Source organism: Streptomyces sp. NPDC047042, assembly GCF_040644035.1.
Taxonomy (GTDB): Bacteria; Actinomycetota; Actinomycetes; order Streptomycetales; family Streptomycetaceae; genus Streptomyces.
The window spans coordinates 1-57283 of record NZ_JBEYVP010000013.1 but is presented as its reverse complement, the minus strand read 5'-3'; the positions used below and the strand labels follow the sequence as shown (position 1 = coordinate 57283).

The window sequence follows — 57283 nt, the reverse complement described above, 5'->3', positions numbered from 1 at the left end:
GCCGCCCGCTGTTCGCCGGGCCTGCGCTCGAGGAACCGGGCGATGACGTCCGCGTGTTGCTCGGCCGCGTCCTCGCCGAAGTGGGCGCGGACCATGGCGGCGAGCCGCTCCTCGTCCGGGGGTTCCAGGTGGAGGTGGACGCAGCGCCGGAGCAGTGGCACCGGGAAGTCGCGTTCACCGTTGCTGGTGAGGACGATGAAGGGGAAGGCGCGGCAGCGGACGCGTCCTTCGTGGACCTCCACGGATCGCCCGTCGTGGTCACGGACCCGTACGGCCGGGCGGTGTTCGGCGATCCGTTCCAGTTCGGGGATGCCGAACTCGCCCTCCTCCAGGACTCCGAGGAGGTCGTTGGGCAGGTCGATGTCGCTCTTGTCGAGCTCGTCCACGAGCAGTACCCGGGGGCGTGCGGTGGGGAGCAACGCCGTTCCCAGCGGGCCCAGTTGGAGGTAGCGGCCGATGCCCTGGGCGAGCAAGTCGGTGTCGTCCGGCGGCTGTTGGCCGGAGGGGGGCGGTTCGGCCGGGTTCGGTCCGGCCTGACTGCTGTCGTGTTGGGGACGGCTGCCCGGGCGGGTGATCTGGAGGTCCTGGAGCCGGCCCAGCGCGTCGTATTTGTAGAGCCCGTCGGCCAGTTGGGTACGACTGACGATCGGCCAGCGCAGTACGCGGCCCAGTCCCAGTTCATGCGCCACGGCGTGCGCGAGTGTGCTCTTGCCGCTGCCCGGTTCGCCGGTGACCAGGAGCGGACGGCGCAGGTACAGCGCCGCGTTGACCAGTTCCAGTTCGGCCGGGGTGGGGCGGTAGTGCTCGGCGAAGGCGCGGCTTCGGCCGAGCCTGCGGGTGGAGACGGCGTCCACGGGAGCCGGCGGCCGGATCAGCGGGCCACCGTCGAAGCGGCGCCAGGCAGGCGGCTCCGGGAGCCGGTCGACTCCGTCGTGCGGTTGTCCGGTGCCTCGGTAGATCAGCCACTCGTTCACGTCACGCTCCTCGGTGCAGGACGGGCGGGGCTGCCTGATCGCCGGAGGGAGGGGCCGGGCGGGTCGCGTACGAGGTTGGCAAACATCGGGGCACGAAAGGGAACCGGAGGTCCCATTTCCCCTTCCGTTCCCCCTCCGCACAGGCAATCCTTCTGACACTACCCAGCTCCGACCAAGGAGGATCACACGCGCCGGGCACACCCCGAACCGGCACGTGAACCACGGTTCCAACTGGTTGCTCACTTGACTACCAGGCGTCACATCCGATTGGCTCCGCCCCAGCGAAAGTCGGACAGTAGGTGCACGTCGCCCGACGGTCGCGCAGTTTTCGGCGTACCCACACCCCTCACTCGTCCCCCTCCCTTCTCCTCCTCGGCCGCGCAGCGAGGTGCCGCACTCCCATGAACACACCCCCCGCCTCTTCCGGTTCCGCACGATCCGCCCGTGCCACGGCCGTTGCCGCCGGCGTGGCCGCCGTCTGCCTTCTCGCGGCCGGCTGTTCGGGCTCGGGCTCCGACGCAGCGGACTCCGGCAAGGGCTCCGCCGCTGTCGGCACCGCCCGGCTCAAGGTCGCCCTGATCACCCATGGGGCCAAGGGCGACGCCTTCTGGGAGCGCGTGCAGAAGGGCGCGCAGGCCGCCGCGGCCAAGGACAACGTCGAACTGACGTACGCGAGCGACCCCGATGCCGCCTCCCAGGCCGGCCTGGTGCGTGACGCGGTCAAGGACAAGGTCGACGGAATCGCCGTGACCCTCGCCAAGCCGGACGCGATGAAGAGCGCGGTCTCGCAGGCGACGAAGGCGGGGATACCCGTGGTCGGTCTCAACTCGGGCATCGACGCCTGGCGTTCCGCGGGCCTGCTGGAGTTCTTCGGCCAGGACGAGAGCACCGCCGGCCGGGCGCTCGGCGACAAGCTGGACGCGCTCAAGGTCAAGCACGCCCTCTGTGTCATCCACGAGCAGGGCAACGTCGCGCTGGAGGCGCGCTGCGCCGGGGTGAAGAAGACGTTCGCCGGCGAGACCGAGAACCTGTATGTGAACGGCACCGACCTGGACACCGTGACCGCGGTCGTCGCGGCCCGGCTGAGCCAGGACTCGAGCATCGACGAAGTCGTCACCCTGGGCGCGCAGTTCGCGCTCTCGGCGGTGAAGGCGGTGGACCAGTCGGGCAGCAAGGCGAAGATCGCCACCTTCGACCTCAACAACGACATCGTGGGCGCCATCAAGAACGGTGACGTGCAGTTCGCCGTCGACCAGCAGCCGTATCTCCAGGGCTATCTCGCCGTCGACTCGCTCTGGCTGTACAAGACCAACGGCAACTTCAGCGGCGGCGGAGCGGCCCCCGTACTCACCGGGCCCGCCTTCGTCACCAAGCAGAACATCGCCGACGTCGCCGCCTTCGCGGCCGCCGGCACCCGCTGAGCCCGTCAGGTCCGCCGCTTCCGACCCCGCCGGCCCCCTTCCGCAACCGTTCCGCATCCCCTTCCGCCCCGCCCCCGAATCCCCTTGCGCGGCAACCGTCGTACAACGGCTGCACCAAGCTTTGGGGGCTCACGGTGCGTACGTTCACTTGTACGGATAGCATCCTGCGGACCCTGACGTGTTCCGCCATCAGTTCCGCTTCCGCTGTCACCCACCATCCGCCACCTGCCATTTGTCACTCCCACCCACCGCTGATCGCCCTAGGACGACGATGCCTCCACGCAAAGGTGCCCGGCGCCGTCTCGGCTCCATACGACTCTCGCTGATCCTGCTCGCGCTGGTTCCCACCGTCACCCTCGCCGCGATGTGGGGTGTGACGACGATTCAGATGTTCTCGGAGGGCCTGCGGCTGCGGGACCAGACGGGGCTCAGCAGGGCGACCGGTGCCATGGGTACCGATGCCACGCTCGCGTTGCAGAGGGAACGCACCCTGTCGGCCGCGTGGCTGGCCTCACCCAGGGGCGACCGCTCCGCCCTGGACGCGCAGCGCAAGGAGACGGACGCGGCCGTCGCGAAACTGGTCGGCCAGACCAGGGCGATCCAGGAGGCCCCCGCCCGTATCGGGGAACGGATGTACTCGGTCATCGCGGCGACAGCCAGCCTGGAGTACTACCGGGGTCAGGTCGACCGGCTCACCGACATCTCCCCCCAGCAGGTGCTGGACCAGTACTCGTCGATCATCGGCAACCAGATCCACGCCTTCCAGGAGCTCTCCCAGGTCGACGACGGCGACCTCACCTCCCAGGCCGGCCCGCTCGTCTCGCTGGAGAACGCGGCCGAACTGGTCGCCCAGGAGGACTCGCAGCTCACCCTGGCCTGGCCCTCGGGACACTTCGACCAGCAGGAGTGGGAGACGTACGTCCGGCTGGTCAGCGCCCGGCGCTGGGTCGTCGAGGACCAGCTGATCCAGTCGTTGACCGGCACGGCGAAGACCCGCACCGAGGCGGTCCTGCAGGGAAGTGCCTGGAAGACCCTCACTTCCATCGAGGACCAGGTCCTCGCGTCGGGTACGCCCGGCGGCGGCGCCGACCGGAAGATCACCCTGCCCGACAGGCAGAAGCAGTGGAGCGCGGCGATGGACGAACTGAGCGTCCAGTACGGCTCCCTCATCCACGACGAGACCAGGGGGCTGCTCAACCGCAGCGCCGACGAAGCGCGGTCGCTCCTGATCAAGGCCGCCTCGCTGAGCGCCGGCGGATTCGCCGGGCTGCTGCTGTGCATCATCCTGTCCTGGCGCATCACCCGGTCCCTGTCCCGCCGGCTGCGCGGCCTGCGCATGGCCACCCTGAGCCTGGCCGAGGACCGGCTGCCGGACGTGGTGGCACGGCTCAACCGGGGCGAGAAGATCGACGTCGAGTCGGCCACCCCGCCGCTGGACTACGGCCACGACGAACTCGGCCAGGTGGCCCAGGCGTTCAACACCGCGCAGCGCACCGCCGTACACACCGCCGTCGAACTCGCCGACACCCGGCGGGGCTTCCAGAAGATCATCCTCGGCATCGCCCGGCAGAGCCAGAACCTGGTCAACCTCCAGCTCACCAAGCTGGACGCGCTGGAACGCGCCCACCAGGACCCGGAGATCCTCAAGGGGCTGTACGAACTCGACTCCACGGCCAGCCAGTTGCGCCGCTACGAGGAGAACCTCGTCATCATCAGCGGTGAACGGCCCGGCCGCAGCTGGACCGAGCCGGTCGCGCTCCTCGACATCCTGCGCAGCGCGGTCGGCGAGGTCGCCGAGTACCAGCGGGTCGACGTGCAGACCGAGGAGGACGTGTACCTCGCGCCGCCCGCGGTGGCCGACGTCATCCATCTGCTGGCCGAGCTGATCGACAACGCGACCGCCTACTCGCCCGCGCCCAGCCCGGTGGGCGTACGGACCGCGCTGGTCGCCAAGGGGCTGGCCATCGAGATCGAGGACCGCGGTCTCGGCATGTCCGAGGAGGACTACGCGTCCTTCAACGAAAACCTGTCCAAGGCCCCGCAGTTCGACGTGGTGGCGCTCGCCGACGACCTGCGCCTGGGCATGTTCGTGATCGCGCGCCTCGCCGTCCGGCACGGCATCCAGGTCACCCTGCGCTCCTCGCCGTACGGCGGTACGACGGCGATCGTACTGATCCCGCACGAGGTGGTCGTACGCGAACTCACCGCGCCCGACACCGACTCCACGGTCCCGGAGGAAACGTCCGCGCAGGAGGCGGGGACCGTCGCCGCGGAGGGCCCGACGCACGAGCGCACCCGGGAGACGCCGCCCACCGCGGCCCGGGTCCGGACCGCCGACGCCGCTGCCGCGCCCCGGCCGGCCGCCCTCGTCGGGGCGGGCCGGGGCGGTACGGAGGAGAAGGCCGAGCAGGGCGGCGACGCGCGCAAGGGCGGGCTCAGCCCGCTGCCCCGCCGTGTGCCGCAGACCAGTCTGGCCGCTGAACTGCTGGAGGAGGCCGGACCCGACGACACGTCCGACGACGCGCTCGACGAGTTCTCGGCGGAACGAGCGGCCTCCTCTCTCTCCGGGTTCCAGCGCGGAACCCTGCAGGCCCGTGACGACGACGCAGAAGAGCAGTACGACCATGGGGAGGACAACGCGCCCGAGGAACCCGACGCACCACTCCCCGCCGCTGGCACTCCGGTCACCTCGACTCCGCCCGCAGACCGCTGATGAAGGACAGAGAAATGACACGCCCCACCCCCGCCACGCACACCGAGCTCGACCAGTTGCTCACCGGACTCGTGGACCGGGTAGCCGAGGTCAACCACGCCGTAGTGCTTTCCGAGGACGGACTGGTCGTCAGCAGGTCCACGGCGTTCCTGCGCGACGACGCCGAGCGGCTCGCGGCGACCGCGTCCGGGCTGATGAGTCTCAGCAAGGGTGTCAGCATGGACTTCCGGGGCGGCCCGGTGCGCCAGGCGCTGATCGAGATGCGCAACGGCTACCTGATCCTCACGGCGGCCGGACCGGGCGCCCATCTGGCGGTCCTGACCAGCCAGGGCGCGGACGTCGGTGTGGTGGCGTACCAGATGAACATGCTGGTGAAGAAGATCGGTGAGCACCTCAGCGCGGCGCCGCGTGCCGGGGTCGCCGGCGCGGCCGGCGAGTGAAGTGAGCGGAAGCGACGCGGCCGGCCGTCTCGTACGGCCGTTCACGCTCACCGGCGGCCGGACCCGGCCCAGCCGCGCCGACTTCACACTGATCACCTCGGTGACGGCGGTGGACCCGCAGCCCGCCGGGGCCGCGCGCCCGCAGCCCGAGCACGCCCGGATCCTGCGGTTGTGCGCACGGCCCGTGGTGGTCGCGGAGCTCGCCGCGCATCTGGATCTCCCGGTCAGCGTGGTCGTCATCATGCTGTGCGACCTGCTGGAGGCCGGCCGGATCACCGCCCGGTCCCCGCGCCAGATCTCGCGCACCACGGACATGGACCTGCTCCAGAAAGTGAGGGACGGCCTTGGCCGGCTTTAGCCCGACCCTGAACGGGACCTCGGCGCCCGACACGGTCAAGATCCTCATCGCCGGCGGTTTCGGCGTGGGCAAGACGACGATGGTCGGCTCGGTCAGCGAGATCGTGCCCCTGCGCACCGAGGAACCGCTCACCGCGGCCGGCCTCGGCATCGACGACCTCGACGGCATCGAGGAGAAGAAGTCCACCACGGTGGCCCTCGACTTCGGCCGCATCACCCTCAGCCGGGAACTGATCCTGTACCTCTTCGGTACGCCCGGTCAGCAGCGGTTCTGGTTCATGTGGAACGACCTGGCGATCGGCGCGCTGGGGGCCGTGGTCCTCATCGACGTACGCCGGCCGGAGACGAGTTTCGCGGCGATCGACTTCTTCGAGCGGCGGAACATCCCGTTCGTCGTCGGGGTGAACGGCTTCCACGGGGAGCATCCGTACGAGCCGGAGGAGATCCGCGAGGCGCTGGCCCTGCCGCAGCACACGCCGGTCCTGCTGTGCGACGCGCGCAACCGGGAGTCGTGCCGGGACGTGCTGATAGCCCTCCTGGACCAGCTGATAGCGACGGCGGCTTCGGGCGGGGGGAGCGCGCACAGCGCCTGAGGTCACGCGGGTGCAAGGTTTCCGCAAGGCGGTGGCAAGCCTTCCGACCAGGCTCCGGGGCACCCCTCGTACCGAGCGTTCCTATTCGTCAGGAACACAACAACGGGGGTACCGATGGACGGTGCACGGCAATGGCTGACGCTGCCGGGCTGCAAGCGGGTCCTGGCCGTCGTACACACGCAGGTGTACGGGCAGCGGCTGCGCGACGCGTTGTCGCTGCTGGAGTCCGATCTGCGGATCCAGGTCGACTTCACGATCGCGCCGCACGCCTTCAACGCGGGTGCGGCCCGGTCCGTACCCGCGGAGCACGACAGTCTGCTGCCCTGGGAGGCCGCGCTCGACAACGACTTCGACCTGGTGCTGGCCGCCGGCTCGCAGGGGGTCGACCGGCTCCGCGGCCCGCTGCTGCGGTTGCCGCACGGCGCCGGGCACATGAAGCTCTCGCGGGCCGCCGACGACCGTGATCCGGGGGCGCCACGCACCGTCGGCGGGCTGGGCAGACGGTATCTCGTACGGGACGGGCGGGTGGTGCCGAAGGCGCTGGCGGTCGCCCACCGGGACGATCTGGCCACGCTTCGACGGGAGTGCCCGGAGGCGCTGCCCGTCACCGAGGTGGTCGGTGACGCCACGCGTGACCGGATCGCGGCGAGCATGCCGCTGCGCGCACGCTACCGGGCCGCGCTCGGGCTGCGCGGCGACCAGAAGCTGCTCGTCGTCTCCTCCACCTGGGGAACCGGGTCCTCCTTCAACCGGATGGACGCGCTGCTGCCCAGGCTCGTCGCGGAACTGCCGTCCGACGAGTACCGGGTGGCCGTGCTGGTGCATCCCAACGTCTGGTCGGGGCACGGCCCCTGGCAGGTGCGGTCCTGGCTGTCGGCGGCCCGACGGCCCGGGATCGTCGTGGTCCCGCCGGAGCTGGACTGGCGTGCACTGATCGTCGCGGCGGACTGGGTGATCGGCGACCACGGCTCCGTGACGCTCTACACCACCCTCACCCGGGCCCCCGTCATCCTGGCCCGCTTCCCGGAGGCGGACGTCGATCCAGCGTCCCCGGGAACCGAACTCGCCCGTGTGGCACCGGCGTTGTCACCCGCGCACGCCCTCCCCGAGCAGCTCGCCTACGCCCGTTCCGCCTATCCGGCAATGGCGTACGCCCGGATCGCACGGCGCATCTCCTCGGAGCCGGGGCGGTTCGGGCGCAACACCCGCAGGCTGATGTACCGCCTGCTGGGACTGGGCGAACCAGCCTTCGAACCCTCGCTGCCACCACTTCCGCTCCCCCGGCGACTGTGGGGCGGGCGCCGGGGCCGGCGGTCCGCGTGAGCGAACTCGTGGTCGTCTGCCTGGACAGCGCCGAGGAGAACTGGCGCGAGTGCGCCGACGTACTCTTCAGCACCCGCCCAAGACCCCCCGCAGAAGCATGGCTCCTGGCCGGACTGGTCCTGTGGCGCTACCCGGGCTGCCTACTGGTGCTGCTGCCCGGGGCGGGCGGGGACGTGATCCTCCGGATGCGGGCGGGGGTCATGGCGGGCATCGCGGCCGACCCGCCACCCGGCGGACGCGAACTCGGCTGAGCGGTCGGGAGGGGGGCGGGGCTACGCAGTTCCTCCGGTGCCCGGTCCGAGGAGGCCGGGGGCTACGCGCTTCTCCCCGCCCCGCGTCCCCTCCTCACCCACCCGAGGGAGCACTCACGCCGGACGCCCCATGCCTCACCGCACCCTCCGCAGCCGCTCCCCCACCCGCCGCACATCCGCCTCGCTGACCGGCTCGTAGCGGGTCAGTGACTGCTCGTACCAGTGTCTCGCCCGGTCGAGGTCGCCGCGGTCCTCGGCCGCTTCGCCCAGCATCTCCAGGACGCGCGCCTGCCAGTGGACCGAGCCCGTTGCCTCGAACTCGGTTATCGCCTGCCGGAGTTGGCGCTCGGCGAGGTCGTGCCGGGTGTCGTCGAGGCGGGCGTGGGCGCGGCCGAGGAACGCCAGGGCGCGGGCCGCGTCGTACGGGTCGTCCTCCGCGAGGAGTTCCGCGCGGGCGCGGGCGAGGTGGCCAAGTGCCTCGGCCGGCCGGTCGTCCGCGAGTGCCGTGTCGCCGAGGCACAGGCGGGTCACGGCGGCGCCGCGCCGGTAGCCGATCTGCTCCCGCAGGGCCAGGTCGCGGGTGAAGTACTCGCGGGCCAGGTCCAGTTGACCGGCCAGCCGATGGGTCTGGCCCAGTCCGTGCAGCGCCTGGGCCTCGTTGCGCCGGGCGGCCGTCAACTCCGTTGACCGGTCCGCCACTTGCGCTTCGAGCGCGGTCACGTCCTCGCGGGCCACGTCCAGCGCCTGACCGAACCAGGTCAGGGCCTCCTCGTAACGGCCCACGTTGCGCAGGCCGGCCCCGCCCGAGGTGAGCATGCGGCTGATCCCGGCGCGATCCTGGATGCGGCGGGCCGCGGCGAGGCCCATCTCGTGTGCCTCGATCCACAGGTCGTAGGGACGCAGGCGCAGGAACAACGGCCAGAGCGCGTCGGCGAGTTGCCAGGCGGTGGCGTCCCAGCCCCGCGCGACCGCCGTCCGCAGGACGGCCATCAGCCGGGCGCGTTCCGCGTCGAGCCAGCGCAGCGCGCCGGGGGCGTCGGTGAAGGGCGGTGCGGCGGTCTGCCCGGCGTAGTCCCGGCGCAGGGTGCGATGACTGGGGCTGAGGAGCGCCTCGGCGGCGGTCGCGGCGGCGAGATGGAAGTCGACGACGCGTCGTACGGCCCGGTCGGTGTCCTCGGTCGTCTCCTCGTCGGCGGCGCGTTCCCGCGCATGCGCGCGGATCAGGTCGTGGAAGCGGTAGCGGTCGAGGCCGGTGCGCGGGTCCGGGCCGAGGTCCTCGAGGAGGTGCACCTCGACCAGTTCGTCGAGCAGCCGGTCCACGGCATCCCCGTCGACATCGCACAGGGCGGCGGCCACCGCCGGAGTGAGCACGGGAACCGGGGCGAGGCTCAAGTACCGGTAAGAGCGGGCGAGTTGGGTTCCGAGGAGACGATACGACTCCTGCAGCGCGGCCCGCACCGCGGACTCTCCGCCCATGCGCAACGCCTCCAGCGGGCCCTCGCCCTCGTTGCCGCTCAGCGCCCGTGCCAGTACCTCCAGTGACTGCCGGGGCCGGGACGCGGCGCGCGCTCCGGCCACGCACACCGCCAGAGGCAGCCCCGCGCAGGCCTCGGCCATGACCAGTGCCGCTTCCGGTTCCCGCCGTACGCGGTCGGCGCCCACCCTGCGGCTGAGCAGTTCCATGGCGTCGCCGGTCGGCAGTACGTCCAGCGAGACGAAGGACGCGCCCTCCAGACCGAGGCCGGTCAGCCGGTTCCGGCTGGTCACGAGGGTGAAGGCGACCGTAGACCCGGGGAGCAGGGGGCGCACCTGGGCGGCGCTGAGCGCGTTGTCGAGCAGTAGGGCGATCCGCGCGTCGGCGGTGACCGACCGCCACAGCGCCGCCTGCTCGTTCAGCTCGGCAGGGACGCGTTCGTGGCCGAAGGAGCGCAGCAGTTCCGTGAGCAGTTCGCCGGGGCGTGCGGGGCCGTCGGCGGAGTGGCCGCGCAGGTCGGCGTACAACTGCCCGTCGGGGAAGGAGTCGGTGCGGCCCAGCAGCCAGTGGCGGGCCAGCGCGGTCTTGCCGATACCGGCGGGTCCGCTGACGACGGCGATGGTGGAGCCGCCGGGCGAGGATCCCACCAGCCGGTCGAGTGCGGCCTGTTCGGCCCGCCGGTTGACGAAGTGGCCCGGCAGGGGCGGCACTTGACGGGGTACGGCAGGCGCCCTGGCCGCCGTGGGATCGAGTACGGGGTGGATGTGGACGCCGCCGGTGATGTCGCGGGCCTGGACCACGGGCCCGACGACGCGGGCGGAGGTTCCGATGCTGTTGGCGACCTGCGGGCGGGCCGCGGTCCGGCCCGGGGAGTCTGCCGGCTGCTCTGCGGCCGGCGCCTCCTCGGCCGGCTCCTCCGCGGCCAGGACTTCGGCGTGCCAGCGCCGTAACTCCCCGGCGAACTCGGGCCTGTTCACCGCCTCCCCGGCCAGCAGTTCGGCGAGGGCCCATGTGCTGTCCGCCGCGTCGGCACCACCGCTCTGCTCGCTCCAGGCGGTCATGGACTCGGTGATCCGGGGTACGGGGACGGCACGCACGAGGTGGGCGAGCGCCTGCCGGGCCGGTGGCCGCCTGGCCGCCAGCGTGAGGGCGGTTCGTAATTCCTCGGCCGTCACATGCCGCATGAGCCGCTTCCCCCATGTCCCCCGATGCCAGACGTCTCAGGTCCTACCCGGCCGTCGACCACATCAGACCGATCGCGTTTCTGGCGAGTTCGCATTGGTCAGAATCGAGCCAATAAATATTTCAAGTAGTGACAATATTTGAACACTTATTGACCGCATGCGATTCTTGACGACGCCAGAGCGCAGCCGAACCGTCGGACGGGGGCACTGGTGGGCTTGGAAATTCGCTTACTGGGACCGGTCGAGCTGCGCGCGAACCAGTACGCCGATCCGCTCGGCTCAGCCAAGGAGCGGCTGCTCGTCGCGGCGCTGGCATTCGAAGCGGGACGCCCGGTTTCTCTCGACGCCCTGATCCACCGGCTGTGGGACGAGAACCCGCCCGCACAGCCCCGGGCAAGCCTGCACTCGTACGCCGCCCGGATCCGCCGCCGCCTACGGGCCCTGGACAGCGCGGCGCGGCTCGTCCAGCAGGCGCACACCTACTCGCTGAAGGTGCCCCCGGGCCAGGTGGACTACCACCGCTTCCAGCAGTTGACGGTCCAGGCACGCACCCTGAGCGACAGCGGCGACGACCGTCAGGCGCTGCGTCTGCTGCGGGACGCGGGCGCGCTCTGGCGGGGCGAGCCGCTCGCCGGGCTGCCCGGGCTGTGGGCCGAGCACCTCAGGGGCGTCCTCGGGCAACGGCACCTCTCCGCCCAGCTGTTCCGTGTCGACCTCGAACTGCGCGAGGGCCGCTACGCCGAACTGGTCCCCGACCTCACCGCCCTCCTGGAGGAGCATCCCACCGACGAACTGCTCGCCGGCCGGCTGATGACGGCCACCTACGGCAGCGGACGGCAGGCCGACGCGCTGCGCGTCTTCGAGGGTGTCCGACGGCGGCTGCGTGACGACCTCGGCGCGGACCCGGGCGCGGCTCTCTCCCGGCTGCACGGGCTCGTCCTCAACGGCGCGCCGGTGCACACCTTTCTGCCCCGGCCGGAGGCCGCGGTGACCGCCGGTGCGGCGGCGACAGCGCCCAGGGCGTTGCCCGGGCACGCCGAACTGGTCGGCAGGGAGGCGGAGTTGGCGGCGATCGTGCAGAGCGCCTCACCCCCGCGTACGGTTTCGGCCGGTTCGGCGGGATCAGTGGGACCGCCGGGTTCTGCCGTTCCGGCGGCCGGGCGCAATGTCATCGCCCTGCAGACCGTGTCCGGCATGGCCGGGGTCGGCAAGACTTTGATCGCTCTGCACGCGGCCAGACAGCTCGCACCGCTCTACCCGGACGGCGCCGTCCACCTCGATCTGCGCGCCCACGCGCCCGGCCAGGAGGCGCTCACCACCGAGGCCGCGCTCAGCTCCCTGATCCGGGCCTTCGGTGTCCCCGCGAAGGATCTCCCGCAGGACCCGCACGAGTTGGCGCACCTGTGGAACAGCCTGCTCGGCGACCGGCGCGCCATCGTGATCCTCGACGACGCGGCGGGCCCGGAACAACTGCGCCCCCTGCTGCCGGGCTCCTCCCCGTCCCTCGTCATCGTCACCAGCCGCCGCCGGCTCACCGGGCTGCCCGGCATCCGCGCCATCCAGCTCGACGTACTCCCGGCGAAGGACGCCGTCGCCCTGTTCCGTTCCGTGGCGGGCGAGGAGCGTACCCGGCAGACGAACGAGGTCGCGGACATCGTCCGGCTCACCGGCTATCTGCCGCTCGCGATCGAACTGGCCGCGGGCCGACTGGCCTCCCGCCCCTCCTGGACGACCGCCCATCTCCTGCGTCGGCTCACCCATGGACAAGGGCGCCTCAATGAAATCCGGGACGGCAGCAGGGGCGGGATAGCCACGGCGTTCGAAGTTTCGTACAGAACACTGACGAGCGAGGAACAAACAATTTTCCGATTTATCGGCCTTCGTTTCGGACCGGACATCGACGCATACACCCTCGCCGCGCTTACGGGTCTGCCCCATGACGCCACGGAAAATGTCCTGGAGGTGCTCCTCGACGCCCACTTGATACGTGAGCCCGCACCCGAGCGCTACACACTCCATGATTTGCTCGGCGAATACGCGCGCTCACTCGTCATGTCCGAGGAATCGGAGTCGGCGCGCGAGCGGGCCGCGTCCAGAACGATCAGTTTCTATGTGCAGGCATCCGACGCGGCCGACCGGATGATCCAACCGCGCGCCCTTCGCCCGCATCGCCCGCTCCCACCCCCGGAGTACCCCGTCCCACCCTGGGACGATCCGAAGTCGGCCCGCCGCTGGCTCCTCGCGGAACGCACGGCACTCCTCGCCGCCGAGCGTCACTGCCGGGCCACCGGACGGCTCCGGGAAGCGGCCCTCCTCGCCGGCGCGTTGGCCGGATTCCTCGACGAGGAGGGCTACTCCGCGGACGCCCGGCGCATGCACGCGTCGGCCGTAGAGCACTGGCATGCGGTCGGCGAACGGCGGTTCGAGGTCCACGCGTTGATCGACCTGGGCAACGCGCTCTCCCACTGCGGCAGGTACGACGAGGCACGCACCGCCCACCGGCGCGCACTGCGCGGCGCTGAGGAGACCGGCGACACCGAGGCCAGGGCCGAGGCCCTCCATCAACTCGGCGTTCTGCACTGGAATCTCGGCCGGCTGACAGAAGCACTCCGATTCCAGCTCGACACATTGCGCCTGCGTCTGGCTTCAGGAGATCACTGGCAGATCGCCCGGTCGAGGAACAATATCGGAATAACGCATCTCTATCTGGGGAACTTCGAGGAGTCCCGGAAGAACTTCCACGCGGCCCTCACCGACTTCCGAAGATCGGCGGACGGACGCGAATACGCACACGTTCTCAACAATCTCTCCGATCTCCATATGAAGATGGGCGAGCCCGACACCGCGCGGCGAATTCTCGAGGAAGCACTCGAATTACTCAGCGAGACCGGCAGCCCGGCGGAGAGTGCCATTATCCAGGTGAATCTCGCCAACACCATGAATTCCCCGGACGAACTGTCCGCAATGCTCGATCTATATCAGGACAGCCTCGCCACATTCCGCCGGCTCACCGACCGGCGCAATGCCTCCGACACCCTGCACGCCATGGGCCTCGCCCTGCACGCCGCAGGCAGGTACGAGGAGGCGGCGACCCGTCAACGGCACGCCCTGGACCTGGCACGGAGTGTCGGCGCCGCACATGAGCAGGCGCAGGCACTGCACGCGCTGGGCCGCGCCGAAAGCGAACTCGGCCTGGAAGGCCCGGCCGCCGCGCACATCGCGGAAGCCATCGAAATCGCGGACCGGACAGGCGCGGCCAGGGAAGCCTCACAGGCGCGGGCCAGCCTCGCCGGACTTCGCACGGAATCGGCGCTGCGACAAACTTCTACCAGACCGGGAACCCGTTGAATAGGGCTCCGCAGATACGGTTCTTCCAATTTGCGTTCGAAGGTCCAATGGGGCCAAGATCGGTACGGGACGCAGCCGCGCCCCGTACCAACAAGTTGTTGTAGGTGAAACAAACAGTTATGTACAGCACCAACAACGTGAAGCCCGGGAAACTCCGCCGGGTGCTGCCCCGAGTCCTGATGGTGGCGGCCTTCGCCCTCGGAATTGCGATCTGCATCCCCAGCGCTTGGGGTACGACTACCATCGTCTAATTCCGTCCGCGCGAGGGAGCACACCCATGGACCCCATCTCGGTGACATTGCTGGCGGCTCTGGCCGGCGGCCTCGGTGGAGAAGCCGGGCGACAGGCCTGGCAGGGGCTGACGGCGTTGGTCCGGCGCCCTTTCCAGCGGGGTGACACCGAGGGGGACCCTGGGGCGATCGTCCCGGCCGTGAGTTCGGGCGAACCCGAACTCACGGCACTCGCACAGGCACCGAACGACACGGCCCGGGCCCACGCGCTGAGTACGGCGCTGGCCGTCCGGGCCGTGCTGGACGCCGAGTTCGCGCGCCGCCTCGAGGAATGGTCGGTGCACGCGCGACAGGCCGGCGAACAGGACAGCGTGGTGCACAACGAGATCAGCGGCGGGACCTACCGCAACAGCCCGGTCATCCAGGGCCGCGACATCTCCGGGGTCACCTTCAACACCCCTCCGCAGCAGCCCTGATCACCGCTTCAACGCCGTGAGGCCGGGGCAGTGCCGCCCCGGCCTCACTTCACTTCGCACAACTTCACTGCAGGCGAATTCACTTACAGGCAGTACCGAACCGTCCACTCGTCCACGTTGTACGTGTCCTTCGCGGGATCCGGCAGCGAGGCCGGCTGCGCCGCCACCATGTCCTCCATCCGGATCCGGTCCGGCAGCTGCCCGAACCGTGCCTGGCGGACCGCCTCGGCGGTCTCGGAAGCCCCTGCCCCGACCCGCGCCTCGACACCCGCCTCGACCTTCACCGTGGCCTTCGCCGTGGTCCTCGCCCCGTACGTCATCCCAGTCCCCGTTCGCTCGAGCCGACTGTCGTTCCAGCGTACGTGGACGTCCGTCTATTCCGCGTAGGTCATCAGCAGCCCGGCGAGGAGCGCGGTGCGGACGGGCACATGGGCCAGCAGCACATGTTCGCCGCGGGCGTGCGCACCCCCGCCCACAGGACCGAGTCCGTCGAGAACCGGGCGTCGCAGCGCGGAGACGAAGTTGCCGTCGCTCGCTCCGCCCACCCCCGTCTCACGGATCGTCAGACCCAGCTCGGCCGCCACCGACTGCGCCTGTTTGAAAAGGAGTTGGGAGGCGGGCGTCGGCACCATCGCCGGCCGGTTCCAGCCCCCGGAGACGGACACCCGTACCCGTGGGTCGGAGGCCGTCAGGGCGGCCAGTCCGCTGTCGATGCGGGCCGCCTCGGCGGGGTCGGCGACGCGGACGTCGACCCCGCAGCGGGCGTGCCCGGCGATGACATTGCGTCCCGTACCGCCGCTGATCACACCGACGTTGACCGTCGTTCCGTGTTCGCGTGAGCCCAACTCCACTATCTGCGTGACCAGTTCGGCCAGGGCGTGCACGGCGCTCGCGCCGCCGTACGGATCGAGGCCCGCGTGCGCCTCCACCCCCTCCACGGTCACCTCGAAGAGGCCGACGCCCTTGCGGGCGGTCTTGAGGTCACCGTCCGGCCCCGCCGCCGGCTCGCACAGCAGGGTGGCCGCCGCGTGCTCGCTGAGCCGCTCGATGTGCGGCCGGGAGAACGGGCTGCCGATCTCCTCGTCGCCGTTGAGGAGCAGGCGTACGGTCGGGCGCGGCAGCTTCCGTTCGCGCATCAGCCGTAACGCCCAAACGGCCTGTACCAGGCCGCACTTCATGTCGAAGGCGCCCGGCGCGCTCACCCGGCCGTCGTCCGTCACGCTGAACGGCCACTCGGCGAGGGTGCCGGCCGGCCACACGGTGTCGTAGTGGGCGAGCAGCAGGACCGTCGCCTCGGAGGTGCCCCGGTAGAGGAGTTCCAGGACGTCGCCGTGCTCGCCGCCGTCGTGGCGCACGGCCTCGTCCGGTGGGCCGAGCCGTCGCAGCGCCCAGTCCTCGATGGCGGCGAGGCCGGCGGACAGCAGCTCCTTGTCGTCGCTGGGGGTCTCGTACCCGACCAGGGTGCGCAGGTCGTCGGTCATGTCGGGCAGGGCGGTACGGGCCAGGGACTCGATGTCGGGCAACGACACGGGCAGCTCCTCGGGACGACGGGGCAAAACGGTTAGCTACCCGGAAACCCGGGGAATCACCGCCACCCACCGCCGGTGATCACCGCCTCGCCGGCCTCGAAAGTTACACGGAGATTGCGCGAACCCTTGACGCGCCCACTCTGACTGCGCTGTCATGACTGCGCAGTCATGACAGCGCAGTCAGATGTTCGTCGTCGTCGACGGGCGCTGTTCCACCTCAGCCACGGCAGCCGCGGTCACCCTCCGGCTACCGTGGGGCACCGGCCACCGGGAGTCACCGTGACACGACAGACAGGACGGGGAGCGACCTCGTCGACGCCCCGCAGTGTCGACGTGGCACGTCTCGCGGGGGTCTCGCAGAAGACCGTGTCCCGGGTCTTCAACAGCGAGCCGTATGTCTCCGCAGACGTACGGCGCCGGGTTCTGCAGGCCGCCGAGGACCTCGGCTACCGGATGAACAACGCGGCCCGGGCTCTCGCCTCCGGGCGGACCAGGTCGATCGGCGTGGTGACGCTGGGCACCGCCCTGTACGGGCCCGCGTCACTGCTGATGGGGATCGAGCGCGCCGTCCGGGACACCGGGTACGCGCTGCGGGTCGTCAACACGATGGAGGGCGACCCCTCGGGCATCGCCGGCGCCGTCGGCTCACTCCTCGAACAGGGAGTGGACGGCATCGTCGTCTCCGAGCCGATCGACGAGGGTACGAGCATGACGGAGCTGTCCGTCGACGTGCCGGTCCTGGTCATCGGCGCGCCGAGCCCGTTCGCCACCTCCCGCCCGGTCACCTCGGGCGGCGGTGCGGATCTGCTGACCCGGGCCGCCACCCAACACCTGCTGGATCTCGGCCATATGACGGTCCATCACCTCTCCGGACCGCCACGCTGGTACGCGGCCAGGGACCGGCTCACCGCCTGGCGGGCCGCCCTCGCCGCCCACGGCGCACCCGAACCGCCCGTGGTCGTGGGCGACTGGTCGGCCGCCTCCGGATACGCGGCGGGCCGTCAGCTCGCCGCCGACCCCTCGGTGACGGCCGTGTTCGCCGCCAACGACGACATGGCCATCGGACTGATCCGGGCCCTGACGGAGGCCGGCCGACGGGTGCCGGACGACGTCAGCGTGGTCGGGTTCGACGACATCCCGGTCGCCGCGTACGTCACACCGCCGCTCACCACGGTGCGGCAGCCGTTCGACGCGGTGGCGCAGGAAGGCCTCAAACGGCTCCTGCACGCCATCGAGAACCCGGACGAGGATCCCCTGCCGCCGAGCGACCCACCGGTCGACCTCGTCGTACGGTCCTCCACCGCACCCCCGCCCCACCGGTAGCCGTACCTGCCAAGAGGCCGGTCAGCCCCACCTACGGCCCTCCCCGCACTCCCCTCCCGCATTCTCCTCACCCGCGTTCTCCTCACCCGCGTTCTTCCTCTCCCATCTCTCCACTCCCTTCGCCCCGGCCGGAGTTCACCATGCGCAAAAACATCGCCTCTCCCTCTGCCATCAGCCGTCGCCTCCTGCTCACCGCGGCCGGCGCCGCCTCGCTCGGTGCGGCCCTCACCGCCTGTGGCGGGGGCGGGTCCGGCAGCGGATCGACCTCGTCGAAGCCGGTCAGCCAGGCCGACATCGACAAGGCGATGAAGACCCCGACCGAGCTGACGTTCTGGACCTGGGTCCCGAACATCGAGCAGGAGATCGCCCTTTTCGAGAAGAAGTACCCGGCGATCAAGGTCAAGGCGGTCAACGCCGGTCAGGGCGTCCCGGAGTACACCAAGCTGCGTACGGCCCTCAAGGCGGGCAGCGGCGCCCCGGACATGGTGCAGATCGAGTACCAGGCCATCCCGACCTTCACCATCACCGACAGCCTCCTCGACCTGCGGCCGTACGGCGCCGCCGCCCTCAAGTCGCAGTTCGTCGACTGGACCTGGGGGCAGGTCAGCGGCAGCGGTGGCGAGATCTGGGCGGTCCCGCAGGACACCGGCCCGATGGGCATGCTGTACCGGCAGGACATCTTCGACAAGCACGGCATCGAAGTGCCGAAGACCTGGGACGAGTTCGCCGAGGCGGCGCGCAAGCTGCACAAGGCCGACCCGAACGTCTATCTGACCAACCTCGCCGCGAACCAGGTCGCCGCCTGGCACGGCCTGCTGTGGCAGGCGGGCGCCAAGCCCTACGTCACCTCCGGCAAGAGCGACATCACCATCAGCGTCGACGACGCCGTCTCCAAGAAGCTCGGCGCGTTCTGGGGCGGGCTCGCGCAGGAGGGCGTCATCGGTGTCGAGCCGGACTTCACCGACTCCTGGTACGCCGCGCTCAACAAGGGCAAGTACGCCACCTGGATGACCGGGGCCTGGGGCCCGGCGTTCCTCTCCGGTTCCGCCAAGGACACCTCAGGCAAGTGGCGGGCGGCCCCGATGCCGCAGTGGGACGCCGCCAAGCCGAGCGCCGGCAACTGGGGCGGCTCGACGACCGCCGTGATCCGTTCCACCAAGAACCCGATCGCCGCGGCCGAGTTCGCCAAGTTCCTCAACAGCGACCCCGAGAGCGCGAAAATGTTCGCGACGAAGCAGTTCTTCTTCCCGGCCACCAAGGCGCTGCTCGCGGACGCGAGTTACATCGGCGACACCCCCGCCTTCTACGGCGGCCAGAAGGTCAACGAGGTCTTCGCCGGCATCAGCGAGGAGGTCAACCCGGCCTTCCAGTGGCCGCCGTTCCTCGACCAGGTGGCCACCGACTGGACGGAGACCGTCGGGCGCTCGCTGGCCAGAAAGACCGACACGGTCGCCGCGCTCGGGGGCTGGCAGACGCGGATCACCACGTTCGCCAAGAGCCAGGGCTTCACCGTGAAGGCGGCACCCTGACATGGCCAAGCAGCTCACGCGGGCCCGGTCGGCGGGCCCGCTGTTCATCGCCCCCTTCATGGTCCTGTTCCTCCTCCTCTTCCTCGCCCCGCTCGGCTACGCGGCCTATCTGAGCCTGTTCCAGGAGAAGTTGGTCGGCGGCACGTCGTTCGTCGGCCTGGAGAACTACATCACCGCCGTCAAGGACCCCCAGCTGCGTGACGGTGTGATCCGGGTGGCGACCTTCTTCGTCATCCAGGTCCCGCTGATGCTGCTGCTCGCCCTGCTCTTCGCGCTCGCGCTGGACAGCGGCCTGCTGCGGCTCGCCCGGGTGATCCGGCTGGGCATCTTCGTGCCGTACGCCGTGCCGAGCGTGGTCGCCACCCTGATGTGGGGCTACCTCTACGGCCCGGACTTCGGCCCGTTCGCCCAGCTCAGCGAGAAACTGAGCCTGCCCGCCCCGCACTTCCTGACCGACAGCTGGATGCTCGGCAGCCTGGCGAACATCGTCACCTGGGAGTTCGTCGGCTACAACATGATCATCCTGTACGCGGCCCTGCGGACCATTCCGACAGACCTGTACGAGGCCGCCGCCCTGGACGGAGCGGGCGCCTGGCGGATCGCCTGGTCCATCAAACTCCCGGCGCTGCGACCCGCGTTGACGCTCACCCTGCTGTTCTCGGTGATCGGCAGCTTCCAGCTCTTCAACGAGCCCAACCTGCTGATGAAGATCGTCCCGGACGTCATCGACAGCTCGTACACCGCCAACCTCTACGCCTACACGCTCGCCTTCACCAGCCAGCAGATCAACTACGCGGCGGCCGTCTCCTTCCTCCTGGGCCTGCTCATCGTGATCATCTCGTACGCCTTCCTGCTCACCGCGAACCGCAGGAGGCCCGCGTGACCACCACAACTCCCCCCGCGACCAGCGTTGTTGGGCCGACGGCCCGGACGCCCGAGGCGCCGAAGAAGCGGCGCGGCCGACAGGCGGGCCGGCGCAGCACACCCCTGACGATCGCCATGCTGGCGGTGCTCGCCTACTTCCTCCTCCCCCTCTTCTGGCTGCTGATCGCGTCCACGAAGAGCACCCGGGACCTGATCAACAGCTTCGGTCTGTGGTTCTCGGACGCGCCGCAACTGCTGACCAACATCCGGCTGACCTTCACCCAGGACGACGGCGTCTTCCTGCACTGGCTGCTCAACACCCTGCTGTACGCCGGTGTCAGCGCCGTCGGCGCCGCGATCCTGGCGGCAGCGGCGGGCTACGGCTTCGCCAAGTTCCAGTTCCGCGGGAACGGCGCCGCCTTCAACCTCGTACTCGGCGCGGTCATGGTGCCGGCGACGGCCCTCGCCATTCCGACGTACCTGCTGTTCGCGAAGGTGGGGCTGGTCAACACCCCGTGGGCGATCATCCTGCCCTCGCTGGTGAGCCCCTTCGGGCTGTATCTCATGCGGGTGTACGCGCAGGACGCCGTGCCCGACAGCATCCTGGAGGCCGCCCGGATGGACGGCGCCGGCGAGTTCCGGATCTTTTTCCAGATCGTGCTGCGGCTGCTGGCGCCGGGCCTGGTGACCGTGCTGCTGTTCACGCTCGTGGCGACCTGGAACAACTACTTCCTGCCGCTGATCATGCTCAACAACCCGGATCTGTACCCGATCACGGTGGGGCTCTCCTCCTGGGCGGCCCAGGCGCAGAACGGCGGGGCGGGCGCCAGCAGCGACATGCTCGCGCTGGTCGTGACCGGGTCGATGATCTCGGTGATCCCGCTCGTCGTGGCCTTCGTGATGCTCCAGCGGTACTGGCAGAGCGGCCTGGCCACCGGCGGTGTCAAACAGTAACTCCCGGCCCGGCCAAACCTGTTGCCCAACACCCCTTCCCCCACTGGAGGTTGACTTCATGGCGGTTCTGCCCGCCCGCGTCCTCTTCGGCGCCGCGTACTACCACGAGTACCAGCCCACCCACGGCCGCGAGTTCCGTCCCGGCGAACAGCTCAAGGCCGACCTCGACCTGATGGCCGACGCCCGGTTCACCGTGATCCGCGTCGGCGAGTCGGTCTGGTCGACCTGGGAGCCGGAAAACGGTCACTTCGACCTCGACTGGCTGCAGCCGGTGCTCGACGGCGCCCATGAGCGCGGTATCTCCGTGGTCCTCGGCACCCCGACGTACGCCGTGCCGCCATGGCTGGCCCGTCAGTACCCGGAGATCACCGGCGAGCGGGCCACCGGTCGGCGGATCGGCTGGGGTGCCCGGCAGGAGGTCGACTTCACGCACCCCGCGTTCCGGTTCCACGCCGAGCGCGTGATCCGGAAGATCACCGCCCGGTACGCCGGCCATCCGGCGGTCATCGGTTTCCAGGTCGACAACGAACCCGGCAACGAACTCCTGCACAACCGGGGCGTGTTCGAGCGCTTTGTCGACCATCTCCGGGCGAAGTACGGGGACATCGAGACCCTGAACCGTGAATGGGGCCTCGTCTACTGGTCGCACCGCCTGTCCACCTGGGCCGACCTGTGGACCCCCGACGGCAACGTGCAGCCCCAGTACGACGTGGCCTGGCGGGAGTTCCAGGCCCTGCAGGTCACCGAGTTCATCGGCTGGCAGGCCGACATCGTGCGCGAGTACGCGAACCCGGACCAGTTCGTCACCACCTGCATCTCCTACACCCGCCCGGCGGTGCAGGACGACGAGCTGACCGACCGCCTCGACATCGCGTCGGGCAACCCGTACTACGACATGCAGGACGGCCTCGCGCTCCCCGACCGTACGCCGGACGCGCACGCGCAGCGCTGGAAGACGACGGGCGTCTGGGCCCTGTACCAGACCGCCGACTGGATGTTCTCCTCCAAGCAGGCCCCGTTCCTGGTCACCGAGACCAACGCCGGCTCCATCGGCTTCGCCTGGGACAACCGCCCCGCCTACGACGGCCAGTGGCGCCAGGCCGCCTGGGCGCTGGTCGGGCGCGGCGCCAGGATGATCGAGTACTGGCACTGGCACACCCTGCACTTCGGCGCCGAGACGTACTGGGGCGGCGTCATTCCGCACAGCGGCCGCCCGGGCCGTACGTACGCCGAACTGGCGGCACTGGGTGCCGAGTTGGACGCGGCGGGTTCGCTGGTCGCGGGTCTCGAACCGGACGCCGACATCACGATGGTGTACTCGACGCCCAGCAAGTGGCTGATGCAGAAGTACCCGCCGCTCGCGACGGGCGACGGCGAGCCGGACGACACCGCCTACCACCGGATCTTCGACCCGTTCTACCGGGGCGCCTTCGACGCCGGCCGTCAGGTCCGGATCGTCCACGCCCGTCAGCTCCACGACCCGAGCGGTGAACGGGAGGGCCTCACCCCCGAGGAGGCGGCGACCCGCCACCCGGTCCTGGTCGTCCCGGCGCTGTACCTGGTCGACGACACGACCCTCGACTGGTTCGCCGCGTACGCCCAGGCGGGCGGCCACCTCGTCCTCGGCCCCCGCACGGCGTACGCCGACCTCGAGGCGCGGGCCCGCAACGAGCTCGCCCCCGGCCGTCTGGTGGACGCGGCGGGCGTCAGCTACGACGAGTTCAGCAACCTGACCGCCGAGATCCCGGTGCGTGCCGTGCCCGGCGGCCCGCTCCGGCTCCCGGACGACGCCACGGCGTCGCACTGGGTCGACGGCCTCACCGTCACCGACGCCGAGCCGCTGGTCACCTACGACCACCCGCACTTCGGCCGCTGGCCGGCGGTCACCACCCGCCGCCAGGGCGCGGGCCAGGTGACGTACGTCGGTACGGTGCCGGGCCGCGACCTCGCCAGGGAACTGGCAGGCTGGCTGACCCCGGCCGCCCGCAGTGCCTGGGGCGAGCTGCCGGCCTCGGTCACGGCGACCACCGGCACGTCCGAGGACGGGCGGCGCGTGCACATCGTCCACAACTGGAGCTGGGAGCCCGTGCGCGTGACGGCGCCGGCCGACCTGACGGACGTACTGAACGGCGGCCCGGTCCCGGCGGGCACCGAACTGGAGCTCGGCGCCTGGGACGTCCGGGTGCTGAGCACGGAGGCCTGAGGCGCTCGCCGATGGTGTAGCGGGCTACACCAGGCGTTCGGGAGAAGGGTCCCTCGTGGCGGCGGGCGCGCGGAGGGATGGTGGGGGACGGAGATCGACACCCACTCGTCCCTCCGTCAGCCCGAGAAGTGACCCAGCCCCGAGAAGTGACCCAGGAAGTGAAGGGATTCGTTTCCATGCCCTCGAACCGCCGCCGCGGACCTCGTCGTATCGCAGCCATCTCCGCCGCCGTCGCCACCGTCGCCCTGACCGCCGGACTCCTGACCGGCTGCGAGGACCTCGACAGCTCCCTGGGCTGCCTCAGCAACGCCGACTCGATCGCTGACAGCGTCAAGGCGATCCACGAGGCCGGCTGGGACGCGGTGAAGGACCCGTCGAAGACCGACGCGTCCATCGACACCATCGACAAGAACCTGGAGAAGATCAACAAGCAGACGGACGACAACAAGGTCGACAAGGCGGTCGACGACCTGGGCAAGGCGATCGACGACTACAACAAGTCGATCCTCGACGGCGACACGAATCCCGACTCCAGCGGGATCGACGCCGCCGCCGACCGCCTGAAGGATGTCTGCACGTCGTAGGAGACAGGGGAAACGTGAGTGGGGCCCTGCCGTAGTACGGCAGGGCCCCACTCACGTCCGGCTACCCCGTCCCTCAGCCCTCGTCGGCCGTCAGCCGCAACGAGATGCTGTTGATGCAGTACCGCTGGTCGGTCGGGGTCGGATAACCCTCCCCCTCGAACACGTGCCCGAGGTGCGACCCGCACCGCGCACACCGCACCTCGGTCCGCACCATGCCGTGGGACCGGTCCGAGAGCAGTTCCACCGCGTCGGTGTCCTTCGGGTCGAAGAAGGACGGCCAGCCGCAGTGCGACTCGAACTTCGTGTCCGAGGTGAACAGTTCGGCCCCACAGGCCCGGCAGGAGTAGACGCCCTTCGTCTTGGTGTCCGTGTACTCACCCACGAAGGCAGGCTCCGTGCCGGCCTGACGCAGGACCGTGTACTCGGCCGGCGTCAGCTCCGCACGCCACTGCTCGTCCGGCTTTTCGACGTCGTACGACATGAAGCTCAGCCCCTTACTGCGAAGTCACGGCGAACATCACCGACCCAGGCGGTCCAGGATCCGCGGGCCCAGGTCCGTGACATCACCCGCGCCCATGGTGAGAACGAGATCGCCGGGCTTCGCCATTCCCGCGACGGTCTCGGGCACCTCGGCCTTGTCGGACACGGCCGTCACATCGGCGCCCGCCGCCCGCGCCGCGTCGATGATCAGCGTGCTCGTGATGCCCGGGATCGGGTCCTCGCGGGCCGGGTAGATGTCCAGGACCACCGACGCGTCCGCCAGCGCCAGCGCCTGTCCCATCTCCTTGCCGAGTTCCTGGGTACGGGAGAAGAGGTGCGGCTGGAAGACCACCAGGATGCGCGCCTCGCCGACCGCCGCCCGCATCGCCTCCAGGTCCGCCGTCATCTCGGTGGGGTGGTGGGCGTACGAGTCGACGACCTGGACGCCGGCCGCCTCGCCCTTCAGCTGGAGCCGCCGCTTCACCCCCGTGTACGCGGCCAGAGCGGGGGCCAGCTCGCCGGCCGGCACGCCCAGCGCCACGCCCGCCGCCAGCGCGGCCACCGCATTGTGCGCGTAGTGCCGACCGGGCACCGACACCGTGAAGGTGAGCGGAGCCCCGTCCAGCTCGACGGTCACCTCGCTCTTCAGCCCCTGCGGCACGACGGACAGCACCCGCACATCCGCGTCCGCCGACTCCCCGTACGTCACCACCCGCACGGAGTCCGGCAGCCGCCGCGTGAGCTCGCGGGCGCCCTCGTGGTCGGCGGAGATCACGAGCGTCCCGCCGGGCACGATCCGGCCCGCGAAGGTCTCGAAGGACTCGTAGATCTCGTCCATGGAGGCGTAGTTGGCGTGGTGGTCGAGTTCGACGTTGAGGATGATCGCGACCTCGGGCGCGTACTTGTGGAAGCTGCGGTCCGATTCGTCCGCCTCGGCCACGAAGATCTCGCCGTCGCCGTGCAGAGCGTTCGAGCCGGGCGCGTCGAGGTCGCCGCCGATCGCGTACGAGGGGTTCAGGCCCAGCTCGCTCAGCGACACCGCCAGCATCGACGTCGTGGTCGTCTTGCCGTGGGTGCCCGCGACCGCGATCGGCCGCAGCCCGTCCATCAGCCGGGCGAGCGCGTCCGAACGGTGGACGACCGGGATCCCCAGCTCGGCCGCCCGGGCCAGCTCCGGGTTGTCCGCGCGGATCGCGGAGGAGACGACGACACAGGTGGCGTCGTCGGCCAGATGCCCGGCCGCGTGCCCGATGTGCACGGTCGCCCCCAGCGCCCGCAGCGCCACGGCGGTCTCGGACTCCTTGGCGTCACTGCCCGCCACCTCGGCCCCGCGCTGCGCGAGGATCTTCGCGATCCCCGACATCCCGGCGCCCCCGATCCCGATGAAGTGCGGTCGGTCCATGGCGATAGGAAGGCCGGGTGCCATGCGCGTTTCTCCCCAGATACGGTACGAAGCTGAGCCCCCAGCCTATTGGCCGACGCTGCGGGCACCTACCTAGGGGCTCGGGGCTGTATCTGATGTGCGGCTCCGCCGCGTGGGCGCGACCAGCCCCCACCGCCCCGCACCCAAAGCACTACGCCTTGCTGTGCGAGAACAACTTCAAAACAGGCACCCCCACCTTGTGCCGAGCCCGAGAAGCCCAGTCCCGATGAAAGAACTCCTCCACATAGTGGGGATCGGTCAGCACGATGACCTCATCCGCCTCGATCTCCTCCACCAACCCCCGCAACGCGTCCAGCGGATGATCCTCCACGATCTGCCCGTCCGCCTCGTGCCCCGCCACCCGCAGCGCCGCCAGCGACACCTCCAGCGCCCGTTCCCCCAGCGCCGCCGCGTCCTCGCCCTCGGGCGTCTCCCCCTCGTGCGCCGCCACGTCGAGCTCGCCCAGGGCGATGTCGTCGATGGCCCGCAACAGCCGGTCGGCCTGGTCGCCGCGGGGCTGGAGCAGTACGTGGAAGGCGACCCCCTCCTCCCCGTGCAAGGTGGTGACGAACTCCACGTCGGCGGATGTCAGGGCCTTCTCGATCATCAGTACGCTTGTGAACACGACAGGCGCCCTTCTCATCCGTGGGCCGCCATTGGCCCCTGCTGAAACCATCCTGCCCCGTGATCGCACGGGTACCGCGAGATTTAGTGTGCCCAGCGAAAGTCAAACGGAACGAGAGATTCCGCGCCGTGTCGGGACGAGCGGACCGCCACACGTCAGGAGCGGTGATACCGGCTGAACAGAAAGCCGGCCTCCTCCAGCAAGGACACCAGTTCGAGGTGACGAGGGACCCCCACCGAGGGCCCGCCCGAGATCCGCTGCGCGTCTCCCACGGTCAGCATCGGGGAGATCGTCAGACACAGTTCGTCCAGCACTCCGGCCGCCACCAGTTGCCCCAGCAGCCGAGGCCCGCCCTCGGCCAGCAGCCGGGTGTGCCCGAGGTCGGTCAGTGCCTGGACGGCGCGCGCCGGGTCCACGCCCATGCCGTCACCGGCGACGACCACCTGGGCACCCGCCTTCTCGGCCGCCGCGACCCGGTCGGGGGCGGCCGCCGCACCCGTGAGGATCAGGGTGGGGACGAGGGGTGAGGTGAACAACGGGAGCGAGTAGTCCAGTTCCAGACTCGCGCTGACGATCGCGATCGCCGGCACCTCGGCCTGTCCTGCCGCCTCCCGGGCGGCGGCGAACTCCGCACGCGCGCGTGCGGGCCGGTAACCCTCCTGCCGTACCGTTTCCGCACCGACGAGGACCACGTCCGCCAGCTGCCTCAGCGTGCCGAAGATACGCATGTCAGCGGCGGAGGAGATGGGCTGGGAGCGGCCGTCGTGCTGGGCGGCGCCGTCGAGGGTGGAGACCATGTTGGCGCGCAGCCAGGCTTCCTGGCGCTCGTTCGTCCGTTCGGGGTAGGCATACGCGGCGGCGATCTCGTCCAGGCTCCACTCACGGTCGACCGCCGCGCCACCTCCCGGCGGGCCACCGGCATCGCTGCCGTCCACGGCCCCTCCCGAGGCCTCGGCCACTGTCTCTTCGGTCACAGGGAACAGGCGTCGCATACCACGCAGTCTGGCACGGCCCCCAGGGCCTGTGCGGGGGACCGAACACCGGATCACGGGTGCCGACGCACCCATTCACCCCGTTTGTCATGATTGCCGACTCCACCACCCCCGCCTTCCGCCGTCGCTCGGCCGGAAGAGGCCCCCACACCTCCCCGCGACCCTCCGCCCACCGACCGGCCGCGACCACCTTCACCCCGTCCCCCTCGGCCGCCCACCGGCGCTCCCGACCCGGCCGGGCCCAGCGGACAGGCTCTAGCATGGTGAACCGTGCCTACCACCCCCGCCGCCTCCGGTTTCGACCCGATAGCCCCGACGGCCCCGCTGTCCCTGTGCGCCCGTGAACCGCACGTCCCGGCGGACCGGCTGGTCGCCGAGATGGTCCCGCCGCCGCGGTTCGACTCGGTGCGCTTCGGCACGTACATCCCGGACCCGAACCAGCCCAGCCAGACCGAGGCCGTGCGCGTCCTCGACGGCTTCGCGGGCGGCCTCGGCGGGGCGCACGCCCTGGGGGGCGGTAAGCGGGGGTTCTTCGGTTTCGGAAAGGCCAGAGCGGCCAAGGTGCCGACCGGTCCCCGGGGTGTCTACCTCGACGGCGGTTACGGCGTCGGCAAGACACACCTCCTCGCCTCCCTCTGGCACGCCACCCCGGCCGAGCCCGCGCTCAAGGCCTTCGGCACCTTCGTGGAGCTGACGAACCTGGTCGGCGCCCTCGGCTTCCAGAAGACCGTGCAGACGCTGTCCGGGCACCGGCTGCTGTGCATCGACGAGTTCGAGCTGGACGACCCGGGCGACACCGTCCTCGTCTCGACCCTGCTCGGCAAGCTCGTCGACGCGGGCGTCGCCCTCGCCGCCACCTCGAACACCCTGCCGGGCAAGCTCGGCGAGGGGCGGTTCGCGTCGGCCGACTTCCTGCGCGAGATCCAGGGCCTGTCCGCCCACTTCCGCTCCCTGCGCATCGACGGCGAGGACTACCGTCACCGGGGGCTGCCCCAGGCCCCGGCGCCGTACTCCGAGGAGCAGGTGACCAAGGCGGCGTACGCCACCGAGGGCGCGTCGCTCGACGACTTCCCGCACCTGCTCGACCATCTCGCCCGGGTGCACCCCAGCCGGTACGGCGCTCTCACCGAGGGCCTGAAGGCGGTGTGCCTCACGGATGTGCGGCCGGTTCCCGACCAGTCGACGGCGCTGCGGCTGGTCGTGCTCGCCGACCGGCTGTACGACCGCGAAGTGCCGGTGCTCGCCTCCGGTCTGCCCTTCGACCAGTTGTTCAGCGAGGAGATGCTGAACGGCGGCTACCGCAAGAAGTACTTCCGCGCGATCTCCCGGCTGACCGCACTGGCCCGCGACGGCAAGGGCCTCGTGGAACACGCCTGAGACGCCTGGGGCAGTCGTCCGGCCACCATATGAACTGCCGCAGGTCAAGGGTCAGTTCACGTCATCCCACCCATGCTTTTCAGGCTCTCTTCAGCATGAAACGCTAAGTTAACCCAGCAAACAACTTCGCAGGGTTAACGTGTTTCTTGACCCGCGGTTGACCATTCGTTGACGCGTACAAGAGCTGTGAGAATCCTGGAGGGGGGCGCATGTTCCGAGGTGCAACGGCCCGGACCGTGGTCGCACTCCTCGCCGCCGCCCTGTTGACCCTTCAGTTCTTCGCCCCCACGGCGTCCTTCGCATCCGCGCACACAGCCCGTCATGTCGAGGCCAAGACCGAGCCCAGAAACAAACCCAGGGCGGAAGCCCTGCGCGACGAGTACGTTACCTGCGGTAATGACCGTCGTCCCGACCACCCGAGCTGGCCTCTGCGCATCCGCGACCGGCATCGGATCGTCGACTCGGGCCCCGAGGCGCCCGATCGCCCGCTCCTCACCGTGGACCCCACCGCGCCGCGGGAACCGCAAGCGCGCGTCACACCCGGCCGTCAGGCGCCCAGATCACTGACCGCGCACACCCCGGCCGCACTCCAGGTGTTCCGCTGCTGAGAGCGGGGACGTCCCCCCACGCTCTGTCATGTACGTCCGACGCGCCATCGAGCGCGCCAGGAGGAGTCACCACATGCAGCCCCTCATCGAGAACGCCCGTACCTTCGGTCAGCGCCCTGAGGAGTTCGCCAAGCTCGCCGAAGGCCAGTCCCCCCAGGTCCTGTTCATCACCTGCTCCGATTCGAGGGTCGTACCGGCCCTGATCACAGGTGCCAGGCCCGGCGAGCTCTTCGAACTGCGCACCGCGGGCAACATCGTCCCCCCGTACGCCTCAGCCCTCCCCACCGGCGAGGCGGCCACCATCGAGTACGCCGTGGAGGTCCTCGGCGTCAGCGACATCGTCGTCTGCGGCCACTCGCACTGCGGTGCCGTCGGCGCCCTGGTGCGCGGCGACGACCTCACCGCCGTACCCGCCGTACGCGACTGGCTCGCGCACGCCGCCGAGGGCCCCGAGGCCCCGGACCCGGCCGACACCGACGATCCGACGGTCGCCTCGGCCGTCCAGAACCACGTCCTCACCCAGCTGCTGCGGCTGCGCTCCTACCCGTGCGTGGAGCAACGCCTGGCGCAGGGCCAACTGCGGCTGCGCGGCTGGTACTACGAGGTGCACACCGGGTCCGTACGCGAACACCGCGCCGCCACCGACGCGTTCGAAGCGCTGTGAGGGCCGCCGTGAACCTGCTTGCCAAGGCCCCTCATCTGCGGCAGGACTTCGCCGCCTCGCTCGTGGTGTTCCTGGTCGCCCTCCCGCTCTGCGTGGGGGTGGCCGTCGCCTCCGGCGTACCGGCCGAACTCGGCCTGGTCACCGGCATCGTGGGCGGCATCGTCGCCGGACTCCTGCCGGGCAGCAGCCTGCAGGTGTCCGGCCCGGCCGCCGGCCTGACCGTGCTGGTCTTCGAGGCCGTACGGGAGCACGGGCTGCCCGCCCTCGGAGTGATCGTGCTCGCCGCCGGGCTGCTCCAGCTCACCATGGGCGCCCTGAAGCTGGGGCGCTGGTTCCGGGCCATATCGGTCTCCGTCGTCGAGGGCATGCTGGCAGGAATCGGGCTCGTGATCATCGCCGGGCAGCTGTACGCGGCGGCCGGGCTGAAGGCGCCGGCCGCCGGGCTCGACAAGATCACCGGGCTGCCCGAGGCCGCCGTGAAGGCGGTGGGCAGCACCAGCGCACTGGCCTCGCTGGCGGTCGGCGCGGGCACGATAGCCGTGATCGTGCTCTGGCGGCGGCTGCCCGCGAAGGTGCGGGCGGTGCCGGGCGCACTCGCCGCGGTGGTCCTGGCGACCGCCGTCACCCTCGTCCTCGATCTGCCCGTGGGCACCGTCGAGGTGAAGGGCCTGCTGGACGCCGTCCAGGTGCCCGGGCTCGACGCCTTCGGGGAGCTGACGAGCCTGAGTGTGCTCGGCACGGTCGTGGCGTTCACGCTGATCGCGTCCGCCGAGAGCCTGTTCAGCGCGGCAGCGGTGGACCGGCTGCACGACGGTCCGCGCACCCAGTACGACAAGGAGCTGATGGCGCAGGGCGCCGGCAACACCGTGTGCGGACTGCTGGGCGCGCTGCCCATGACCGCGGTGATCGTGCGCAGCTCGGCGAACGTCCAGGCGGGCGCCCGGACGAAGGCGTCCCGGGTGATGCACGGCGTCTGGCTGCTGCTCTTCGCGGCGCTGCTGCCCGGCGCGCTGGCGCTCATCCCGCTGCCCGCGCTGGCCGGGATACTCGTGCACGCCGGCTGGAAGCTCATACCGATACGCGGGATCGTCTCGCTGTGGCGCGAGCACCGGGGTGAGGCACTGATCCTGGTGGTCACGGCCGTGGCCATCGTGTCCGTGAACATGTTCGAGGGTGTGCTGATCGGCCTCGCCCTGTCGGTCGGCAAGACCGCCTGGGAGGCCTCGCACCTCAAGATGGAGGTCATCGACAAGGGCGCCGGGCCCGTCCAGGCGTATCTGTCGGGCAACGCGACCTTCCTGCGGCTGCCGAAGATCCTCGACAGTCTGGAGGCGCTGCCCCAGGACCGGCCGATCGAGCTGGACCTGTCGGGCCTGCACCACCTGGACCACGCCTGCCGCACGGCCCTGGAGAGCTGGGCCGAGCGGCACAGCGCGGTCGGCACGGAACCCGTCAAGATGCTGACGACCACGCCGTAGCCTCCGCACCCCCGGTTGCCCGGTCCGGCGCTCGACCTGAGCCCCGGACCGGGCATATCGTTTGTTAAGGGTGCCGATCGGCACGTACGGGACGGCTGCGAGAGGTCGTCGTCATGCTGGAGGAGTTGCTGGCCGCGGGTATCGCCGCCGCGGGCGCCGGGCTTGTCTACGTCGGGGCGGCGGCGCGGGTCGTCAAGCAGTACGAACGCGGGGTCGTCTTCAGGCTGGGCCGCCTCACCGGAGGCGTACGGGCACCCGGGTTCACGCTGGTGGTCCCGCTCGTGGACCGGTTGCACAAGGTCAACATGCAGATCGTCACCCTGCCGGTCCCGGCCCAGGAGGGCATCACCCGGGACAACGTGACCGTGCGCGTGGACGCGGTCGTCTACTTCAAGGTGATCGACGCGGCGAGCGCGATCGTCCAGGTCGAGGACTACCGGTTCGCGGTCTCGCAGATGGCACAGACCTCGCTGCGCTCGATCATCGGCAAGAGCGATCTGGACGACCTGCTGTCCAACCGGGAGAAGCTCAACCAGGGCCTGGAACTGATGATCGACAGTCCTGCCATGGGCTGGGGCGTGCAGATCGACCGGGTCGAGATCAAGGACGTGTCCCTGCCGGACACGATGAAGCGTTCGATGGCCCGCCAGGCCGAGGCCGACCGGGAACGCCGGGCTCGGATCATCAACGCGGACGCCGAGCTGCAGGCCTCGAAGAAGCTCGCGGAGGCCGCCGAGGTGATGTCCGAGCAGCCCGCCGCGCTCCAACTGCGACTGCTCCAGACGGTGGTGGCGGTAGCGGCCGAGAAGAACTCGACGCTCGTCCTGCCCTTCCCGGTGGAACTCCTCCGTTTCCTGGAACGGGCGCAGGGCCAGCAGCCGCCTCCGGGCGGGTCACCCGGGTGAGGCACGTGACGCGCGTGGTTCCCGAGGCCTGCATGGCGTGATACACACGGCAACGTCGCAGTCCTGTCCGCCAGCAGGAAGGTTGCCCCCCATGTCCGCATTCGGTACGCCCGAAACCGACGGCCCCTCAACAGACCTCCGCCCCACGGCAGTTGACGATCAGGGCGCATCCCGGCGCCGGATCCTCGCCCGCACCGGCGCCCTGGGTGCCGGTATCGCCTTCACCGGAGCCCTCTCCGAGCTCTTCGCCGGTACCGCCGCCGCCCAGGAGCTCGGGCATTCCGGCTACGGCCCCCTGGTCCCCGACCCGAAGGGCCTGCTCGATCTGCCGAAAGGTTTCCGCTATCGGGTGCTGTCCCGCGAGGGCGATCCGCTGCGCTCCGGCGAGGGACCGGTCCCCTCCAACCACGACGGCATGGCGGCCTTCGCGGGCCGGCACGGCCGCGTCCACCTGGTCCGCAACCACGAGAACCGCGTCACCGGCAGAATCCCGGTCCCGACGATCAAGGGCCTCACCTACGACCCGATGGGCAAGGGCGGCTGTACGTCCCTCACTCTCGACCGGGACGGTGACGTCCTCTCGGAACGGGTCGCCATCGCCGGTACCGCCGTCAACTGCGCGGGCGGGCCCACACCTTGGGGCACCTGGCTGACCTGCGAGGAGACCGAGGACAAGGCCGGCACCAACGGCTACACCAAGGACCACGGCTTCATCTTCGAGGTCGACGGGGCCGACCCGCACCGCACCGGCGCCGTCCCGCTCACCGCGATGGGCCGCTTCCAGCACGAGGCGATCGCCGTCGACCCGAAGAGCGGCATCGTCTACGAGACGGAGGACGCGTTCCTGCGCCCCTTCGGTCTCTTCTACCGTTTCCTGCCCAAGAGGCCGCTGGGCGGGGTCGGTTCACTGCGCGCGGGCGGCCGGCTCCAGGCGATGCGCGTGCCCGGCGTACCCGACCTCTCCTCGATCCAGGAGCCGGGCGCCTGCTTCGATCACGTCGAGTGGGTGGACGTACCGGACCCGCTGGCCGCCCAGACCCCCATCCGTCTCCAGGACTTCGGGCCGAAGGGCATCACGCACGCGCAGAAGCTGGAGGGCTGCTACTGGGGCGGGCGATGCGTGTACTTCGTGTCGTCGTTCGCGCACGCGAGCGAGGGCTCGGCGGCCACCCACTTCGGCCAGATCTGGCGCTACGACCCGGGCGCTCGCCGCCTCACCCTCGTCATCGTCTTCGGCCCGGACACCGACATCCAGCTGCCCGGCGAGTCACCGGACAACATCTGTCTCGCCCCGAGCGGCGGCCTGATGGTGTGCGAGGACGGGGACGGCGCCCAGCACGTGTACGGCGTGACCCGCAAGGGCGAGGTGTACGCGATGGCCCGCAACGCCCAGAACATCGGCACGGCAAATGCCCCGGAATGGGGCGAGTTCGCGGGCGTCACCTTCTCGCCCGACGGCCGGACGATGTACGTCAACTGCTACACGCCGGGGACGACCTTCGCGGTGCGTGGCCCCTGGAAGCGGTAACGGACGCCCCCTGATCGGGGCCATGGCGGGCAGGCCATAACCTGTCCGCCATGAACGTACCGGGGGACGTGATCGACGGCCGCTTCGAGCTGCTGGAACGGCTCGGCAGTGGCGGGATGGGCACGGTGTGGCGGGCCCGCGACGCCGTGCTGCACCGCGAGGTCGCGTTGAAGGCGGTACGGCGTGACGCGGCGGCGGACGACGTCGTACGGGAGCGGGTCATGCGCGAGGCGCGGGCGCTCGCCCGGCTCAACCACCCCCATGTGGTGACGGTCCACCAGATCATCGAGGAGGACCCGCACCCCTGGATCGTCATGGAGCTCGTGCCCGGCGTTCCGCTCGACAAGCGCCTGCAGTCGGGACCGCTGACACCGGTGGAGACGGCACGGATCGGCGGCCAGGTACTGGAGGCGCTGCGCGCCGCGCACGCCGGCGGCGTCCAGCACCGGGACGTGAAACCGGCGAACATCCTGCTGCGGCAGGACGGCAGCGCGGTCCTCACCGACTTCGGGATCGCCGCGCTCCAGGGCGCCACGGCCCTGACCATGACCGGCGAACTCATCGGCTCCCCCGAGTACATCGCCCCGGAACGCATCCGTGGCCCCTCCGACGACCCGGCCGCCGACCTGTGGTCCCTCGGGGTCGTGCTGTACGTGTGCGTGGAGGGCGTGAGTCCCCTGCGCCGCGAGACCTCGCTCACGACACTGGCCGCCGTCCTGGAGTCCGACATCCCGCCGCCGTCCCGTTCCGGCCCGCTGACGCCCGTACTGGACGCGCTGCTCGACCGGGACCCGGCCGCGCGCCCGGACGCGGCGCGGCTGGCGGCGATGCTGGAGCGGGTGGTGGCGGGCACGACGGCGGAGCCCGTGCGCCCGACGCTGACCGCGCCCACGCCCCTGCCCTCGTCCGAGGGCCGGGGCCCGGAGTTCGGCGGGCCGCCCGCGCGGTCGCCGAAGCGCCGCAAGCGGATCGCCCTGTCCGCCGTCCTCGCGGCCCTTGTCGCCGTCGCCGCCGTCCTCCTCGCCCCGCGCCTCCTCGACGGGAAGGCGACGGGCGGCGACTCGGACCCGACGGCCCGTACGAGAACCTCGCCGCCTCCCTCGGCCGTTCCGCCCGGCCGCTGGATCGCCCAGCTCCACTCCGAGCCGGTCGGCTCCGGTACCGCCGCGCGCGACACACGCCTCGCCAAGATCCGCGAGTCCGTGCCGGAGGCGGAGTTCGTGCTCAGTGACAGGTACGCCTCCCTGCGCCCGGGTTACTGGGTGATCTACGCCCCCGGCCCGTTCACCGACGGCCGCGCCGCGCTCGCCTTCTGCGCCGAACGCGGCCTCGTGACGCCGAGCACCTGCATGGGCCGCTACCTGAGCGACAGCGCCGCCGACTTCACCGACCAGTGCCTCCCGCCCGCCGCCAGTCCCGGCGGGCGCTGCACGCGTCCCTAGGTCTCGACGGCAGGGAACTGGCCTCCCGGGCCCGGACCACGCACACGATGCGTGTCGCCACCCTGGGTCGAGTACGCCGGGGACCAGAAAGGCTCGAAGCAAGGCGCCGCCCAGCATGAGGAGAGCGGCCCGAGCACGCTGGGTGAGCTGCTGCGCCTCCCCCGGGGAGAGCACGTGGACCTCGGTGCCCACGACGCCGGGGCCACCCCGGGCGGGCCCGCCGTCAAGGCCGCCGGGCTCGCGGACACCGCCCTGATGGGCGAACCGCTCGCAGACCTGCAGGAACTCCTGCGGGCGCGCCCTGTGGCCCGCGTACCAGGAGGCGTACGAGATCGCCCTCGAGAGGTGCTCGACGGACGCGCCCTGGTATCTGGTCCCGGCGGACCGCAAGTGGTACCGCAACTGGGCGATCAGCCGGCTCCTGCTGGAGCACCTGGAGGGGCTGGACCCGCAGTACCCGAAGGCGGACTTCGACGTGACGGAGGCCAGGGCACGTCTCCTCGCCACCTAGCCGCCCGTTCGACCGGCCTACCCTGGTGGTATGAATGACGAGCACAAGGCGCACGCGGAGTCCGGGACGTACGCCGAGTGCGTGCTGTGCCGGGAGCCGACCGAGTACCCGGCGTCCCGGAAGGGGATCACCCTGTGCCCCGTGTGCGAGTGGCAGGAGGCTCAGCGCAACGCCTGCTCAGGGTGAGCGGCGTGAGGTGAGCGCGCAGGCCACGGCGATCGCCGCCACCGTGAGCAGTGCTGCCAGGGCCAGCGGCAGCAGGGGCACCGGGACGCTGCCCGCGCGCGAACCGGTCACCAGGGACGTGATCGCCGTCTTCGCCGGGGATCCCGTCGCCACCATCGCCAGCAGTGCGCCGAGCATCATCGCGGGGACGGCCCGGCCGGTCGAGCGCAGCAGCGGCCAGGTGGTGAGCGCGCCGACGGCCGTGCCGAGCAGGGCGCACGCCAGGGCCACGAGCAGTCCGGCGGCCCCGGCCGGGAGCGGTTCCACCCGGATCTGGTGGTCGGCGCTCGTCGGGTCGCTGATCAGGGTCACCAGGACGGTCGCGACGGTGCCGAGCGCCGCCGCGGCGGCCAGTGACACCAGGAGACAGGCGAGGTGCGCCCGGCCGGGTCCGGCCGCCGCGGCCACGGCGGCACGGGCGGCGGGCGGCTCGTTGCCCGCGCAGATCCGCACCAGCCAGGCGGCCACCGGCAGCAGGGCCGCCGCCGCGTACCCGAGCGAGTCGAGCACCGGCTGCCCGCCCTGCACCCCGACGCCCAGGAACACCGCGTAGAGGATGAACGGCGGCAGCCAGCGCTGCGAACGGACGAGCAGGGCGCTCTGGTAGCGCAGGAGGGCGGTCATCGGTGGCTTTCCTCGGGGGCCTGCGGTGCGGGCACGGCGGTGCCGGCGGGCGTTCGGGTCCGGTCGGGCGCTGTCGTCGCCGCCGGCTCGACGCTCACCACGTGCCAGGGCGGTCGGGCCATGAGCAGGGCGCGGAGCACGACGTCCGAGTGGGTACGGGGGACGGTGAGCCGGTGGCCGCCCGGCGGCTCCGTACGCGCGCTCGACGTCGTCCACCTCAGCGCCTCGGCCGGGGGTGACGCGCCCGGCGGCCCCTGGGCCTCGACGACCAGGTGCGGGCCGGTCGGCTTCGGTGAACCGGCCCCGGCCGTACGGCGGTCGAGGCCGCCCTCCGTCACGGTGTAGGTCTCGTCCGGCGCCCCCGCCAGGCGGCCCGGGTCGTGGTCGACGAACACCACCGACGCGCCGGACGCGGTCCGTTCGGCGACAACCCGCTCCAACTCGGCCCGGGCGGCGGTGTCGAGGCCCGTCCACGCCTCGTCGAGGACGAGCAGCTCGGGCTCGGCGAGCAGGGCCTGCGCGACCGCGACCTTCTGGCTGCTCCCCTTCGACAGCTGCGCCATCGGCGTCCGGGCGTACGCGGCGGCGCCGAGCCGCTCCAGCCACTCGTCGGCGGCGCGGGCGGCGGCCGTACGGGACAGTCCGTGCACGGCGCCCAGATGTGTGAGGTAGCCGTGTGCGGTGAAGGGGAGCGTCGCCGGGAAGCGTTCGGGGACGTACGCGGTGCGCGGGCGGCCGGTGAGGGTGCCCTCCGTGGGGGCGTCGATGCCGGCGAGGACACGCAGGAGCGTGGACTTTCCGGTGCCGTTGGCGCCCTCGACGCGGGTGAGGGTGCCGGGCGCCAGCGTCATGTTCACGCCGCGCAGGACCCAGGGGCCGCGTATGCCGTACCGGCGGCCCACACCGTCCAGTCGAAGCTCGTGCCGCATGCGCCCTCACCCTCTGCCCGGAAGAACCGATCTTCCGCCTGGCAGACTGAAGGACGTGACCAGTGACCCGGCCGTTCCCGGCGAGAGCCCTTTCCAGACCGAGCCCAGCGGACGCGACCACGCGCCCCAGTTCGTCCTCCCCCTCGTCGCCCGGATCGAGAAGGCCGCGCCGCCCGCCCGTACGGACGCCCTGGAGACCGCCGCCCGGGCCGTGCTCGTGCTCCTCGGGGACGAGCGGTCGGCCGGTGCGGGCGAGTGGGCGCAGGCCGTGCGGGACTGGCAGGACGCCCGGATCCGCAAGGTCGTACGGCGGGCGCGGGGCGCCGAGTGGCGGCGGGCCGAGGCGCTGCCCGGCATCACGGTGACCGGCAAGTCGGCCGAGGTGCGGGTCTTCCCGCCGGTTCCGCTGGACGGCTGGCCCAAGGACCTGGCCCGGCTCCAGGTCTCCGGCACCGATCTGGCGGACCCGGAGCCGCCGCTCGACGCCGACCCGGCGGTGCCCGTCCTGTGGCTCAATCCCGAGCTGGAGATGTCGGCGGGCAAGGCGATGGCCCAGACGGGACACGGCGCGCAACTGGCGTGGTGGGAGCTGTCGGACGAGGCCCGGGCCGCCTGGCGCGACGCGGGCTTCCCGCTCGCCGTCCGTACCGCGGAGCCGGCCCGGTGGCGTGAACTCACCTCCGGCGACCTCCCGTTGGTCCGGGATGCCGGTTTCACGGAGATCGCTCCCGGTTCGGCGACGGTGGTCGCGGACCATCGTCCCCTGGGCCGCACAGGGTTCAAACATCTTCGTTGAACATCATCGGGCTCCCGCGCGTACCTCCTGTCGCTGGCCATGCACCACATGCCCAACGACCAGTCGGTTCACCCGGGAGGCTCCTTTGCCGCGCTTCAACCACTCGGCCCTCGTCATCGCGGCCCTGACCACCACCATCGCCGCGCTCTCGTTCCCTGTGTGGTCGTACAACGACCGCTCCGGCACCGGAGTGGCGAATGTGGCCGCTTCCACGGTGAACACCCAGTGGGGTCCGCTGACCGCCAACGACCGCGACCTGATCGTGCGTGTGCGGCTGGCCGGCCTGTGGGAGCTGCCCGCGGCCGAGAAGGCGATGGCCCGCTCGAAGAGCGCCGCCGTCAGGGACGCGGCCGACCACCTGCTGACGGGTCACTCCGACCTCGACGAGCGGGTGCGCAACGTCGCGTCCCAGCTCGGTGTGGAACTGCCCAACCAGCCGAACGAGCAGCAACAGGGCTTCCTGGCACAGATGGACGCGGCTCAGGACGGCGAGGCGTTCGACCGGACCTGGGCGAACCTCCTGCGGTCCGCGCACGGCAAGATCTTCCCGGTCATCGGGGTGATACGGAACAACACCCGCAATACCCTCGTGCGGCAGCTGGCCTCGGACACGAACCAGACCGTGCTCGACCACATCACGATGCTGGAGAAGACCGGCCAGGTCGACTTCGACGGCATCGCCAACGGCACGATCTGACACGTGTCGGCTACGCGGGCCGGGCCCTGACCCCGGTCCGCCCGTCCGAACATCCCGATACGCCTCACGTATCTCCCTCACTGGCCAAGTGACAGTCCCCAACGACCAGTTGGTTTTCCCCGGGAGGCTTCTTTGCCCCGCATGAACGGCTCGATCCTCGTCGGCCTGGCGATCGCAGGCACGATCGGCGCGCTGGCGTACCCCGTCGTCTACTCGTACCCCCACCGCGACGACGCCGCGAAGGCGGCCGTGGTCACCGGTGAGACGTGGAACACGCCATGGGGGCCGCTGACCGCGCTCGACCGCAGCCTGATCGTGCGTGTGCGCCTGGCCGGACTCTGGGAGCTGCCCGCGGGGCAGCAGGCGATGCAGCGCTCCACCAATCCGGCCGTCAAAGAGGCGGCGAACCACCTGATCGTGGGACACAACGACCTCGACAAGCGGGCGCGGACCATCTCCGCGCAGCTCAACGTCCCGCTGCCCAGCCAGCCGAACGCACAGCAGCAGGGCTTCCTGGACCAGATGACGGCGGCCTCGGCCGCGGACTACGACAAGGTCTGGGCGAACCTCCTGCGGACCGCGCACGGCAAGATCTTCCCGGACATCGCGACGGTACGGAACAACACCCGCAACTCGCTGGTGCGCCAGTTGTGCTCGGACACCAACCAGACCGTGCTCGACCACATCACGATCCTGGAGAAGACCGGCCTGATCGACTTCGAGACCATCGCCGAGGGCGCCGCCGGGCCCAGCGCCAGCCCGACCGGTCCGCCGCCGCCCGTCCCCGGAGTGGTGCCGCCCAACGCACCCCCGGTGGAGCCGACCAGCAACGTCGTGGGGACGTCGAAGCCGTCACCGGGAGCACCCGGCGTGGTCAACACCAACCGGCCGGAGGCGAAGGACCCCAGTACCGTCGTCCAGGGCCAGCAGTAGCCGGCCGGGCGGCGGCGGAAGGGCGGGCGGGCGGACCGAGCGAAAGCTCAAATGTTGCTCTGAACGTCTGCCTGAAGGGGTTCGGCCCCGGGGACACGGGCCATCACTCGTGGACCGAGAAGGTCTCAGAAGGCGAGACACGATGAAGCAACAGCAGCGACAGCAGCAGCGCCCGGGGCGGCTCGGGCGACTGGGTACGGGCATCGGGTGGCGTCCGGAGATCGCGGACGCCGTGGAGGCCATGCCGGGCATCGACTGGGTCGAGGCAGTGGCCGAGAACCTCTGCCCGGGACATCTCCCCGAGTCGCTGCTGCGGCTGCGCGAGCGCGGGGTGACCGTGGTCCCGCACGGTGTCTCCCTGGGCCTCGGCGGCGCGGACCGGCCCGCCGAGGAGCGGCTCACCGCGCTCGCCGAGCGGGCCGAGGCACTGGCCTCGCCGCTGGTCACCGAGCACATCGCGTTCGTCCGGGCGGGCGGCCCGCTGACCGCGTCCCCGCTGCTGGAGGCCGGGCACCTGCTGCCCGTGCCCCGCACCCGGGACGCCCTCGACGTGCTGTGCGAGAACATCCGCATCGCCCAGGCGTCGCTGCCGGTGCCGCTCGCCGTCGAGAACATCGCCGCGCTCATCGCCTGGCCGGGCGACGAGCTGACCGAGGGCCAGTTCCTGTACGAACTGGCGGACCGGACCGGCGTACGTCTGCTCATCGACGTCGCCAACCTGCACACCAACCACGTCAACCGGGGCGAGGACCCGGCGAAGGCGCTGGCCGAGCTGCCCGTCGAGGCCATCGCGTACGTCCATGTCGCGGGCGGTTTCGAACGGGACGGCGTCTGGCACGACAGCCACGCCCACCCCGTCCCGGACGCCGTTCTCGACATCCTCACGGACCTCGCCTCCCGGGTCACCCCGCCCGGGGTGCTGCTGGAGCGGGACGACAACTTCCCCGAGCCGGCCGAGCTGGAGCGGGAGTTGGGCGCGATCCGGGGGGCGCTGGAGCGGGCCGCGACCCCGGAACAGGCCGAGGAGAGGCCCACCACCGGCGACACGTCCGACTCGTACGACGCCTCGCACGAGTCCTCGGGCTCCGCGTACGCCCGCCAGCGTCTCGCCCTGGAGCAGACCGCGCTGCTCTCCGCGCTCGTCGCGGGGACGCCCGCGCCGGAGGGGTTCGACCGGGTGCGGCTGGGGGTGCAGTCGCGGGCGCTCGGTGCGAAGCGCGCGGATGTCGTGGCGAAGGTCGCGCCGGAGCTGCCCGAGATCCTCGGGGCGGGCTACCGGCCCGCGTTCCTCGCGTACGCGCACGGGCACCCCATGTCCGACGGCTACCGGCACGACGCGCTGGACTTCGCCGCGCATCTGCTGTTCGGCGGGCAGCCCGGTGTCCCCGCGAACGCGGAGGGCCGGCGGCGGCTGCGCGAGTGGTGGCTGGACCGCTCGGGCCCGGCTCCGCGCTCCCAGCGCCCCACGGCCCGGCTGGCCCGGGCCACCCGCCGCGTACTCCTGCGCCGCTGACGCGCCGGGGCACAGAGCACAGTGTGCGTGGAGTAACAGCGCCGCCCGATACAGCGCACTTCGCCGTCGGTTTTGTCAGTGTTTCGGGAGATGTGCCCAAGGTTCGCGCTCCCTCATCCGGCGTCCGCCCCCTCCTCCCACTGCCGCCTCCTCGCGTACGGCGGTCGGCGTAGGGGCCGCAGTACGATGCCAACTCCGTGCCCGAAGCGCATTAGCGTGCGGTGCCGCGACAGGAGGCAAGGCACCATGCGATCCATCCAACGTTCCGGCCTCGGCGGCACCGGGCTCATCGTCGCCGGTCTGGCGGCGACCCTCGTGGCGCTGATCTTTCCGGTCTGGTCGTACACGGACCGTTCCGGGACCGGTGTGGACGTGCTCAACGCCCAGACCGTGTCGACACAATTCGGTCCGCTGTCGGCGCTCGACCGCGAGTTCCTCACCAAGGTCCGGCTGGCGGGTCTGTGGGAACTGCCCGCAGGGCAGCAGGCCCAGGAACGCGGCACCACCGAGGCCGTACGGATCGCGGGCCGTCATCTGATCGAGGGGCACACCTTCCTCGACGAGCGGGTCCGGGACGTCGCCACCCGGCTGAGCTTCGAACTGCCCAACCAGCCGAGCGAGCAGCAGCGCCAGTGGCTCACCACCATGGACGCGGCCCACGGCGAGGACTTCGACCGCGAGTTCGCCAACCTGCTGCGGATGGCCCACGGCAAGGTGTTCTCCGTCGTCGCGCAGGTCCGTGCGAGCACCCGCAACTCCCTGGTCCGCACCCTCGCCGACGACGCGAACACGACCGTGCTCGACCACATCCAGGTCCTGGAGGCCACGGGGTACGTCGACTTCGACGCCCTCGCCGAGGACATGGCCGCCGCGAGCACCCCGCCCCTCACCAACTCCCCGGCCCTGCCCGGACCGACAACCGCCCCCGCGTCGGCCGTCCCGGTGACGCCCTCGCCGGTGACGACCTATCCCCTGCCGCCGCCCGCGACCCTCCCGCCGTCGGAGGCCGGGGAGGTCGTGGAGTTCACGGAGTCCGCGCAGCCCTGATCCGGCCACCGGCGATACAGCACGTACCGGCCATACCTCGTCCATATCCTGAAAGCCCATGGCGTTCCGGGCACCCTTCGCATAGAACAACGGCATGTTCTGGTCCTTCCTCCTGCTGCTGGCCTGGATCGCCGCCGGTACGGCGTGCACCCGGCTGTGTCTGGCCGCCGTACGCGCGGGCGCCGCCGACCCGGACGCGGGCCCGAACGGACGCGGGCGTGATCTGACGCTGTACGAGGCCGCGTTCCTGTCCGGCGGACCGGCGCGGGTCGCCGATCTCACGCTGGTGTCGATGGCCCGTCAGCGGCGGCTGCTGCTCGCCCACACCGGCTGGGCGACCGTCGTGGACCCCAGCGGGCGCGACGAGATGGAGCGGTCGGTCATCGGCGCGATCGGTCCTGAGGGACAGTCACGCATCGCTCCGGTGCGGGCGGCCACGGCCGGCGCGGAGGCCGTCCGGGGGCTCGCGGACCGGCTGGTCGCCGCGGGGCTCGCCGTACCCGACGGTGCCCGGCGCGGGATCGCCTTCGCGGTCCGTCAGGTGCGGTCCGCCGCGCTGGCCGTCCTCGCGCTGGGCGCGGTGGCCCTGCTGGTGCCGGGGCGGGACACTGTGCCGCGCGACCTGGTCGCCCTCTGGTTCGCGCTCCCCCTCGTCCTCACCCTGAGCTGCCTCGCCGTCGCCCGTATCGAGGTCCACCCGTACTCACGCTGGGCGTCACCGGCCGGGCAGCGACTCCTCACCGCCCTGACCCGGCGGACCAGGACCACCGGCCCCCACGGCGCGGGCGACGAACGGACGTACCTCACCTCCGTCGCGGTGCTCGGCGTCCGCGCGGTCGACGAGCCCGACCTGCGCGCGGCCTTCGCGCACCGGGAGACGCAGCACATCCCGGGCGAACGGCTGCGCTGAACCGCGCCCCTGTTCCCGGCGCCCCGGGAGTGTGCGGGGGCGCACAGGAGTGCTCACGGCGACACGGGCGACCGGTGCTTGCCTTCGCCGATTCCCGTCCGAAACATCCCTTCTGTTGCCATCGAAGGGATACGCGATGCGAGCTGCCGCCCTCTACTCGGCTGCCGGGTCCTTGCTGCTGACCACTCTGGCCGCCGCCCCGGCGGACAGCGCCCCGGGCCTGCCCGACCGCCCGGGAGGCCCCGGCTCGGCGGAGTTCCGGGGTTCCGTGCTGGCCGCCGCGCGGGCCGGGGCGGCCGGTATCCGCTTCGGGAAGTGCGCGGCGGAGGAGGAACTGCCCGACAGCGTGCGCTGCGGCACCGTCACCGTGCCGCTCGACTACGCGCACCCCGACGGCAAGCAGATCAAGCTCACCGTCAGCCGGACCCCGGCGACCGGCAAGGACCCGCGCGACCCCGAGCACAAGGTGCCCCACCAGGGCGCCCTCGTCTACAACCCGGGCGGTCCCGGCGCCTCCGGCATGTTCTTCCCGATGATCGGCGTCATCCCGGAGTGGAAGCGCATCGCGGGGGCGTACGACCTGGTCGGGTACGCCCCGCGCGGGGTGGCCCGGTCGGCGCCGCTGTCCTGCAAGGACCCCAAGCACTTCTTCAAGGGACCAACCCAGGCACCGGTGCACCCCTCCCAGTCGTACAAGATGGAGCGGGTCGCCGAGGCGAAGGCGTACGCGCGCGGGTGCGCCGAGCGCTCGGGCGAGGCGCTGCGCCACTACCACTCCCTCAACAACGCCCGTGACCTGGACGTTCTGCGCGCCGCGCTCGGCGAGGAGCGGCTGACCTTCATGGGCGCCTCGTACGGCACCTACTTCGGGGCGCTGTACGCGACGCTGTTCCCCTCGCACGTACGGCGGATGGTGTTCGACTCGGCGGTGAACCCGGACCCGAGCGGGATCTGGTACCGCAACAACCTGGACCAGTCGGCCGCGTTCGAAGGCCGCTGGGCCGACTTCCGGGCGTGGGTCGCACGCCACGACGACGTGTACGGACTGGGCGCCACGCCGGGGGCGGTCCAGCGGAGCTACGAGAAGGCGGCGGCGCGCCTCGCCACCGAGCCGGCCGGCGGGAAGGTGGGGCCGGGCCAGTTGCAGGGCGCGTTCCTGCAGGCCGGGTACTACGACGACTACTGGCCGCACCGCGCCCACGCCCTGGCCGCCTACCTCAAGGGTGATCCGCAGCCGCTGATCGACCAGGCGGCGCCGGTGACGGAGGCGGCCGTCGAGTCGGAGAACGGCAACGCTGTCTACACGGCGGTCGAGTGCAACGACGCGCCCTGGCCGACGAGTTGGCAGGTCTGGGACCGGGACAACACGCTGCTGGCGCGCACGGCGCCGTTCGAGACGTGGGACAACGCCTGGATGAACCTGCCGTGCGCCTACTGGCCGGCGCCCCGGCAGACGCCCCTCGACGTACGGACCGGGCCGGGCGATCTGCCGCCGGTGCTGATCCTGGCGGCCGAACGGGACGCGGCGACGCCTTACGCGGGCGCGCTCGAACTGCGGCGCCGGCTGCCCGGCTCGGCCCTGGTGACCGAGCGGGGCGCGGGCACCCACGGCATCGCCGGTGGCCCGAACCAGTGCGTCAACGACCACCTGGACGCGTATCTGCTGGCCGGCCGCCTGCCGCGCCGCAACGCGGACTGCGCCCCGCACGCGGCACCCCGGCCCGCGGCCCGGGCCGACCGTTCCCCGAAGGAGATGGCCGCCCAGGGCGCGTGACGCGGGCCGCCGTCAGGCGGGCTGACGCGGACCGCCGTCAGGCGAGACCGGCGACCAGCTCGCCGATGTCCTTTCGGCGGCCCGTGTAGAACGGGACCTCTTCGCGGACGTGCATGCGGGCCTCGGAGGCGCGCAGGTGGCGCATGAGGTCGACGATGCGGTACAGCTCGTCGGCCTCGAAGGCCAGCAGCCACTCGTAGTCGCCGAGGGAGAACGAGGCGACGGTGTTGGCGCGCACGTCCGGGTAGCCGCGGGCCATCTTGCCGTGGTCGGCGAGCATCCGGCGGCGGTCCTCGTCGGGCAGCAGGTACCAGTCGTACGAGCGCACGAACGGGTAGACGCTGACGTAGTTCCGGGGCGTCTCGTCGGCCAGGAACGCCGGGATGTGCGAGCGGTTGAACTCGGCGGGGCGGTGCAGCGCCATGTTCGACCACACCGGCTCCAGGGCACGGCCCAGCTTCGTGCGGCGGAAGAGGTTGTACGCCTCCTGGAGCTGGTCCGCGGTCTCGGCGTGCCACCAGATCATCAGGTCGGCGTCGGCGCGCAGTCCGGACACGTCGTACGTGCCGCGCACCGTCACGTCCTTCGCGGCGAGCTGGTCGAACAGCTCCTGGACCTCGTCGGCGTAGCCCGCGCGGTCCTCGGGCAGGACGTCCTTCAGCTTGAAGACGGACCACAGGGTGTAGCGGATGACCTCGTTGAGGTCCTTGGCCAGCTTGCCCTTGTTCGGGATGCGGGCCGCGTCGGTGGTGGGGGCGTCGTCGCTCATGCGCCTATTCTCCCGCTCCGTCTGCCGCGCTTCGCACCGGGTTCGACTCCAGTGGTCCCAGCGCGTCCACCGCCGCGTACGCGCTCGCGATGCAGGCGGGGATGCCGACGCCGTCGTAGGCGGCGCCGCACACCGCGAGGCCGGGGAGCTTGGCGAGGTGTTCGCGGACGCGGTCCACGCGCGCGTGGTGGCCGACCGGGTACTGGGGCAGGCCGTCGTCCCAGCGGGTGACGCGGGTCTCGACGGGGGCCGCCGTCAGTCCGGTCGCCTCCTGGAGGTCGTGGCGTGAGACCTCGACCAGGTCGGCGTCGGGGCGCTGGAGGATCTTCGTCTCGGCGTAGCGCCCCACGGAGGTCCGCAGCACCAGCAGGTCCGGGTTCTCGTCGGCGATCCAGCCCCATTTCTGGGAGGCGAACGTCGACGCCTTGATGGTGCGTCCGTCGACCGGCGGCACCAGGAAGCCGCTGCCCTCGGGAAGGCTGACGTCGGCGCGGCGGTAGGCCAGGGTGATCAGGGCCATCGACGCGTACTCCACGCCCGCGAGTTCGGCCGCGGCGGCCGGTGCCTCGGCGCGCAGCAGTCCGGCGGCCACCGGGGTCGGCACGGCGACGACCACCCCATCGGCGTCGAGCACCCGTCCCCCGGCGACGACCCGCCACGCCGCCGCGCTTCCGGTCGTCCGGCGCAGCTCGCTCACGGGCGCCCCGGTGACGATCTCGCCGCCCCGCGCGCGCACCGACTCCGCGACGGCGAGCGGGAGTTGGCCCACTCCTCCCCGGATGCCCATGAAGACAGGTCCGCCCTGCTGGGGGGCGGCGGCCATCCGGGCCTGAATGCCGCGCACCCCTTCCGTCAGGGACGCGTGCTTCTTGGCCACCTCGAAGAGCTGGGGTACGGCCGAGCGCATCGAGATGCGGTACGCGTCACCCGCGTACACCCCGCCGAGCAGGGGTTCCACCAGCCGGTCGACGACCTCGCGGCCGAGGCGCGCGGCGACGAACTCCCCCACGGCCACATCGTCACCGACCTCCGTGCGCGGCAGGTCGGCGTCGCGCCCGATCCGGGCGAGCCCCTCGTCGGAGAGGACACCGGCCAGGGCCGAGGCGCTGCCGGGGACGCCCATGACGTGCCCCTTGGGCATGGGTCGCAGGGCGCCCCGGGTCCAGATCGAGGCCGTGGCGGTGGCGGGCGGCTGGAGTCGGTCGTCGAGGCCCACCTCGCGGGCCAGCGCGATGGCTTCGGGTCTGCGGGCGAGCATCGACTCGGCGCCGAGATCGACGCGTGCGCCCGCGATCTCGCCGGGCAGCAGCTTGCCGCCGACGCGGTCGGACGCCTCCAGGACGGTGACTCTGACACCACGGTCCAGGAGCCGGTGGGCGGCGGCCAGACCCGCGATCCCACCCCCGATGACGACGACATGCCCGGCACCCGCACGGGCCTCCACTGCGCTCATGCGACCAGCCTCTCAGACCCCACTGACACTCCCGTCGGCGCACGCCGCGCACGGTGTCCGGCGCGAGTCCCGACCGTGACCTCTTCGGGACCGTAACCGGCCAACGTCCGGGCCCCTTCGGGCGTCGAAGGAGCGTCAGTCGTGCACCACGACGGTTCAAGACGGTCCAACGACAGCCCTCGGGGGGATCCGCAACATGAACAACACACGCACACGCCGTACACGTCCCGTCCAGACCTTGGCGGGCGTCCTCTTCGCCGCGTCCCTCGCCCTCACCGGTTGCAGTGCGGGCGCCGACTCCGGCGCGAGCAGCGACTCGGGGGTCTCCCAGAAGGACGATTCCGCCTCCGGCGCGCTGGAGCAGCAGGCCGGGGCGGAGAGCAAGCCGGGCGGCGGCAAGGGCAGCGGCGCCCAGGCCAGTGCGGCGCCCCAGGCGGCCACCGGCCCGCACATCATCCGTACCGTGTCGGTCTCCGTGCAGGTCAAGGACGTGTCGAAGGCCCTGGCCAAGGTGCGCGCCACCACGGAGAACGCGGGCGGCTATGTCGGCAGCGAGACGACGACCCTCGACGAGGACGAAAGCGGGGAGGGCCGGGAGGGCCGGGAGAACGGGGAGAGCGAGGCGGGCAGCGAGAGCACCGACGTCGTCCTGCGCGTGCCCGTCGACAAGTACGAGCAGGTCCTCCGTGATCTGGAGGGCACCGGCAAGCTTCTGCACCGGGAGGCGGAGGCGAAGGACGTCACCGAGCAGGTCGTCGACGTGGAAAGCCGTATCACCACGCAGCGCGCCAGCGTGAACCGCATCCGCGAGCTGATGGACAAGGCCACCAAGCTCTCCGATGTGGTCACCCTGGAGGGCGAGCTGAGCCGCCGTCAGGCCGATCTGGAGTCGCTGCTCGCCCGCCAGGCCTCCCTGAAGGACCGCACCTCGCTGGCCACGATCAATCTCTCCCTGTCCGAGAACCCGGCCGAGGTGGCCCACGAGGACGACGACCCGGGCTTCCTGGACGCCCTCGCGGGCGGCTGGAGCGCCTTCGTGACGATGCTGCGCTGGATCATGGTGACCCTCGCCGCGATCCTGCCGTTCGCGGTGCTGGCGGCCCTGGTGGTGTTCGGCTGGCTGCGTCTCGACCGCGCCCGGCGGCAGCGCGCGGCCACGGAGCCGGCCCCGACGCCTCCCCTGCCGACGGCTCCCCCGGCGCAGCCGAAGGGCCCGGGCCAGGACTGAAATGCCGGGTCCCCGTAGCGTGTTCGTATGAGCATGAGCGACGGCCGTACGAACGACACGAAGCGTGGGACCGAGCGTCTGGTGGTGATCGGCGGCGACGCGGCGGGCATGTCCGCCGCGTCGCAGGCCCGTCGGCAGAAGGGCCCAAGCGAGCTGGAGATCGTGGCGTTCGAACGCGGCAACTTCACCTCCTACTCGGCGTGCGGCATCCCCTACTGGGTGAGCGGCGACGTCCCGGACCGGGACCAGCTGATCGCCCGCTCGGCGGAGGAGCACCGGGCCCGCGACATCGACCTGCGGATGCGTACGGAGGTCACGGAGATCGACGTCCCGGGCGGCCGGGTACGCGCGCGTGACCTCGAGACCGGCGTCGAGTCATGGACGTCGTACGACAAACTGGTGATCGCCACGGGTGCTCGCCCGATCCGCCCCTCCCTGCCGGGCGTGGACGCCCCCGGCGTACACGGCGTACAGACGCTGGACGACGGCCAGGCGCTTCTGGACACCCTGACCACCACCAGGGGCCGCCGAGCGGTCGTGGTCGGGGCGGGCTATATCGGCGTGGAGATGGCCGAGGCGCTCATCAGGCACGGCTACGAGGTGACGGTCGTCAACCGCAGCGACGAACCGATGGCCACCCTCGACCCGGACATGGGCCGCCTGGTGCACAAGGCGATGGAGGGCCTGGGCATCACCATGGTGAACAACGCCGAGGTCACCAGGCTCCTCACCGGCGACGACGGCCGGGTGCGCGCGGTCGCCACCGAGGACGCCGAGTACCCGGCGGACGTGGTCGTGCTCGGTATCGGCGTCCGCCCCGAGACGACGCTCGCCCGGGCCGCGGGACTGCCCGTGGGCGACCACGGCGGCCTCCTCACCGACCTGGCGATGCGGGTGCGCGGCCACGAGAACATCTGGGCAGGCGGCGACTGCGTGGAGGTCCTGGACCTCGTCTCCGGCCGGCGACGGCACATCCCCCTGGGCACGCACGCCAACAAGCACGGCCAGGTCATCGGCGCGAACGCGGGCGGCGGCTACGCCACCTTCCCCGGCGTCGTCGGCACCGCCGTGAGCAAGGTGTGCGACCTCGAGATCGCCCGCACCGGCCTGCGCGAGAAGGACGCGGACCGGGCGGGCCTGCGCTACGTCACGGTCACCATCGAGTCGACGAGCCGCGCGGGCTACTACCCCGGGGCGGCCCCGATGACGGTCAAGATGCTCGCGGAACAGCGCACGGGCCGCCTCCTGGGCGTCCAGATCGTCGGCCGGGAGGGCGCGGCGAAGCGGGTCGACATCGCGGCGGTGGCCCTCACGGCGGGCATGACGGTGGAACAGATGACAGCCCTGGACCTGGGCTACGCCCCACCGTTCTCCCCGGTCTGGGACCCCGTACTGGTAGCAGCCAGAAAAGCAGCATCAGCGGTACGGAAAAACACCGGCTGACAGGAGCGCCCTAGGGGCGCGGGGAACTGCGCGACAAGCCACAACGCACCCGCACCCGGCGACCCACCAGCACCTCTATGCCGCTACGCCGTCCCGTTGATCCGATCGATCGCCTGCCGAGCCTGCTCCCCCGGCGGCCGGGACGGCAACGCCGACACGGACGCCGACGCCGAAACAGACGGCGCCTGCTGCGCCTGCGCCGGCTTCGCGTGCGCCCCCAACCCACTGGACCGCAACCGGTGACTCACCGCCTCGTCGAGCGACACCGGCCGCTGCATCTGCGTCGCCAGCCGCCCCGCCTCCTGGCCGAGCCGGGCCACGTCCTCCCAGGGCAGGTGGACCACCAGTGCGAGTTCGGCCTCTCCGTTCGGCAGAGCCTGTACCGACTGCATCGGAGGAGTAACTCGGTCGTTCATCGCCTGTTCCTCACGTCGTCCCCGCGGCCCGCCTTCGTCGTGCCGCGGACGTCGAGGACAGATACGGACACACGGACAGCCGCGTTCACCGGTTCGCGGGACGCATCGGGGGCAGTACTTCCTTGTGGTCATCCCCGTCCATGACGTGAACCCGGCAAGCCGTACCCCCTGGGTCACGTACGCGCTCATCGCCGCCAACGTCCTCGTGTTCCTCGCCATGCCCGGCACAGCGGGCTCGGTGACGGGCGAGAGCGGTCTGGCACAGCTGTGCCATCTCCAGGCCTTCCTGGACCACTACGCCGCCGTGCCCCAGGAGTTGATCCACCACGAGCTGCCGCGCATGGTGCCGACGGGCGAGGTCGGGATCGGCAGGACAGGCCCGGGCTGTGTGATCGGCCCGCCGAGCTACGACAAGTCGCCCGCGCTGTCCGTGCTCACGGCGATGTTCCTGCACGGCGGCTGGCTGCACCTGCTGGGCAACATGCTGTTCCTGCTGATCTTCGGCAACAACATCGAGGACCGCCTCGGCCACGTGCGCTACGCGCTCTTCTACGTCGCCTGCGGCTACGCGGCGTCGTACGGCTTCGCGCTCGTCAACGCCGACTCGTCCGACCCCCTGATCGGCGCCTCCGGGGCGATCGCCGGGGTGCTCGGCGCCTATCTGGCGCTGTTCCCGAAGGCCAGGGTCTGGGTGCTGGTGCCCTTCCTCGTCTTCCTGCCGCTGCGGCTGCCGGCCTGGCTGGTGCTGGGCTTCTGGTTCGTGCTGCAGGCGGTGTACTCGTCCGGCGAGGGCGTCACCGAGGCCGGCACCGTCGCGTACGCCGCCCATGTCGTCGGCTTCCTCGCGGGAATGCTGCTCGCCTGGCCGCTGCGCCCGGGCACGCCGCCCCCGCCGGAACCACGTGGCCTTCTGTGGGGCAGGCGGGCCCGCCCGGGTCAGTAGAAAACAAACAACGCACAGAATATCCACAGCATATCTCTGGCATATTTCCCCGATGCTCGACAACTCGGGCATTTCGAAAGTCTCTAGATAGGGCAAATTTCCTGGACCGGAGCGCATCAACGCTCGCCGGATCTGCGAGGATCCGATTCAGGAAAGGCCAGGACTCTTCGCCGGGACCGGGGGAAAGACGCCGATGGACGCCATGGTGCTGCAGGCGCAGAAATTCATCAACACCACTTACGCGGGGGTCCCCGGAATACCCACGGTCGCCGAGGACGGCACGACCGGCTGGGACATCATGTACGCGCTGACCCGGGCTCTCCAGTACGAGCTGGGTATCACCGCCCTGTCCGACAACTTCGGCCCGACCACACTCAGCACACTCACCTCGCGCTATCCGGTCGTCGACGGGACGAACGAGAACGCCAACATCAATCGCATCGTCCAGTCCGGCCTCTACTGCAAGGGCTACGACGGCAGTGGAATATCGGGGTCGTACGACTCGACGACCGGCTCCAGCGTGACCGAACTGAAGACCAACATGGGCGTCGCCGGTGTTTTCCCCGGGGACGGTGTCACTCCCAAGGTCTTCAAAGCGCTGCTGACAATGGACCCCTATGTTCTCATCAGTGGCGGCAGCGACCAGGTGCGCTCGATCCAGCAGTGGATGAACGCGAGTTACATCAACCACGCGAATTTCTTTGTCATCCCGTGCGACGGCTATTTCTCCCGGGACGTCCAGAAGGCGCTGATGTTCGCGATCCAGTTCGCCATCGGCTTCGACGACGCCACGGCGAACGGCGTATTCGGTCCGGGCACACAGGCCGGTCTGAAGGCCAACACCCTGTCGGTCGGTTCGAGTGGCACCTTCGTTCAGCTCTTCTCCGCCGCCATGGTCTTCAACAAGCGCTCGGGTGCGGTGTTCAGCAGTACCTTCGGATCGGATCTGGCCGACGCGGTCGCGGACTTCCAGAGTTTTGTGCGCCTTCCCGTCACCGGCACCGGAAACTTCCAGACGTGGGCCTCGCTGCTGGTCAGCACCGGGGATCCGAGCCGCTCGGGCACCGCCTGCGACTGCGTCACCGAGATCACCGCCGACCGCGCGGCAGCGCTCAAGGCGTCCGGGTACTCGATCGTCGGCAGATACCTGACCAATGTCGCGGGCACCACCCTCAACAAGAAGATCCAGCCCGGGGAGTTGGACACCATCGCCGGCGCGGGCCTGCGGGTGTTCCCGATCTACCAGACCTATGGCGGCTCGGTCGGCTACTTCAACCACGACCAGGGAGTGGCGGACGCGTCGGCCGCCATCGACGCGGCCCAGGGCTACGGCTTCCAGAGGGGCACGCGGATCTACTTCGCGGTGGACTACGACGCGCTCGACGCCGATGTCACCAGCAATATCATTCCGCATTTCCAGGGAATCCAGCAGCGTTTCGACGAGTACGAGGCCGGCTACAGGATCGGCGTCTACGGACCGAGAAACATCTGCAGTCGCGTCGCCGCCTCGGGTGCGACCTCCGCGAGTTTCGTCTCGGACATGTCGACCGGCTTCAGTGGAAATCTCGGCTTCCCGATGCCGGAGGACTGGGCGTTCGACCAGATCTCCACGATCTCGGTCGGATCGGGAACCGGCGCCATCCAGATCGACAACGACATCTCCTCCGGCCGGGACAGCGGACAGAACACCTTCGATCCCGTCCCCTCCCAGAAACTGGACGTCACCTTCGACACGGCGAACCGCGACGCACTGCTCGCCGACATCCGGGCGACCATGCAGTCCCTGGGCGTGGACGAGACGACCTGGTACACCAATCATTCGACGGAGGACGCCCTGAACGTCGTCCTCCAGTACGACTCCTACATCACCGGACTCGCCCGCTCGCTGAAAATGCGCAAGTCCCTCATCCAGGTGCCGATCTTCTGGGAATACCGGAAGTACACCTATCTGGACGATGTCGCGAACACCCTTGTCCAGGAGTACTACAGCTATATGGAGCAGATGGAGGCATGGAACAACATGCCCGTTTGGCAGCAGGCCATCACCCCGGTCCCGGAAATGCCGGTCGGCGCCAGGGACGACGCCAGTGCGGGACTGGGCCAGATTTTCGCCGCCACCGCCATCAGTGCCCGGAATTACTGCTCCTCGACGGGAATCACCGACGAGGCGACACTCGACGCGTCGGACTGGCACACGATGGAAACCGTCTGGAACAACCTGTACACGAACAACCAGTACAACATCACCACCGTGGCACTCGTCCATATCTCCGATGCGCATTCCATCGGCCAGCGCATTCCCGGCCTTGACTACACCGACCCGGAAACACAGGCCGTCCTCGCACGCTACAACGGCACCGGCGACGACGCGGCGGAGTACGGGGTCCAGAATTTGAGCGTCTACCAGACGTTCGAGAAGTACAACGCGCCTGCCCGAAACCTGTGACCCATGGCCGGCGAGCGGAAAAGAGCGCGGAAATGACTGGAGATTCTGGAGATCCGATGTCCGAGCAGCATTCCGAACAGCATGGGAACGTAAAGAAGACCACCCGGCGCCCGACCCGCCGGTCCGTGCTGACGGCCGGCACCGGCGTGCTGGCCGGTACGGCCCTGTCCGGCTGGGCGGGGCAGCTCCCGGCGATGGCCGCCGCCAGGGGCAGGACGGTGGAACCCACCCGGCCGCCCACACCGACCGACGAAGACCCGACGCCGAAGAAGACCCCGCTCAGCGCCAACGGCTGGGCGACGGAGGCGAAGGCCGACGACGGCGGCACCATCTGGTCCAGAGCCGTCAACGGCAGCGATCTCTCGGTGCAGGTACGCACCGGGGACGTCGCCGCGGTCCTCCTCTACGTGGTGCGCCGTTTCCACTACGAGATCGACGCCCTGCGGACCGGTGACGTGGTGGGCTTCCGGAAGCTCGGCGGCACCAGCCTCTCCTCCCCGCAGAGCAACCAGGCCTCGGGGACCGCGGTCGCGATCCGCGGTGGCTGGTACCCGGAGGGCTCGTCCGGGGGCTTCTTCGCACCTCAACTGGCCGTCGTCCGGGACATCCTCGCGGTGTGCGACGGCGTGGTGCGGTGGGGAGGCGACGACGAGCGGCCCTACGAGGCGCTGTTCTCCATCGACGTCCCGCCCGGCAGCCCGGAACTGAGCACGATCGGCAGCCGCATCCTGGGCTGGAACCAGCGGCCCGGCCAGGGCGCGGGCCAGCTCCCGGACCCGTCCCAGCCGAAGCGCCGGTCCGCCGCTCTAGCCTTGGAACATACCCAGCGCGGCTCGTGACCCGGCCCGTCGCGGCCGGCCAGGGGCGCGGGGAACTGCGCGACAAGCCCCAACGGATTCGCACCCAACACGAAACCGGACCGGCGAAATTCGGGCCACCAGAACAGGACAGGACAGGACAGATGTGAACGCCAGCAACCCTGTCGCCGACCCTCGTACGCGGTCCGCGCAGGAAAGCCGCCGCCTACGGATCCGGGCCGGCTACGGGCTCGCCCTGCTCCCCGTCTCCTTCGTGCTCGCCGCCCTGGTCTGGCTCTACTGCGCGGACCAGTACGCCCACTCCGGCGCCGACTGGACCACCCACTGGCCGCTGGGGCTGGCGTTCTTCGCCGCCTCCGGACTTCTCGGCCTGCTGGCGTTGGGCCTGCCTCGGCGATGGCTCGTGTGGCTGCAACTCCTCCTGCTGCTGCCGGCCATGGCGCTGTTCGCCTTCTGACAGGCCCCCCGGCTCAGCGGGCGGTGCTCGTGTGGACGTACTCCACGAGGCGGGTCAGCGCCTCCGGGGGCGTGTTCGGCATGACGCCGTGGCCGAGGTTGAAGATGTGGCCCTCCAGCCCCTTCGCGGAGTCGAGGACCTCGCGGGTCTTCGCCTCGACGGCCTCCGTGGAGGCGAACAGGACCGTCGGGTCGAGGTTGCCCTGGAGCGCCTTGCCGGGGCCGACGCGGCGGGCGGCCTCGTCGAGCGGGACGCGCCAGTCGACGCCCATGACATCCACGCCGGCCTCGCTCATCGGCGTGAGGAGCTCACCGGTGCCGACACCGAAGTGGATGCGCGGCACGCCGTACCCCTCGACCGCCTTGAAGACCTTCTGGGAGGCGGGGAGCACGGAACGGCGGTAGTCGGCCGGGGCGAGGGCGCCGGCCCAGGAGTCGAACAGCTGGACGGCGCTGGCGCCCGCCTCGATCTGGACCTTGAGGAAGGCCGCCGTGATGTCGGCGAGCCGGTCGAGGAGGTCGGCCCAGAGCTGCGGATCGCCGTACATGATCGCCTTGGCGTTCTCGTACGTCCGGGAGGGGCCGCCCTCGACGAGGTAGCTGGCGAGGGTGAAGGGCGCGCCGGCGAAGCCGATGAGCGGGGTGGCGCCGAGTTCGCGGGTGAGCAGGCCGATGGCCTCGGTGACGTACGGGACGTCCTCGGGGGTGAGGTCGCGGAGCTGGGCGAGGTCCGCGCGGGTGCGGATCGGCTTCTCGACGACCGGGCCGACGCCGGGCTTGATGTCGAGGTCGACGCCGATGGCCTTGAGCGGGACGACGATGTCGCTGAAGTAGATCGCCGCGTCCACGTTGTGCCTGCGCACCGGCTGGAGGGTGATCTCGGTGACCAGCTCGGGCCGGGTGCAGGACTCGAGCATCGGGATGCCCTCGCGGACCTTGCGGTACTCGGGCAGGGAGCGCCCGGCCTGGCGCATGAACCACACGGGCGTGTGCGGCACCGGCTCGCGTCTGCACGCCTTCAGGAAGGCGGAATCCTGCACGGCGTCGTTCTTGACGGCGGCGGACGTCGCTGTCGGCTGCTGGCCCGCGGGGCTCTGGTTCGCGCTCACGACCAGAAGTCTCGCACGCCCCACCGACAGTCCCGCGAACAGCCCTGCCGACGGCTCTTACCCGACTGTGGTCCGTCCCACGGGTGTCTCTCCCCGCGCGGGGGCTCCGTTCCCCTTAATCTTCCCCGCATGGCTGCGGCACAGGGACGACTGTCGGACGGCGCTGGCGGAATGGACGACGCGAAGGAGGGGGACCGGGATGCGGACACGGCACCGTTGCCCTTCCGGGCCGCCGTCGACGCGTTGCGGTCCGCGCGGCTGAGGCCGCAGATCGAGATCGAGCCGACGCGGGCGCCCCAGCGTCTGGCGCCGTTCGCGTACGCCCTGGAGGCGGCCGTCGTCGACGGCGAGGAGGACCTGGCCGACGGCCGGCTCGTCCTGTTGCACGACCCGGCCGGGCACGACGCCTGGCAGGGCTCGTTCCGGCTGGTGACACTGGTGCGCGCCGAGCTGGAGCCGGAGATGGCCGCCGACCCGCTGCTGCCGGACGTGTGCTGGTCCTGGCTGACGGGAGCGCTCCAGGCGCGCGGGCTGTCGTACGGCGAGGCCAGTGGCACGGTCACGCGCGCGAGTTCGCACTACTTCGGCGGGATGTCGGAGCGGCCGGCCGCCTCGCAGATCGAGATCCGCGCCTCCTGGACGCCCCGGGAGAGCCTCGGCGGGGTCCCGGACACCGCGTCCCATCTGGCGTCCTGGTGCGACCTGCTCGCCCAGATCGCGGGCCTGCCGCCGGCCGGCCCCGGAGACGCGTCGGTGGTGACGCTGCCGCAGCGGCGGGGCCCCCAGTCCCGGTAGAGGGCCCTGGTGGGCTCTGCCCCTGGCTCGCACTGAACGGCGAACGGCCTTGCGGTCCCCGTGCGGGGACCGCAAGGCCCCGAGGCCGGGTATTGCCGGCGCGCCCCGGCGGAATGAATGTATTTGGGGTTTAGGCGCCACACGGTGGCGGGGACG

51 protein-coding genes and 1 pseudogene (1 of these 52 cut by a window edge) are annotated in these 57283 nt (G+C 70.8%); 38 read left to right on the top strand and 14 right to left on the bottom strand.

Translation table 11 applies throughout. The features are described from left to right. On the bottom strand, positions 1–974 hold the 5' portion of the coding sequence (locus tag ABZ855_RS16940; RefSeq protein ID WP_360807433.1) for a MoxR family ATPase. Its footprint begins 115 nt before the window's first position; the window shows 974 of its 1089 coding nt (coding positions 1–974); it begins with the start codon at positions 972–974; the stop codon falls past the left edge of the window. 401 nt (positions 975–1375) lie between these two features. Between ABZ855_RS16940 and ABZ855_RS16935 the strand changes: the two genes are divergently transcribed. The 7 genes from ABZ855_RS16935 (at position 1376) to ABZ855_RS16905 (ending at position 8072) form a co-directional block, all read left to right on the top strand. Beyond that, on the top strand, positions 1376–2395 hold the full coding sequence (locus ABZ855_RS16935; RefSeq protein ID WP_360807431.1) for a substrate-binding domain-containing protein: 1020 nt from the start codon (positions 1376–1378) through the stop codon (positions 2393–2395). A 271-nt stretch (positions 2396–2666) separates the two neighbouring features. Continuing rightward, on the top strand, positions 2667–5108 hold the full coding sequence (locus tag ABZ855_RS16930; protein WP_360807429.1) for a nitrate- and nitrite sensing domain-containing protein: 2442 nt from the start codon (positions 2667–2669) through the stop codon (positions 5106–5108). Positions 5109–5122: 14 nt separating this feature from the next. Then, positions 5123–5548, top strand: coding sequence for a roadblock/LC7 domain-containing protein (locus ABZ855_RS16925; RefSeq protein ID WP_053746758.1), 426 nt, complete (start codon positions 5123–5125; stop codon positions 5546–5548). Between the two features lies 1 nt (position 5549). Next, positions 5550–5906, top strand: coding sequence for a DUF742 domain-containing protein (locus tag ABZ855_RS16920; protein WP_360807426.1), 357 nt, complete (start codon positions 5550–5552; stop codon positions 5904–5906). Next, positions 5893–6498, top strand: a complete 606-nt coding sequence (locus tag ABZ855_RS16915) for an ATP/GTP-binding protein (protein ID WP_360807424.1) — start codon at positions 5893–5895, stop codon at positions 6496–6498. Before ABZ855_RS16920 ends, ABZ855_RS16915 begins: the two co-directional genes overlap by 14 nt. A gap of 114 nt (positions 6499–6612) precedes the next feature. Then, positions 6613–7821 (top strand): hypothetical protein, encoded by a 1209-nt coding sequence (locus ABZ855_RS16910; protein ID WP_360807422.1) that lies wholly within the window; start codon positions 6613–6615, stop codon positions 7819–7821. Then, complete coding sequence (locus ABZ855_RS16905) at positions 7818–8072, top strand: hypothetical protein (protein ID WP_360807420.1); 255 nt, start codon at positions 7818–7820, stop codon at positions 8070–8072. Before ABZ855_RS16910 ends, ABZ855_RS16905 begins: the two co-directional genes overlap by 4 nt. Positions 8073–8207: 135 nt before the next feature. Here the strand turns inward: ABZ855_RS16905 and ABZ855_RS16900 are convergent, their stop codons facing one another. After that, positions 8208–10730 carry a tetratricopeptide repeat protein gene (locus ABZ855_RS16900; protein WP_360807418.1) on the bottom strand — a complete coding sequence of 841 codons (2523 nt, stop codon included), beginning with the start codon at positions 10728–10730 and terminating at the stop codon, positions 8208–8210. Positions 10731–10940: 210 nt separating this feature from the next. Between ABZ855_RS16900 and ABZ855_RS16895 the strand changes: the two genes are divergently transcribed. Together ABZ855_RS16895 and ABZ855_RS16890 are read left to right on the top strand one after the other, a co-directional pair. After that, positions 10941–14078, top strand: a complete 3138-nt coding sequence (locus ABZ855_RS16895; protein WP_360807416.1) for a BTAD domain-containing putative transcriptional regulator — start codon at positions 10941–10943, stop codon at positions 14076–14078. 277 nt (positions 14079–14355) lie between these two features. Further along, the gene (locus ABZ855_RS16890) at positions 14356–14784 is read left to right on the top strand and encodes a hypothetical protein (protein WP_360807414.1); all 429 of its coding nucleotides are present in this window, start codon (positions 14356–14358) and stop codon (positions 14782–14784) included. 83 nt (positions 14785–14867) lie between these two features. Here ABZ855_RS16890 and ABZ855_RS16885 read toward each other — a convergent pair whose 3' ends face one another. Beyond that, positions 14868–15104 (bottom strand): hypothetical protein, encoded by a 237-nt coding sequence (locus tag ABZ855_RS16885; protein ID WP_360807412.1) that lies wholly within the window; start codon positions 15102–15104, stop codon positions 14868–14870. Between the two features lie 54 nt (positions 15105–15158). Then, positions 15159–16313 carry a M20 family metallopeptidase gene (locus tag ABZ855_RS16880; protein ID WP_360807410.1) on the bottom strand — a complete coding sequence of 385 codons (1155 nt, stop codon included), beginning with the start codon at positions 16311–16313 and terminating at the stop codon, positions 15159–15161. 279 nt (positions 16314–16592) lie between these two features. Here ABZ855_RS16880 and ABZ855_RS16875 point away from each other — a divergent pair, with 279 nt between their 5' ends. The 6 genes from ABZ855_RS16875 (at position 16593) to ABZ855_RS16850 (ending at position 23770) form a co-directional block, all read left to right on the top strand. Further along, on the top strand, positions 16593–17636 hold the full coding sequence (locus tag ABZ855_RS16875; protein WP_360807408.1) for a LacI family DNA-binding transcriptional regulator: 1044 nt from the start codon (positions 16593–16595) through the stop codon (positions 17634–17636). A 140-nt stretch (positions 17637–17776) separates the two neighbouring features. Next, positions 17777–19165 carry an extracellular solute-binding protein gene (locus ABZ855_RS16870; RefSeq protein ID WP_360807406.1) on the top strand — a complete coding sequence of 463 codons (1389 nt, stop codon included), beginning with the start codon at positions 17777–17779 and terminating at the stop codon, positions 19163–19165. Position 19166: 1 nt separating this feature from the next. Then, positions 19167–20048 (top strand): sugar ABC transporter permease, encoded by an 882-nt coding sequence (locus ABZ855_RS16865; RefSeq protein WP_360807404.1) that lies wholly within the window; start codon positions 19167–19169, stop codon positions 20046–20048. Further along, positions 20045–20983: a carbohydrate ABC transporter permease gene (locus ABZ855_RS16860; RefSeq protein ID WP_360807402.1), complete on the top strand. Its 939-nt coding sequence runs from the start codon at positions 20045–20047 to the stop codon at positions 20981–20983. The genes ABZ855_RS16865 and ABZ855_RS16860 overlap by 4 nt, the downstream gene beginning before the upstream one ends. A gap of 58 nt (positions 20984–21041) precedes the next feature. Further along, a complete protein-coding gene (locus ABZ855_RS16855) occupies positions 21042–23186 on the top strand; it encodes a beta-galactosidase (RefSeq protein WP_360807400.1) in 2145 nt (714 codons plus the stop codon). A gap of 176 nt (positions 23187–23362) precedes the next feature. Then, complete coding sequence (locus ABZ855_RS16850) at positions 23363–23770, top strand: hypothetical protein (protein ID WP_360807398.1); 408 nt, start codon at positions 23363–23365, stop codon at positions 23768–23770. Positions 23771–23843: 73 nt separating this feature from the next. Here ABZ855_RS16850 and msrB read toward each other — a convergent pair whose 3' ends face one another. The 4 genes from msrB to ABZ855_RS16830 form a co-directional block, all read right to left on the bottom strand. Beyond that, the gene (gene msrB / locus ABZ855_RS16845) at positions 23844–24251 is read right to left on the bottom strand and encodes a peptide-methionine (R)-S-oxide reductase MsrB (protein ID WP_319200105.1); all 408 of its coding nucleotides are present in this window, start codon (positions 24249–24251) and stop codon (positions 23844–23846) included. A gap of 36 nt (positions 24252–24287) precedes the next feature. Then, the gene (gene murC, locus ABZ855_RS16840) at positions 24288–25676 is read right to left on the bottom strand and encodes a UDP-N-acetylmuramate--L-alanine ligase (RefSeq protein ID WP_360807395.1); all 1389 of its coding nucleotides are present in this window, start codon (positions 25674–25676) and stop codon (positions 24288–24290) included. Positions 25677–25824: 148 nt separating this feature from the next. Next, on the bottom strand, positions 25825–26298 hold the full coding sequence (locus ABZ855_RS16835; RefSeq protein ID WP_360807393.1) for an indole-3-glycerol phosphate synthase: 474 nt from the start codon (positions 26296–26298) through the stop codon (positions 25825–25827). Positions 26299–26453: 155 nt separating this feature from the next. Continuing rightward, positions 26454–27290, bottom strand: a complete 837-nt coding sequence (locus tag ABZ855_RS16830; RefSeq protein ID WP_360807391.1) for a pyrimidine reductase family protein — start codon at positions 27288–27290, stop codon at positions 26454–26456. Positions 27291–27560: 270 nt separating this feature from the next. On the opposite strand from ABZ855_RS16830, the gene zapE reads away from it, so the two are divergent. The 9 genes and pseudogenes from zapE to ABZ855_RS16785 all read left to right on the top strand — a co-directional run bounded on the left by zapE (position 27561) and on the right by ABZ855_RS16785 (position 35989). After that, the gene (zapE, locus tag ABZ855_RS16825; protein ID WP_360807389.1) at positions 27561–28667 is read left to right on the top strand and encodes a cell division protein ZapE; all 1107 of its coding nucleotides are present in this window, start codon (positions 27561–27563) and stop codon (positions 28665–28667) included. 209 nt (positions 28668–28876) lie between these two features. Continuing rightward, a complete protein-coding gene (locus ABZ855_RS16820; RefSeq protein ID WP_360807387.1) occupies positions 28877–29275 on the top strand; it encodes a hypothetical protein in 399 nt (132 codons plus the stop codon). 73 nt (positions 29276–29348) lie between these two features. Further along, positions 29349–29939 (top strand): carbonic anhydrase, encoded by a 591-nt coding sequence (locus ABZ855_RS16815; protein WP_360807385.1) that lies wholly within the window; start codon positions 29349–29351, stop codon positions 29937–29939. An 8-nt stretch (positions 29940–29947) separates the two neighbouring features. Beyond that, positions 29948–31417, top strand: a complete 1470-nt coding sequence (locus ABZ855_RS16810; RefSeq protein ID WP_360807383.1) for a SulP family inorganic anion transporter — start codon at positions 29948–29950, stop codon at positions 31415–31417. Between the two features lie 113 nt (positions 31418–31530). Further along, positions 31531–32322, top strand: a complete 792-nt coding sequence (locus ABZ855_RS16805) for a slipin family protein (protein WP_360807381.1) — start codon at positions 31531–31533, stop codon at positions 32320–32322. Between the two features lie 91 nt (positions 32323–32413). Then, entirely contained in the window at positions 32414–33850 is a 1437-nt protein-coding gene (locus tag ABZ855_RS16800) for a PhoX family protein (protein WP_360807379.1), read from the top strand. 50 nt (positions 33851–33900) lie between these two features. Then, entirely contained in the window at positions 33901–35292 is a 1392-nt protein-coding gene (locus tag ABZ855_RS16795) for a serine/threonine-protein kinase (protein WP_360807377.1), read from the top strand. A gap of 138 nt (positions 35293–35430) precedes the next feature. Beyond that, positions 35431–35803: pseudogene (locus ABZ855_RS16790) on the top strand (hypothetical protein). Positions 35804–35833: 30 nt separating this feature from the next. Next, positions 35834–35989 (top strand): hypothetical protein, encoded by a 156-nt coding sequence (locus ABZ855_RS16785; protein ID WP_360807375.1) that lies wholly within the window; start codon positions 35834–35836, stop codon positions 35987–35989. On the opposite strand, the gene ABZ855_RS16780 is transcribed toward ABZ855_RS16785, so the two are convergent. Next, a complete protein-coding gene (locus tag ABZ855_RS16780) occupies positions 35981–36652 on the bottom strand; it encodes an ABC transporter (protein ID WP_360807373.1) in 672 nt (223 codons plus the stop codon). The two genes, ABZ855_RS16785 and ABZ855_RS16780, sit on opposite strands and share 9 nt — an antisense overlap. Next, positions 36649–37581, bottom strand: coding sequence for an ATP-binding cassette domain-containing protein (locus ABZ855_RS16775; RefSeq protein WP_360807371.1), 933 nt, complete (start codon positions 37579–37581; stop codon positions 36649–36651). Before ABZ855_RS16775 ends, ABZ855_RS16780 begins: the two co-directional genes overlap by 4 nt. A gap of 55 nt (positions 37582–37636) precedes the next feature. Between ABZ855_RS16775 and ABZ855_RS16770 the strand changes: the two genes are divergently transcribed. The 7 genes from ABZ855_RS16770 to ABZ855_RS16740 all read left to right on the top strand — a co-directional run bounded on the left by ABZ855_RS16770 (position 37637) and on the right by ABZ855_RS16740 (position 45251). Next, a complete protein-coding gene (locus tag ABZ855_RS16770) occupies positions 37637–38377 on the top strand; it encodes a peptidyl-tRNA hydrolase (RefSeq protein WP_360807369.1) in 741 nt (246 codons plus the stop codon). Positions 38378–38462: 85 nt separating this feature from the next. After that, positions 38463–39074 (top strand): DUF4142 domain-containing protein, encoded by a 612-nt coding sequence (locus ABZ855_RS16765; protein WP_360807367.1) that lies wholly within the window; start codon positions 38463–38465, stop codon positions 39072–39074. Between the two features lie 132 nt (positions 39075–39206). After that, positions 39207–40007 (top strand): DUF4142 domain-containing protein, encoded by an 801-nt coding sequence (locus tag ABZ855_RS16760; protein WP_360807365.1) that lies wholly within the window; start codon positions 39207–39209, stop codon positions 40005–40007. A gap of 142 nt (positions 40008–40149) precedes the next feature. Next, positions 40150–41520: a DUF692 domain-containing protein gene (locus ABZ855_RS16755; RefSeq protein ID WP_360807363.1), complete on the top strand. Its 1371-nt coding sequence runs from the start codon at positions 40150–40152 to the stop codon at positions 41518–41520. A 246-nt stretch (positions 41521–41766) separates the two neighbouring features. Further along, positions 41767–42567: a DUF4142 domain-containing protein gene (locus ABZ855_RS16750; protein ID WP_360807361.1), complete on the top strand. Its 801-nt coding sequence runs from the start codon at positions 41767–41769 to the stop codon at positions 42565–42567. Positions 42568–42661: 94 nt separating this feature from the next. Then, positions 42662–43477, top strand: coding sequence for a TIGR04222 domain-containing membrane protein (locus ABZ855_RS16745; RefSeq protein ID WP_360807359.1), 816 nt, complete (start codon positions 42662–42664; stop codon positions 43475–43477). 136 nt (positions 43478–43613) lie between these two features. Continuing rightward, complete coding sequence (locus ABZ855_RS16740; RefSeq protein ID WP_360807357.1) at positions 43614–45251, top strand: alpha/beta hydrolase; 1638 nt, start codon at positions 43614–43616, stop codon at positions 45249–45251. A gap of 37 nt (positions 45252–45288) precedes the next feature. On the opposite strand, the gene hemQ is transcribed toward ABZ855_RS16740, so the two are convergent. Next, a complete protein-coding gene (gene hemQ / locus ABZ855_RS16735) occupies positions 45289–46020 on the bottom strand; it encodes a hydrogen peroxide-dependent heme synthase (protein WP_360807355.1) in 732 nt (243 codons plus the stop codon). A gap of 4 nt (positions 46021–46024) precedes the next feature. After that, the gene (gene hemG, locus ABZ855_RS16730) at positions 46025–47473 is read right to left on the bottom strand and encodes a protoporphyrinogen oxidase (RefSeq protein WP_360807353.1); all 1449 of its coding nucleotides are present in this window, start codon (positions 47471–47473) and stop codon (positions 46025–46027) included. Positions 47474–47669: 196 nt separating this feature from the next. Here hemG and ABZ855_RS16725 point away from each other — a divergent pair, with 196 nt between their 5' ends. Next, a complete protein-coding gene (locus tag ABZ855_RS16725) occupies positions 47670–48701 on the top strand; it encodes a DUF4349 domain-containing protein (protein WP_360807351.1) in 1032 nt (343 codons plus the stop codon). Between the two features lie 27 nt (positions 48702–48728). Then, positions 48729–50144, top strand: a complete 1416-nt coding sequence (locus tag ABZ855_RS16720; RefSeq protein WP_360807349.1) for an FAD-dependent oxidoreductase — start codon at positions 48729–48731, stop codon at positions 50142–50144. Between the two features lie 83 nt (positions 50145–50227). Here the strand turns inward: ABZ855_RS16720 and ABZ855_RS16715 are convergent, their stop codons facing one another. Next, entirely contained in the window at positions 50228–50560 is a 333-nt protein-coding gene (locus tag ABZ855_RS16715) for a hypothetical protein (RefSeq protein ID WP_319200062.1), read from the bottom strand. A gap of 124 nt (positions 50561–50684) precedes the next feature. Here ABZ855_RS16715 and ABZ855_RS16710 point away from each other — a divergent pair, with 124 nt between their 5' ends. From ABZ855_RS16710 to ABZ855_RS16695, 4 genes are all read left to right on the top strand, one after another. Next, positions 50685–51503 (top strand): rhomboid family intramembrane serine protease, encoded by an 819-nt coding sequence (locus ABZ855_RS16710; RefSeq protein WP_360807347.1) that lies wholly within the window; start codon positions 50685–50687, stop codon positions 51501–51503. Positions 51504–51696: 193 nt separating this feature from the next. Then, complete coding sequence (locus tag ABZ855_RS16705; protein WP_360807345.1) at positions 51697–53949, top strand: glycoside hydrolase domain-containing protein; 2253 nt, start codon at positions 51697–51699, stop codon at positions 53947–53949. Between the two features lie 56 nt (positions 53950–54005). Next, a complete protein-coding gene (locus tag ABZ855_RS16700; protein ID WP_360807343.1) occupies positions 54006–54788 on the top strand; it encodes a hypothetical protein in 783 nt (260 codons plus the stop codon). A 124-nt stretch (positions 54789–54912) separates the two neighbouring features. Further along, positions 54913–55224, top strand: a complete 312-nt coding sequence (locus ABZ855_RS16695) for a hypothetical protein (protein WP_360807341.1) — start codon at positions 54913–54915, stop codon at positions 55222–55224. Positions 55225–55237: 13 nt separating this feature from the next. Here the strand turns inward: ABZ855_RS16695 and hemE are convergent, their stop codons facing one another. After that, the gene (hemE, locus tag ABZ855_RS16690) at positions 55238–56332 is read right to left on the bottom strand and encodes a uroporphyrinogen decarboxylase (RefSeq protein WP_360807339.1); all 1095 of its coding nucleotides are present in this window, start codon (positions 56330–56332) and stop codon (positions 55238–55240) included. A gap of 129 nt (positions 56333–56461) precedes the next feature. Here hemE and ABZ855_RS16685 point away from each other — a divergent pair, with 129 nt between their 5' ends. After that, positions 56462–57127, top strand: a complete 666-nt coding sequence (locus tag ABZ855_RS16685; protein WP_360807337.1) for a DUF3000 domain-containing protein — start codon at positions 56462–56464, stop codon at positions 57125–57127. The last annotated feature ends 156 nt before the right edge of the window (positions 57128–57283 follow it).

What these genes read in the sequence shown, in the direction of transcription:
- ABZ855_RS16935 (WP_360807431.1), top strand. Translation starts at nt 1,376, where the DNA reads ATGAACACACCCCCCGCCTCTTCCGGTTCCGCACGATCCGCCCGTGCC.
- ABZ855_RS16930 (WP_360807429.1), top strand. Translation starts at nt 2,667, where the DNA reads ATGCCTCCACGCAAAGGTGCCCGGCGCCGTCTCGGCTCCATACGACTC.
- ABZ855_RS16925 (WP_053746758.1), top strand. Translation starts at nt 5,123, where the DNA reads ATGACACGCCCCACCCCCGCCACGCACACCGAGCTCGACCAGTTGCTC.
- ABZ855_RS16910 (WP_360807422.1), top strand. Translation starts at nt 6,613, where the DNA reads ATGGACGGTGCACGGCAATGGCTGACGCTGCCGGGCTGCAAGCGGGTC.
- ABZ855_RS16900 (WP_360807418.1), bottom strand. Translation starts at nt 10,730, where the DNA reads ATGCGGCATGTGACGGCCGAGGAATTACGAACCGCCCTCACGCTGGCG.
- ABZ855_RS16890 (WP_360807414.1), top strand. Translation starts at nt 14,356, where the DNA reads ATGGACCCCATCTCGGTGACATTGCTGGCGGCTCTGGCCGGCGGCCTC.
- ABZ855_RS16885 (WP_360807412.1), bottom strand. Translation starts at nt 15,104, where the DNA reads ATGACGTACGGGGCGAGGACCACGGCGAAGGCCACGGTGAAGGTCGAG.
- ABZ855_RS16870 (WP_360807406.1), top strand. Translation starts at nt 17,777, where the DNA reads ATGCGCAAAAACATCGCCTCTCCCTCTGCCATCAGCCGTCGCCTCCTG.
- ABZ855_RS16865 (WP_360807404.1), top strand. Translation starts at nt 19,167, where the DNA reads ATGGCCAAGCAGCTCACGCGGGCCCGGTCGGCGGGCCCGCTGTTCATC.
- ABZ855_RS16855 (WP_360807400.1), top strand. Translation starts at nt 21,042, where the DNA reads ATGGCGGTTCTGCCCGCCCGCGTCCTCTTCGGCGCCGCGTACTACCAC.
- ABZ855_RS16850 (WP_360807398.1), top strand. Translation starts at nt 23,363, where the DNA reads ATGCCCTCGAACCGCCGCCGCGGACCTCGTCGTATCGCAGCCATCTCC.
- msrB (WP_319200105.1), bottom strand. Translation starts at nt 24,251, where the DNA reads ATGTCGTACGACGTCGAAAAGCCGGACGAGCAGTGGCGTGCGGAGCTG.
- murC (WP_360807395.1), bottom strand. Translation starts at nt 25,676, where the DNA reads ATGGCACCCGGCCTTCCTATCGCCATGGACCGACCGCACTTCATCGGG.
- ABZ855_RS16830 (WP_360807391.1), bottom strand. Translation starts at nt 27,290, where the DNA reads ATGCGACGCCTGTTCCCTGTGACCGAAGAGACAGTGGCCGAGGCCTCG.
- ABZ855_RS16820 (WP_360807387.1), top strand. Translation starts at nt 28,877, where the DNA reads ATGTTCCGAGGTGCAACGGCCCGGACCGTGGTCGCACTCCTCGCCGCC.
- ABZ855_RS16815 (WP_360807385.1), top strand. Translation starts at nt 29,349, where the DNA reads ATGCAGCCCCTCATCGAGAACGCCCGTACCTTCGGTCAGCGCCCTGAG.
- ABZ855_RS16805 (WP_360807381.1), top strand. Translation starts at nt 31,531, where the DNA reads ATGCTGGAGGAGTTGCTGGCCGCGGGTATCGCCGCCGCGGGCGCCGGG.
- ABZ855_RS16800 (WP_360807379.1), top strand. Translation starts at nt 32,414, where the DNA reads ATGTCCGCATTCGGTACGCCCGAAACCGACGGCCCCTCAACAGACCTC.
- ABZ855_RS16795 (WP_360807377.1), top strand. Translation starts at nt 33,901, where the DNA reads ATGAACGTACCGGGGGACGTGATCGACGGCCGCTTCGAGCTGCTGGAA.
- ABZ855_RS16785 (WP_360807375.1), top strand. Translation starts at nt 35,834, where the DNA reads ATGAATGACGAGCACAAGGCGCACGCGGAGTCCGGGACGTACGCCGAG.
- ABZ855_RS16780 (WP_360807373.1), bottom strand. Translation starts at nt 36,652, where the DNA reads ATGACCGCCCTCCTGCGCTACCAGAGCGCCCTGCTCGTCCGTTCGCAG.
- ABZ855_RS16775 (WP_360807371.1), bottom strand. Translation starts at nt 37,581, where the DNA reads ATGCGGCACGAGCTTCGACTGGACGGTGTGGGCCGCCGGTACGGCATA.
- ABZ855_RS16755 (WP_360807363.1), top strand. Translation starts at nt 40,150, where the DNA reads ATGAAGCAACAGCAGCGACAGCAGCAGCGCCCGGGGCGGCTCGGGCGA.
- ABZ855_RS16750 (WP_360807361.1), top strand. Translation starts at nt 41,767, where the DNA reads ATGCGATCCATCCAACGTTCCGGCCTCGGCGGCACCGGGCTCATCGTC.
- ABZ855_RS16745 (WP_360807359.1), top strand. Translation starts at nt 42,662, where the DNA reads ATGTTCTGGTCCTTCCTCCTGCTGCTGGCCTGGATCGCCGCCGGTACG.
- ABZ855_RS16740 (WP_360807357.1), top strand. Translation starts at nt 43,614, where the DNA reads ATGCGAGCTGCCGCCCTCTACTCGGCTGCCGGGTCCTTGCTGCTGACC.
- hemQ (WP_360807355.1), bottom strand. Translation starts at nt 46,020, where the DNA reads ATGAGCGACGACGCCCCCACCACCGACGCGGCCCGCATCCCGAACAAG.
- hemG (WP_360807353.1), bottom strand. Translation starts at nt 47,473, where the DNA reads ATGAGCGCAGTGGAGGCCCGTGCGGGTGCCGGGCATGTCGTCGTCATC.
- ABZ855_RS16725 (WP_360807351.1), top strand. Translation starts at nt 47,670, where the DNA reads ATGAACAACACACGCACACGCCGTACACGTCCCGTCCAGACCTTGGCG.
- ABZ855_RS16720 (WP_360807349.1), top strand. Translation starts at nt 48,729, where the DNA reads ATGAGCATGAGCGACGGCCGTACGAACGACACGAAGCGTGGGACCGAG.
- ABZ855_RS16715 (WP_319200062.1), bottom strand. Translation starts at nt 50,560, where the DNA reads ATGAACGACCGAGTTACTCCTCCGATGCAGTCGGTACAGGCTCTGCCG.
- ABZ855_RS16705 (WP_360807345.1), top strand. Translation starts at nt 51,697, where the DNA reads ATGGACGCCATGGTGCTGCAGGCGCAGAAATTCATCAACACCACTTAC.
- ABZ855_RS16700 (WP_360807343.1), top strand. Translation starts at nt 54,006, where the DNA reads ATGTCCGAGCAGCATTCCGAACAGCATGGGAACGTAAAGAAGACCACC.
- ABZ855_RS16685 (WP_360807337.1), top strand. Translation starts at nt 56,462, where the DNA reads ATGGCTGCGGCACAGGGACGACTGTCGGACGGCGCTGGCGGAATGGAC.